Source organism: Acinetobacter sp. YH12152 (assembly GCF_013418285.1).
GTDB lineage: Bacteria > Pseudomonadota > Gammaproteobacteria > Pseudomonadales > Moraxellaceae > Acinetobacter > Acinetobacter amyesii.
Genome location: NZ_VPCH01000015.1, coordinates 1 through 57671, shown reverse-complemented (window position 1 = coordinate 57671; position 57671 = coordinate 1). Strand labels below are relative to the sequence as shown.

Annotated in this window: 56 protein-coding genes, 3 tRNA genes and 2 pseudogenes (1 of these 61 running past the window's edge); 26 read left to right on the top strand and 35 right to left on the bottom strand. The window is 40.6% G+C overall.

What is annotated here, in order from left to right; translation table 11 throughout:
- From atpA to FTU83_RS06800, 7 genes are all read right to left on the bottom strand, one after another.
- Positions 1–1496, bottom strand: partial view of a F0F1 ATP synthase subunit alpha gene (atpA, locus tag FTU83_RS06830; protein WP_180063292.1) — the 5' portion only. It extends 49 nt beyond the left edge of the window; the window shows 1496 of its 1545 coding nt (coding positions 1–1496); its start codon is at positions 1494–1496; the stop codon falls past the left edge of the window.
- A 42-nt stretch (positions 1497–1538) separates the two neighbouring features.
- On the bottom strand, positions 1539–2075 hold the full coding sequence (locus FTU83_RS06825; RefSeq protein WP_180105977.1) for a F0F1 ATP synthase subunit delta: 537 nt from the start codon (positions 2073–2075) through the stop codon (positions 1539–1541).
- Positions 2076–2087: 12 nt separating this feature from the next.
- Complete coding sequence (locus tag FTU83_RS06820) at positions 2088–2558, bottom strand: F0F1 ATP synthase subunit B (RefSeq protein WP_078191477.1); 471 nt, start codon at positions 2556–2558, stop codon at positions 2088–2090.
- Positions 2559–2596: 38 nt separating this feature from the next.
- Entirely contained in the window at positions 2597–2842 is a 246-nt protein-coding gene (atpE, locus tag FTU83_RS06815; protein WP_000424060.1) for a F0F1 ATP synthase subunit C, read from the bottom strand.
- Between the two features lie 84 nt (positions 2843–2926).
- Complete coding sequence (gene atpB, locus FTU83_RS06810) at positions 2927–3802, bottom strand: F0F1 ATP synthase subunit A (RefSeq protein ID WP_078191478.1); 876 nt, start codon at positions 3800–3802, stop codon at positions 2927–2929.
- 102 nt (positions 3803–3904) lie between these two features.
- Entirely contained in the window at positions 3905–4303 is a 399-nt protein-coding gene (locus FTU83_RS06805; protein WP_078194025.1) for an ATP synthase subunit I, read from the bottom strand.
- A 170-nt stretch (positions 4304–4473) separates the two neighbouring features.
- Complete coding sequence (locus tag FTU83_RS06800; RefSeq protein ID WP_180105976.1) at positions 4474–5313, bottom strand: metal ABC transporter solute-binding protein, Zn/Mn family; 840 nt, start codon at positions 5311–5313, stop codon at positions 4474–4476.
- 139 nt (positions 5314–5452) lie between these two features.
- Between FTU83_RS06800 and FTU83_RS06795 the strand changes: the two genes are divergently transcribed.
- Genes FTU83_RS06795 through znuB form a run of 3 tightly spaced genes read left to right on the top strand, consistent with a single transcriptional unit; the run spans position 5453 to position 7518 of the window.
- Complete coding sequence (locus tag FTU83_RS06795) at positions 5453–5950, top strand: transcriptional repressor (RefSeq protein WP_078191481.1); 498 nt, start codon at positions 5453–5455, stop codon at positions 5948–5950.
- Entirely contained in the window at positions 5923–6714 is a 792-nt protein-coding gene (gene znuC, locus FTU83_RS06790) for a zinc ABC transporter ATP-binding protein ZnuC (RefSeq protein ID WP_180105987.1), read from the top strand. The genes FTU83_RS06795 and znuC overlap by 28 nt, the downstream gene beginning before the upstream one ends.
- Positions 6715–6717: 3 nt before the next feature.
- On the top strand, positions 6718–7518 hold the full coding sequence (gene znuB, locus FTU83_RS06785; RefSeq protein WP_180105975.1) for a zinc ABC transporter permease subunit ZnuB: 801 nt from the start codon (positions 6718–6720) through the stop codon (positions 7516–7518).
- A 106-nt stretch (positions 7519–7624) separates the two neighbouring features.
- Here the strand turns inward: znuB and FTU83_RS06780 are convergent, their stop codons facing one another.
- Complete coding sequence (locus FTU83_RS06780; protein ID WP_180105974.1) at positions 7625–8245, bottom strand: LysE family transporter; 621 nt, start codon at positions 8243–8245, stop codon at positions 7625–7627.
- Between the two features lie 159 nt (positions 8246–8404).
- On the opposite strand from FTU83_RS06780, the gene FTU83_RS06775 reads away from it, so the two are divergent.
- Entirely contained in the window at positions 8405–9325 is a 921-nt protein-coding gene (locus FTU83_RS06775) for a Dyp-type peroxidase (RefSeq protein ID WP_180105973.1), read from the top strand.
- 47 nt (positions 9326–9372) lie between these two features.
- Here the strand turns inward: FTU83_RS06775 and FTU83_RS06770 are convergent, their stop codons facing one another.
- Positions 9373–10083, bottom strand: coding sequence for a hypothetical protein (locus FTU83_RS06770; protein ID WP_180105972.1), 711 nt, complete (start codon positions 10081–10083; stop codon positions 9373–9375).
- 26 nt (positions 10084–10109) lie between these two features.
- Positions 10110–10322: pseudogene (locus tag FTU83_RS17385) on the bottom strand (transglycosylase); the annotation flags it as partial.
- 3 nt (positions 10323–10325) lie between these two features.
- Here FTU83_RS17385 and FTU83_RS06765 point away from each other — a divergent pair.
- Positions 10326–10475: pseudogene (locus FTU83_RS06765) on the top strand (peroxidase); the annotation flags it as partial.
- A 38-nt stretch (positions 10476–10513) separates the two neighbouring features.
- On the opposite strand, the gene FTU83_RS06760 reads toward FTU83_RS06765, so the two are convergent.
- The 3 genes from FTU83_RS06760 to FTU83_RS06750 are packed head-to-tail and all read right to left on the bottom strand — an operon-like array spanning position 10514 to position 16872.
- A complete protein-coding gene (locus tag FTU83_RS06760; protein WP_180022175.1) occupies positions 10514–11404 on the bottom strand; it encodes a hypothetical protein in 891 nt (296 codons plus the stop codon).
- A gap of 9 nt (positions 11405–11413) precedes the next feature.
- Complete coding sequence (locus FTU83_RS06755) at positions 11414–13600, bottom strand: LysM peptidoglycan-binding domain-containing protein (protein WP_120364777.1); 2187 nt, start codon at positions 13598–13600, stop codon at positions 11414–11416.
- A gap of 11 nt (positions 13601–13611) precedes the next feature.
- Positions 13612–16872, bottom strand: coding sequence for a type VI secretion system Vgr family protein (locus tag FTU83_RS06750; RefSeq protein WP_180035135.1), 3261 nt, complete (start codon positions 16870–16872; stop codon positions 13612–13614).
- Positions 16873–17102: 230 nt separating this feature from the next.
- Between FTU83_RS06750 and FTU83_RS06745 the strand changes: the two genes are divergently transcribed.
- From FTU83_RS06745 to FTU83_RS06735, 3 genes are all read left to right on the top strand, one after another.
- Entirely contained in the window at positions 17103–18257 is a 1155-nt protein-coding gene (locus FTU83_RS06745) for a methionine aminotransferase (protein ID WP_180035134.1), read from the top strand.
- Between the two features lie 147 nt (positions 18258–18404).
- Positions 18405–19772: an MATE family efflux transporter gene (locus tag FTU83_RS06740; protein ID WP_180035133.1), complete on the top strand. Its 1368-nt coding sequence runs from the start codon at positions 18405–18407 to the stop codon at positions 19770–19772.
- 254 nt (positions 19773–20026) lie between these two features.
- A complete protein-coding gene (locus tag FTU83_RS06735) occupies positions 20027–21391 on the top strand; it encodes an LLM class flavin-dependent oxidoreductase (protein WP_180105971.1) in 1365 nt (454 codons plus the stop codon).
- Positions 21392–21554: 163 nt separating this feature from the next.
- Here the strand turns inward: FTU83_RS06735 and FTU83_RS06730 are convergent, their stop codons facing one another.
- Both FTU83_RS06730 and FTU83_RS06725 read right to left on the bottom strand, forming a co-directional pair.
- Positions 21555–22379 carry an ABC transporter ATP-binding protein gene (locus FTU83_RS06730; protein ID WP_180035131.1) on the bottom strand — a complete coding sequence of 275 codons (825 nt, stop codon included), beginning with the start codon at positions 22377–22379 and terminating at the stop codon, positions 21555–21557.
- A 45-nt stretch (positions 22380–22424) separates the two neighbouring features.
- Positions 22425–22640, bottom strand: a complete 216-nt coding sequence (locus tag FTU83_RS06725) for a molybdopterin-binding protein (protein ID WP_180105970.1) — start codon at positions 22638–22640, stop codon at positions 22425–22427.
- Positions 22641–22870: 230 nt separating this feature from the next.
- On the opposite strand from FTU83_RS06725, the gene FTU83_RS06720 reads away from it, so the two are divergent.
- Positions 22871–23965, top strand: coding sequence for a sigma-54-dependent Fis family transcriptional regulator (locus tag FTU83_RS06720; protein ID WP_168378817.1), 1095 nt, complete (start codon positions 22871–22873; stop codon positions 23963–23965).
- 172 nt (positions 23966–24137) lie between these two features.
- On the opposite strand, the gene FTU83_RS06715 is transcribed toward FTU83_RS06720, so the two are convergent.
- From FTU83_RS06715 to FTU83_RS06675, 9 genes are all read right to left on the bottom strand, one after another.
- Positions 24138–24968, bottom strand: coding sequence for an ABC transporter permease (locus FTU83_RS06715; protein WP_168378818.1), 831 nt, complete (start codon positions 24966–24968; stop codon positions 24138–24140).
- Between the two features lie 20 nt (positions 24969–24988).
- On the bottom strand, positions 24989–25822 hold the full coding sequence (locus tag FTU83_RS06710; protein ID WP_180059670.1) for an ABC transporter ATP-binding protein: 834 nt from the start codon (positions 25820–25822) through the stop codon (positions 24989–24991).
- Positions 25823–25824: 2 nt separating this feature from the next.
- The gene (locus tag FTU83_RS06705; RefSeq protein WP_257222539.1) at positions 25825–26880 is read right to left on the bottom strand and encodes an ABC transporter substrate-binding protein; all 1056 of its coding nucleotides are present in this window, start codon (positions 26878–26880) and stop codon (positions 25825–25827) included.
- Positions 26881–26892: 12 nt separating this feature from the next.
- On the bottom strand, positions 26893–27687 hold the full coding sequence (locus tag FTU83_RS06700) for an ABC transporter permease (RefSeq protein WP_180105969.1): 795 nt from the start codon (positions 27685–27687) through the stop codon (positions 26893–26895).
- Positions 27684–28532 carry an ABC transporter permease gene (locus FTU83_RS06695; protein WP_180105968.1) on the bottom strand — a complete coding sequence of 283 codons (849 nt, stop codon included), beginning with the start codon at positions 28530–28532 and terminating at the stop codon, positions 27684–27686. The genes FTU83_RS06700 and FTU83_RS06695 overlap by 4 nt, the downstream gene beginning before the upstream one ends.
- The gene (locus FTU83_RS06690; RefSeq protein ID WP_180105967.1) at positions 28529–29782 is read right to left on the bottom strand and encodes an MFS transporter; all 1254 of its coding nucleotides are present in this window, start codon (positions 29780–29782) and stop codon (positions 28529–28531) included. Before FTU83_RS06690 ends, FTU83_RS06695 begins: the two co-directional genes overlap by 4 nt.
- Positions 29783–29791: 9 nt before the next feature.
- Positions 29792–30847, bottom strand: a complete 1056-nt coding sequence (locus FTU83_RS06685) for an ABC transporter substrate-binding protein (RefSeq protein ID WP_180105966.1) — start codon at positions 30845–30847, stop codon at positions 29792–29794.
- Positions 30848–30880: 33 nt separating this feature from the next.
- Entirely contained in the window at positions 30881–32362 is a 1482-nt protein-coding gene (locus FTU83_RS06680) for a carbohydrate porin (RefSeq protein ID WP_180105965.1), read from the bottom strand.
- 537 nt (positions 32363–32899) lie between these two features.
- Positions 32900–33730, bottom strand: a complete 831-nt coding sequence (locus FTU83_RS06675; RefSeq protein WP_180105964.1) for an SDR family oxidoreductase — start codon at positions 33728–33730, stop codon at positions 32900–32902.
- A gap of 224 nt (positions 33731–33954) precedes the next feature.
- Here FTU83_RS06675 and FTU83_RS06670 point away from each other — a divergent pair, with 224 nt between their 5' ends.
- The 3 genes from FTU83_RS06670 to phoR all read left to right on the top strand — a co-directional run bounded on the left by FTU83_RS06670 (position 33955) and on the right by phoR (position 36960).
- Positions 33955–34638, top strand: a complete 684-nt coding sequence (locus FTU83_RS06670) for a TetR/AcrR family transcriptional regulator (RefSeq protein WP_180105963.1) — start codon at positions 33955–33957, stop codon at positions 34636–34638.
- Between the two features lie 229 nt (positions 34639–34867).
- A complete protein-coding gene (phoB, locus tag FTU83_RS06665; protein ID WP_078191504.1) occupies positions 34868–35578 on the top strand; it encodes a phosphate regulon transcriptional regulator PhoB in 711 nt (236 codons plus the stop codon).
- A 23-nt stretch (positions 35579–35601) separates the two neighbouring features.
- Positions 35602–36960 (top strand): phosphate regulon sensor histidine kinase PhoR, encoded by a 1359-nt coding sequence (phoR, locus tag FTU83_RS06660; RefSeq protein ID WP_078191505.1) that lies wholly within the window; start codon positions 35602–35604, stop codon positions 36958–36960.
- On the opposite strand, the gene FTU83_RS06655 is transcribed toward phoR, so the two are convergent.
- Together FTU83_RS06655 and FTU83_RS06650 are read right to left on the bottom strand one after the other, a co-directional pair.
- Positions 36957–37634: a glutathione S-transferase family protein gene (locus tag FTU83_RS06655; protein WP_180063309.1), complete on the bottom strand. Its 678-nt coding sequence runs from the start codon at positions 37632–37634 to the stop codon at positions 36957–36959. The two genes, phoR and FTU83_RS06655, sit on opposite strands and share 4 nt — an antisense overlap.
- 119 nt (positions 37635–37753) lie before the next feature.
- Positions 37754–38701: a pirin family protein gene (locus tag FTU83_RS06650; RefSeq protein WP_078194052.1), complete on the bottom strand. Its 948-nt coding sequence runs from the start codon at positions 38699–38701 to the stop codon at positions 37754–37756.
- Positions 38702–39093: 392 nt separating this feature from the next.
- On the opposite strand from FTU83_RS06650, the gene FTU83_RS06645 reads away from it, so the two are divergent.
- Both FTU83_RS06645 and FTU83_RS06640 read left to right on the top strand, forming a co-directional pair.
- Entirely contained in the window at positions 39094–40269 is a 1176-nt protein-coding gene (locus tag FTU83_RS06645; RefSeq protein WP_180105962.1) for a GGDEF domain-containing protein, read from the top strand.
- A 144-nt stretch (positions 40270–40413) separates the two neighbouring features.
- Positions 40414–41748 carry a GGDEF domain-containing protein gene (locus tag FTU83_RS06640; protein ID WP_171262679.1) on the top strand — a complete coding sequence of 445 codons (1335 nt, stop codon included), beginning with the start codon at positions 40414–40416 and terminating at the stop codon, positions 41746–41748.
- A 47-nt stretch (positions 41749–41795) separates the two neighbouring features.
- On the opposite strand, the gene FTU83_RS06635 is transcribed toward FTU83_RS06640, so the two are convergent.
- From FTU83_RS06635 to FTU83_RS06625, 3 genes are all read right to left on the bottom strand, one after another.
- A complete protein-coding gene (locus FTU83_RS06635; protein ID WP_078191511.1) occupies positions 41796–42731 on the bottom strand; it encodes a restriction endonuclease in 936 nt (311 codons plus the stop codon).
- A gap of 468 nt (positions 42732–43199) precedes the next feature.
- Positions 43200–44768 carry a glutamine-hydrolyzing GMP synthase gene (gene guaA / locus FTU83_RS06630; protein WP_180105961.1) on the bottom strand — a complete coding sequence of 523 codons (1569 nt, stop codon included), beginning with the start codon at positions 44766–44768 and terminating at the stop codon, positions 43200–43202.
- 212 nt (positions 44769–44980) lie between these two features.
- Positions 44981–45403, bottom strand: coding sequence for a DoxX family protein (locus tag FTU83_RS06625; protein WP_180105960.1), 423 nt, complete (start codon positions 45401–45403; stop codon positions 44981–44983).
- Positions 45404–45597: 194 nt separating this feature from the next.
- On the opposite strand from FTU83_RS06625, the gene FTU83_RS06620 reads away from it, so the two are divergent.
- Positions 45598–46224 (top strand): DedA family protein, encoded by a 627-nt coding sequence (locus FTU83_RS06620; protein WP_078191514.1) that lies wholly within the window; start codon positions 45598–45600, stop codon positions 46222–46224.
- A 19-nt stretch (positions 46225–46243) separates the two neighbouring features.
- Here the strand turns inward: FTU83_RS06620 and FTU83_RS06615 are convergent, their stop codons facing one another.
- The 5 genes from FTU83_RS06615 to FTU83_RS06595 form a co-directional block, all read right to left on the bottom strand.
- Complete coding sequence (locus tag FTU83_RS06615; protein WP_168378830.1) at positions 46244–46837, bottom strand: LysE family translocator; 594 nt, start codon at positions 46835–46837, stop codon at positions 46244–46246.
- A 307-nt stretch (positions 46838–47144) separates the two neighbouring features.
- Positions 47145–47549: a hypothetical protein gene (locus FTU83_RS06610; RefSeq protein ID WP_078191516.1), complete on the bottom strand. Its 405-nt coding sequence runs from the start codon at positions 47547–47549 to the stop codon at positions 47145–47147.
- A gap of 13 nt (positions 47550–47562) precedes the next feature.
- Positions 47563–48399: a ParA family protein gene (locus tag FTU83_RS06605; protein WP_180003554.1), complete on the bottom strand. Its 837-nt coding sequence runs from the start codon at positions 48397–48399 to the stop codon at positions 47563–47565.
- A 63-nt stretch (positions 48400–48462) separates the two neighbouring features.
- Complete coding sequence (locus tag FTU83_RS06600) at positions 48463–48855, bottom strand: SirB2 family protein (RefSeq protein WP_180105959.1); 393 nt, start codon at positions 48853–48855, stop codon at positions 48463–48465.
- An 8-nt stretch (positions 48856–48863) separates the two neighbouring features.
- A complete protein-coding gene (locus FTU83_RS06595) occupies positions 48864–49175 on the bottom strand; it encodes a BolA family transcriptional regulator (RefSeq protein WP_180039831.1) in 312 nt (103 codons plus the stop codon).
- A gap of 242 nt (positions 49176–49417) precedes the next feature.
- Here FTU83_RS06595 and FTU83_RS06590 point away from each other — a divergent pair.
- The 3 genes from FTU83_RS06590 (at position 49418) to FTU83_RS06580 (ending at position 49735) form a co-directional block, all read left to right on the top strand.
- Positions 49418–49493 (top strand) — tRNA-Gly (locus FTU83_RS06590).
- Positions 49494–49537: 44 nt separating this feature from the next.
- Positions 49538–49613: transfer RNA gene (locus FTU83_RS06585), tRNA-Gly, on the top strand.
- A 46-nt stretch (positions 49614–49659) separates the two neighbouring features.
- A tRNA-Gly gene (locus tag FTU83_RS06580) sits at positions 49660–49735 on the top strand.
- A 449-nt stretch (positions 49736–50184) separates the two neighbouring features.
- Here FTU83_RS06580 and FTU83_RS06575 read toward each other — a convergent pair.
- Entirely contained in the window at positions 50185–50394 is a 210-nt protein-coding gene (locus tag FTU83_RS06575) for a helix-turn-helix transcriptional regulator (protein WP_084792783.1), read from the bottom strand.
- A 110-nt stretch (positions 50395–50504) separates the two neighbouring features.
- Between FTU83_RS06575 and FTU83_RS06570 the strand changes: the two genes are divergently transcribed.
- From FTU83_RS06570 to FTU83_RS06535, 8 genes are all read left to right on the top strand, one after another.
- Complete coding sequence (locus FTU83_RS06570; RefSeq protein ID WP_004684369.1) at positions 50505–50720, top strand: hypothetical protein; 216 nt, start codon at positions 50505–50507, stop codon at positions 50718–50720.
- A gap of 12 nt (positions 50721–50732) precedes the next feature.
- A complete protein-coding gene (locus tag FTU83_RS06565; RefSeq protein WP_104441253.1) occupies positions 50733–51917 on the top strand; it encodes an Arm DNA-binding domain-containing protein in 1185 nt (394 codons plus the stop codon).
- Positions 51907–52155: a hypothetical protein gene (locus tag FTU83_RS06560; RefSeq protein ID WP_180105958.1), complete on the top strand. Its 249-nt coding sequence runs from the start codon at positions 51907–51909 to the stop codon at positions 52153–52155. The genes FTU83_RS06565 and FTU83_RS06560 overlap by 11 nt, the downstream gene beginning before the upstream one ends.
- Positions 52156–52222: 67 nt before the next feature.
- A complete protein-coding gene (locus tag FTU83_RS06555; protein WP_180105957.1) occupies positions 52223–52789 on the top strand; it encodes a DUF1376 domain-containing protein in 567 nt (188 codons plus the stop codon).
- Positions 52790–52799: 10 nt separating this feature from the next.
- The gene (locus tag FTU83_RS06550; protein ID WP_180105956.1) at positions 52800–53552 is read left to right on the top strand and encodes an ATP-binding protein; all 753 of its coding nucleotides are present in this window, start codon (positions 52800–52802) and stop codon (positions 53550–53552) included.
- 537 nt (positions 53553–54089) lie between these two features.
- Positions 54090–54923, top strand: coding sequence for a vWA domain-containing protein (locus FTU83_RS06545; protein WP_045126834.1), 834 nt, complete (start codon positions 54090–54092; stop codon positions 54921–54923).
- Complete coding sequence (locus tag FTU83_RS06540; protein ID WP_180105955.1) at positions 54923–55651, top strand: hypothetical protein; 729 nt, start codon at positions 54923–54925, stop codon at positions 55649–55651. Before FTU83_RS06545 ends, FTU83_RS06540 begins: the two co-directional genes overlap by 1 nt.
- A 9-nt stretch (positions 55652–55660) precedes the next feature.
- On the top strand, positions 55661–57400 hold the full coding sequence (locus FTU83_RS06535; RefSeq protein WP_180105954.1) for a protein kinase family protein: 1740 nt from the start codon (positions 55661–55663) through the stop codon (positions 57398–57400).
- Positions 57401–57671: the final 271 nt, after the last annotated feature.

Here is a 57671-nt window from a genome sequence, read left to right as displayed (position 1 = left end):
GCTTCGATTTCTTTATCGTAAGCACCAGTCTCGTCAATTTTTTGCATTAACGCAGCATGTTCTGAACGGAAGTAAGAGATCAACGCAGCATCAAATGCAACGATTTTCTTCACTTCTACGTCAGCCATATAGCCTTCGTTAGATGCATAAATTGAAACAGCTTGGTCAGCAATTGAGTATGGAGCATATTGTTTTTGCTTCATAAGCTCAGTTACACGTTGACCATGTTCAAGCTGTTTACGAGTTGCTTCGTCAAGGTCAGAAGCGAACTGAGCAAACGCAGCTAATTCACGGTATTGCGCAAGAGCGGTACGGATACCACCTGACAATTTTTTGATGATCTTAGTCTGAGCAGAACCACCAACACGTGATACAGAGATACCCGCGTTCACAGCAGGACGAATACCTGCGTTGAATAATGATGTTTCTAAGAAGATCTGACCGTCAGTAATCGAAATTACGTTTGTAGGTACGAATGCAGATACGTCACCGGCTTGAGTTTCAATAATCGGTAATGCAGTTAATGAACCAGTTTGGCCTTTAACTTCACCGTTAGTGAATTTCTCAACGTAGTCAGCAGATACACGTGAAGCACGTTCAAGTAAACGTGAGTGTAGATAGAATACGTCACCAGGATATGCTTCACGACCTGGTGGACGACGTAGAAGCAATGAAATTTGACGGTAAGCAACAGCTTGTTTAGACAAGTCATCATAAATGATAAGCGCGTCTTCACCGCGGTCACGGAAGTACTCACCCATTGTACAACCAGCATACGGAGCCAGATACTGCATCGCTGCAGGATCAGCTGCAGCAGCTGCTACAACAGTTGTGTACGCCATAGCGCCAGTTTCTTCTAGCTTGCGCACAACGTTAGCGATAGTCGATTGTTTTTGACCAATTGCTACGTATACACATTTAATGCCAGAATTTTTCTGAGCGATGATCGCATCGATCGCCATAGCTGTTTTACCAGTTTGACGGTCACCGATGATCAACTCACGTTGACCACGACCAACAGGGATCATTGTATCTACTGATTTATAACCAGTTTGTACAGGTTGATCCACTGATTGACGCCAAATTACGCCTGGTGCTACTTTTTCAACAGCATCAGTAAGTTTTGCGTCAATAGGGCCTTTACCATCAATTGGGTTACCCAAAGCATCTACTACACGGCCTAAAAGTTCTGGACCAACCGGAACTTCTAATACACGACCTGTGCAACGAGCTTTTTGACCTTCTTGAAGGCTTAAGTAGTTACCTAAGACAACGGCACCCACTGAATCCTGTTCTAGGTTCAGTGCCATACCAAATAAGCCGCCGTCGAATTCGATCATTTCACCGTACATTGCATCAGCAAGGCCGTGAATGCGCACAATACCGTCGGAAACCATAACAATGGTCCCTTCGTTCTTAGCGGTCGCGCTGGTGTCCAGATCGCCGATACGCTGTTTAATGAGCGCACTGATCTCGGATGGATTCAGTTGTTGCATTGCGCTATACCTCAATCTTTTTAAAGTTCAGTCTTCAAGCTGTTAAGCAAGAAGACGAGTCCGCATTTTTTCAAGCTTGTTAAGCGCAGAATCATCTATCACTTGGTCGCCTGCACGAATAACTACACCCGCGATTAACGCTGGGTTAACTTCTACAGAAACATTTACGGCAGCTTCGAATTTTTTCTCTAATGCATGCGCAAGTAACTGTTCTTGTACAGAAGTCAATGGGAATGCAGATTCAATCACTACATCCACAGTATTGTTATTCTGTGATTTGAGCTGTTCGTATTCTTCTGAAATTTCAGGAAGAAGTGCCAGACGGTCATTATCGGCAAGCAATGTCAAAAAGTTTGACACTGCTGCAGTCTGGTCGTCACCTAAAACTTTTGCGAAAACACTTACCTGCTCAGCAGGTGTAAGCTCAGGGCGATTTAGATAAGCTGAAAATGCTTCGTCTTGCACCGCAGCACTGAGCAAGTTTAATGCATTTGACCAAGCGTCAGTTGCATTTTGCTCAGAAGCGTAAGCAAATGCTGCTTTAGCGTATGGGCGTGCCAACGTCAAGAGTTCAGCCATAATCCGCCTCTCTTAAAGTTTAGCAGCCAGCTGAGTCAGCATGGCATTGTGAGCTTCTGCGTCAACTTGCTGGTTCAGAATTTTTTCTGCGCCAGTAACTGCAAGAGCAGCAACTTGTTGACGTAATTCTTCGCGAGCAGCATTGATTTCAGTATCAACAGCTTCTTTAGCTTGTTGACGAATACGCTCACCTTCAGCCGCAGCTTGAGTACGCGCTTCTTCTACCAATTGCGCACCACGACGGTTCGCTTGTTCGATCAATTGAGCCGCTTGTGCTTTAGCCGCATCTAATTCAGCTTTCACTTGTGCTTGCGCATCCGCAAGGTCAGCTTTCGCTTTTTCAGCAGCGTTTAAGCCATCAGCGATTTTACGCTGACGCTCACTAATCGCATTGATTAGTGGTGGCCAAACAAATTTCATGCAGAATGCGACGAAAATCGCAAATGCAATCGCTTGGCCAATCAATGTGAGGTTGATATTCATTGCTATTCCTCAATAGTTTAATTTAGGAATTAAGCTGATTAACCTACAAATGGATTAGCGAAGATGAAGAACAAGCCAATACCAACACCGATCATAGGCACAGCATCAAGAAGACCTGCGATTAAGAACATACGAGTTTGAAGTTGTGGAGCCAATTCTGGTTGACGAGCAACAGCTTCTAAGAAACGGCCGCCTAGAAGACCAAAACCAATCGCAGTACCTAAAGCACCAAAAGCGATCAAGATAGCAGATGCAATTGCAACTAGACCTAAAGTGAGTTCCATGATAATTCCTCAGAGGTTAGGTTTATACCAAATTAAGTTAAAAAATTGTGTGCCCAACCACCCTTTGACAGTTGAGCAATACCATTAATGCTTTTCGCTAGCCATACTCATATATACGATAGTCAACATCATGAAAATGAATGCTTGTAACGTAATAACAAGAATATGGAAGATCGCCCAAGGCACAGACAACGCCCACTGGATCCAGAACGGTAGTAATGCGATCAAGATGAAGATCAACTCACCCGCATACATGTTACCGAACAGTCGAAGAGCCAATGAGATTGGACGTGCAATAAAAGTTACTAATTCAAGAATAATGTTTACTGGAATAAGTAATGCTTTTAAAACTGGGTTACTTGGGTTAAATGGGTTAAGTGCAAATTCTGCACCGAATCCGACAAGACCTTTCTCACGGATACTATAGAAAATAGTTAACGCAAATACTGATAATGCCATACCCAAGGTAATGTTAGGATCAGTAGATGGAACGATTTTGAAGTAAACGTGGTGAGGATCCATACCAAACACGTTAGCACCGATCAATTGAGCTGTATAAGGAATCCAGTCAACAGGGATCAAGTCCATCAAGTTCATGAGGAAAATCCACACGAAGATGGTCAACGCTAACGGCGCAATTAAGCGCGATTTGCCATGGAAAGTGTCACGGACACTTGAGTCAACGAACTCGATAATCATTTCGATTGCAGACTGGAACTTGGTCGGAACACCAGAGTTTGCAGCTTTCGCTACAACCCAGAACAACAAACAGAAAACAATACCAAGGCCAATAGACCAACCCATTGAATCCAAGTGAATAGCAGTGAACCCCATCTCTTGAGCTTCTTTAGCAGTCTCAGCTAACTTCCAAGTACCATCTGGCATTTTACCATAGGTCAAGTTAGTCAAGTGATGCTGAATGTACTCGGTCGAAGTAAGGGCATGTTCTTCAGCAGCCATAAATCACACCTGGTCAATGTCAAAACTAATAGAGAAAACGAATATCGCGTGCTGCCTGATATCTCGTTACTCTCCAAAAAACTTTTCAATTTTTTGTTGTGTTTATACTCGTTTTTTTAAGCGTGTTGCCCAAAAAGGAGCGACCCACGACATACTTTGTACGAGCATAAAACCACAAAACAATGCCACCGCTGACAACGGTTTGACATTGATCAAAATCAAAATGAATCCAACAATCACGATTGCAAACTTGCCCATTAAGCCACGATACATGTTTGACAGCACCTGTTTAGAGGCACGGGCACCAGCCGCACGAAACGACTGCCATGAAAAGTAGCTACTTGCTAGCCAACATACCAACGCACCCAAAGCTGCACTATATGCTGTGATTGTGTCTTTAAGGACCCAACCAATCAGGGCTGAAACAGGAATCATTACTGCTTGTAAGATGACTAAAGCTTTCGCTAATCGTCGATCAATCATGCGACTAGTTCGACTCATTTTTGTTCACTCACAGCAATTCTGCTTGACAAGTTTAACTGATGATTATTTTTAATCGCAGGCATTATAGAGTTACACCCCTTAACTTGCAATCTTTTCCCGACCTTAGTCGTGTTTTTTTAAATTGGCAAACTGCTTTCAAACTAATCAATAGTTGTTTATTTTTTACTTTACTTTCGTGCATTTAGTGTGCATTTCAGGGTTTCATCAGCCAACATCTTCCATGCTGTTACAAAATCCCCTGCCCCACTCATCGTTTCGTCAACCGGCTGAAAGACGATACCACCGAGCTTTTGATACTGATTTTGACTGGCATGTGCTTCTGCAAGTAAGCATACTTTTGGCTGCGCGCGATGGTCTTTCAGGTATTTGATTTGTGCCAATGTCGGCGCGACATGTGGATCATCTGTCAATGCACCTGTAAATTTCAAATTCAGTGAGCGCTCAAGATATTGATAGGCATCGTGGTAAGACCAGTAAGGCTGAGCACGGCTAGACACATCGGTTTTTTGTGCAGTAACCAAGAGTTTCTGCGCAAATGCACGTGCATTGGCCCAATATTTTTCGCGATGTTCTGGAAACTGTTGTGAACGTAACGCGGCTATAAAAAAGCCGATTCGAACCGCATTGTTTGGTTCAAGCCAGACATGCGTATCGATTGTGCCTTTTAATGCATTGCCACGCACATCCCGTAATGGCAATGCACTGATAATGCCTGAGTCTAAAATAGCGATACTTTTGCCACTTTCACCTAACATTTTTGCTAAAGGTGCTTCGTGTGCATGGCCTAACCATAAAACGAGATTGGCATCTTGCACGGTTTTACGGTGCGCAGGCGTCAAACTCACATCATGTCCAGATTGATGGTCAAGCAATAGCTTTGGCTGCTCTACACCCTTGAGTACATCCTTCGCGATTAGATAAATCGGTTGTGTAGAAACAACAAGACCTTGCGCCCAGCTCATTACACTGAATAAAGCCAAACTACAAAAAAGAAATACACGGGACATGGGGAGAGAGCACCATAAAATGAATAGTGTTATAATATAACAAAATCGTAAAAAAACCTACGTCTGTTCGTAAGTCCTTACGCTTCATGTTAAGATTTAAAGTCTTTTTCTTTATACAGTTTCGTACTCGAGGTTGGCTATGAGCGCATGTTCACACGAACATCATAATGCTTTGCATGGTGTACACGATCATCATAATGTCGAACAGCGCCTTGCTGAAGCTGAGAGTCTCTGTAGTGCGACGGGTGCTCGACTTACGCCCTTGCGTAAAGAAGTTTTGGAACTAATCTTAAATGCAACGGGGCCAATGGGTGCTTATGACCTTCTGGCTAAAATCAAAAGCGAGTCTGACCGACCTGCAGCGCCGCCGACGGTGTACCGTACGCTGGATTTTCTGCTTGAAAAAGGTTTGATTCATCGTCTAACGTCGATTAATGCTTACATCCCATGTTGTCATCCGCGCGAAGGACATCAAGCTGCATTTCTGATTTGCACCGATTGTAAAATAGTCAAAGAAGCATCTGCTCAAGGCTTGATGGCGCAACTTGATGAATTGTCTGCATCCGATGGTTTTACTGCACATCACAGTATTATTGAAATTTCAGGGATCTGTCAGCAGTGCCGCAGCAAACACTAAATGTGAAGCCCATTGTGGCTTTAGAGCATGTTCATGTCCGAATCGATGAACGTGACATTTTAAAAAATGTAGATTTCGCCTTACACGAAAAAGAAATTGTCACCTTGATTGGTCCTAACGGTGCAGGCAAATCCACGCTCATCAAAGTGTTATTGGGTATTGTAAAACCTGTATCTGGTAAAGTGATCAGCATACAAAAATTAAAATTCTCATATGTGCCACAAAAATTTAATCCATCACACAGCTTACCGCTACGTGTGTGTGATTTATTGGCATTAGAAAAATGTGATGCCAGCATTAAGCAAGAAATTATTCGTGATACAGGCATTGCCAAGTTACAACAATCTAAAGTTCAGCAACTATCGGGCGGCGAACGTCAACGTGTATTGATTGCACGGGCATTATTGCGTCAACCGAATGTATTGGTTCTGGATGAACCTATGCAAGGTCTGGATATCCAGTCTGAAGCGGAACTGTATGACTACGTGCGTAGCTTGCCAGAAAAATATGGCTGTGCAGTTTTGATGGTTTCTCATGATTTACAATGGGTCATGCAAGGCACGCACCGTGTGGTTTGCATGAACAAGCATATTTGTTGTAGTGGCTTGCCTGAAAATGTCCAGCAACATCCTGAATATCAAGCGATCTTTGGAACAAATCGTGTGTTCTATCAACACCATCATGATCACTGTGCACATGGCGATAGTGCAACGCCTTGCCAGCATGACTCTCGTCCTCATATTCACCCTGAACCGGAAGCATAATCCATGATGGAATGGCTACAACTCCTTTTGCCAGCATGGATCATGGGCACTTTGCTGGTGTTCCTGACTGCACCGCTTGGCTGTTTAATGTTATGGCGTCGCATGTCATTTTTTGCGGACACCATGGCACATGGCACTTTACTCGGTGTCGCCATTGCCGGTGCGATGAGTCTACCGCTTTGGACAGGCGTTACATTGATTGCGCTCTTATTGGTTGCAATCTTATGGGTGTTACACGATCCACGCTTGCCCAATGACGCCTTGCTCGCGCTTTGTTCTGCAACACTCCTGTGCTCAGGCTTACTGTTCATACAACATTTGCCAAGTTTAAGACCTGAGTTACTCAGCTATTTATTTGGGGACTTGCTCACCATTTCTTGGTCAGATTTGCCTGTCTTTGCAGTGGTGATCATTGTGGCACTGACCGTGCTGTATAAAAATTGGCAATCTCAGATTCAGATTGCCATTGACCCCGATATTGCGGTCAGTGAAGGTGTCAGCGCTAAATGGCAACGTCTGATTTTTATGTTATTACTGGCATTATTTACTGTATTGGCTTTACGTGCTGTCGGCTCATTGCTGATGGGTGCATTGTTAGTGATTCCTGCATTAACCGCTCGTTTATTGGCAAATTCCCCGAAGCAAATGGTACTGTGGTCTTTCATCATTGCCCAAGTCGGTGTAACTGTAGGTTTATGGTCAAGTGCTGGTTTAAACACCTCTACAGGACTGACCATTGTATTAACTATGGCGCTGCTCTTTGCCCTGATTTTTATTATGCAAAAATTTAAGAAAGTGGCTTAAGTAGCAACGTTCATTGCTCAATTCGCGACATATCAAAAAAAAAGCCATGCAGTTGCATGGCTTTTTTTGCACGTCAAATACGATACTCAGAATCATCTAACTGGATTTATTGATGCACCAAACTCAATAAGCTCGCCGCACAAGCAAATAATACCGCAAAGGTTCGATTCAAATATTTTTGTTGTTTGGGTGATTTTAATAATCGCAGTACTTTTGCAGCGAGACCGGTATACCCCGCCATGACAATCAGATCGATGCTAATCATCGTTGCAGCCATGATGACATATTGAATCCATTGGGGTTTGGATAAATCTAAAAACTGCGGCAAAACTGCCAACAAAAATACAATCGCTTTAGGGTTGCTCATATTGACCAAAAAGCCATGTAAAATTAATTTTGAACGTGATTTATTGGGCAAATCTTGTTGGATTTCAATTGACTCAGTTGGCGCTGTCCACTGTAAATAAGCCAAATACAATAAATAGCCCACACCAAACCATTTCACGATCAGAAAAGCCCATGTTGTCGTCGCAAATAAGAACCCTGCCCCAGCCGCAACAATGACTATCTGAACCAAAAGTGCCAATTGCAGGCCGATGGCATTCCAATACCCATGCTTAAACCCATAATTCAAACCACTCGACATAGACGCAATTGCACCTGCACCTGGGGAAACACTAATCACCCAACATGCCAACATGTATGCAATCCAGATTTGATAGGACATCATTAGCTCAAGTTTGAAATGGGTCTGTATTATATGACATTTACTCTATTTTCATGACAATAATGCACGCTAAAAGGCCAAATGAAGGCTACACTCTCAGCGCTGCTTAAGGCACAATACACACAGCCACTCAGAAATTATAATTTTTAGGAGCCATGAATGTCTGCTCAATCTGTAATTTTGCCATTACCCTCAGATCATGCTCGTTTTATTGTTTTACGTTTAAAAGATTTAACGATTAGCGAATTAAAAGAACAACTTGAAGACTTACTTAATACTCGTGATCGTCTGATTACCCAACATCCAAATGCACAGATTAAAACGGCTGTGGCTTTTGGACCAGAACTTTGGGCACAACTTTACAGTCAATCCCCGGCAGGCTTTAAACAACTTGATCCAATTCAAGGTTCATTTAACATGCCTGTAGCCCCAGCAGATGTATTTATCCATATTGCAGCACAGCGTACAGATATTTGCTTTGCGCTGAGCCAAGCATTCTTTGATGGTATTCAAGATAAAGTTGACGTACTGGATGAACGTGTGTGCTTCCGCAATTTTGATGGCCGTGATTTAACCGGCTTTATTGACGGAACTGAAAATCCGCAATTTCCAGATGATCGTGCTGAAACAGCATTACTAGCTGAAGAAGCTGGCGTATTTGCCAATGGCTCTTTTATTTTTGCACAGCGTTATGCGCATAATTTGGATAAATGGAAAAAGCTGAAAGTCGATGCGCAAGAGCATGTAATTGGCCGTACTAAACTTGAGTCTATTGAGTTAGATGAAGATGAACAGCCTGAAAACTCACATGTATCACGTACAGTTGTAGAAGATGGTGAAGGTGAAGAAATGGCGATTTTGCGTCATTCACTCCCTTATGGTGATGGCCGTGGCGATCAAGGCTTGTTCTTTGTGGCATATACCAATGATTTAAGCATTATCGACAGCATGCTGGTTCGCATGTTCGGTACGAGCGGTGACGGTATTCACGACCGCTTACTACATTTTGTAACGCCAATGGACGGAGCGTATTACTTTGCGCCGAGTGAAGAGTTGCTGGAAGAAATTTTAGAAGGGTAAATTTTGAAAATGCAAAGAGTAGATTTTCCTACTCTTTGCAACAAAATTTATTTATTCATAGTACTTAATTCTGCAGTGGAAAGACCAATATTTTCACACCCCTGCGTAGCTGAAACACATTTTAACGTATTACTTAAATCAACTTTAAAGACACTCGATTTACCACCTTGTGCATATTTTATATTTGCTAAATATGTAAAAATTCCTTTTTTAGAATTAAACGTAAATTGATCTCCTTGCAACAAATCCACCCCTTTACCATTAGCATTGTTATCTTCTGAAGCTAAAACAGGAACTGTTAAGAAATTGTTGCTATTAAAATTATAAACGAAAGTATTAACAATAAAGCTTCTAAAAGGCGTTTTTACATAATCAATATTAAAATCCTCTCGAACACGAAATGCCACAATATTTTTATCACGATATAAGATATTTATATCAACATTAGATTTTAATGGAACTGTTGACTTATAAACATCGAAGACTTTATTTTGATTAAAAATTTGTACTCCAAATTTTTTCAATGTGTACTTTCTCCCATTTTTATTTTTATCAACATCACCAAAATCAGTTAATCTTATTTTTTTATTAGTAGAAACTATACTATATGTTCCATATTTATCTATAAAATCGATAGGTGATTTTATTTGTATAGCTTCTTGAGTTGGATCATTCCAACTATTATTTATTTTTGCATATCCACATCCAAAAAAAGAATTAATAATTAAAAATAAGGAAATTGTTTTTATATATTTCATATTATGCCTTTTAGGGGTTAGTCGAACTAATAAGGTAAATTTGCATTAATAAAAGGTATTGGATCAATTCTCCCGGTTAAACCAATACCTAATAAAGGAGCACTCCTTGCTTCAAAATGTAAATGGGCGCCATTTGCTATAGTTGTCATCTTATTAGCATTACCTGTAGCACCCGACTTTCCAATAACCTCTCCAACATCTACTAGATTACTTGTATCTACATCACTAACTGACAAATGATTTTAAAAATTATCAGCTGTATGTTAAGACGTATGTTTGGCACCAGCGGCGATGGTATTCACGACCGTTTACTTCACTTTGTCACGCCTATGGATGGCGCGTATTACTTTGCGCCGAGTGAGGGGTTATTGGAAGAAGTGCTGGAAGGGTGATTAAATGAAGCCGACGAAAGTCGGCTTTTATATAATAACTACTTAAACTGATATATGATTTTTTTAGAATTTTGATAATACGTCATTATTGAATTATTATCTATTTCTACTCTATTGTTTAAATATATAAATTTTTCATCAACTAACTTATTATTTTTAACTTGCATAACTCTTAAATTTGGTCCACTTTCATCTTCAAAAGGTGAAATTATTAATTGAAATCGACCTCTATCTAGAACCATACTTGGTCCATCCGATAGGTTTACGAAGTCATACTTTTTAAACAGTTCTTTTGTTTCTATTAAATTTAGACCAGAGCACTCTTTTGTCTTTTTTGAAATACATTTCAAATGCACATCAGAATCATATTTTTTTGATACTATATTTTTTTCACTACCTATAATTTCAGGATCTTTTTTTATTTTTTTAAAACTATCATTTTCAAATATATAACATTCATTTTCAACATTTATATTATTATCATCACTAGCATAAGTAGTTCCAGAAATACAAATTTCATTTGAGGATTTAGAGAACTTAATTTCAGGATTTTCATTACTTAAAACTTCCAACCTAGAATCCACAAAATTACCAACTATTTGTTGCAAAGGGTATATTTTTCCTTTTGATGAATCTATGACAACAATTGCTTTTACATTTCTACTGTCACCTTTACCGGTATATCTATCTTCATTTAATATTATAAGTATTTTGTCATTTGAAAAATTAGCTGTGCTAGCTAATTTTTGATTATAAATTTTTATTTTTTCATTAGTACAAAAATTTACTTTAATTTTTTCTACATTACATGAACTAACATTCTCAGATTTTAGACTATCTTTAATAAATGATGATTCCTCTCTCGAATAAGAACAACTAGAATTTAATAATCCAAAAATTAAGAAAAGGAACAATTTGGTTAATTTCATTTTTAAAACCTATTTTGATGAATGATATGCTTTAATTTTTTCAAAAATTTCTTTTACCTTAGCTGTTGAATGTGAATTAGCTCTATTTGTACCAGATTGGTGATAGCCTACCGAACCATCAGAAATAACGCCAAATTTATTCTTACTACCTTTAGGTAAAGCTATTGAAGCCCATTCTCTAGAGGCATCTATCATAGCTTTTTCAACTGTTGAGCTACCACTGTGTATAAGATTGTAAATTTCAGTTCGTCCTCTTAATAAATGTTCCTTAAAAACTCTTTCCTGCATATTCGCATCGTAAAGTTCATCACCAGTGAGATTCATTCTCTTTCTTGCAGCGTCTAATGTTGATGGAATTGTTTGATATTTTCCGGTTGCAAATCTTCGCCTATTGTCTTGCCAACTATAGTTTTTTGAAGCTAGTAACAATTGATTAATTGTTTTTCCTGTAATTGTGCCTGGTAAATCATTCATTTTCCCATATTTGACTCTTTTCCCTTCAGGTGCTCCTGCATTCCAAGCCTCATAACTTCCTTCACCACTAGCAATTGCATTTCCCAACTCCACAACCAATTCATCAATTGTTTTATCAGAAGTTTTTAAATTATTACTTGTCGCAGTTAATACACCTGAACAACTTAAAATCGATACTAAATTTATTTTTTTTACTAATTCAACTAATGGACCACCATTCAATTCTGCGACACTCTTTTTGAAAAAAAGGTCATTAAAATATGGCTGAGAGAACCTCGTAACATCATAGTGCACCCAAGTTGTTGCTCCAGAACCGCCGTTATTAAAAACTTTAGGTTCAAGATATATTTTATCAGTTTGTCTTTGCTCTGAAGCTCCCATCTTAATTTCCATTATATTTTTTCTAATGAATTCCATATCTAATAATTCTTTGGTTCTTACTCCGTCCTTCTTTATATGTATATCTAGTGCTAGCCCCATATGGTTGACACTCGTTCTTTTATGCTGCTTATTATTTTCAATACATCTATATCCTGATTCGATGTATGCCACTTCTAATCCACTTGATTTAAATTCATTTTTTAAATAAAAGTTTAAAGATTTTAATATCCAAATTAGAGATCTATGTATTCCTGGATATTCATTAGCAACATTACTACCAGAAGTAACTCCTTTACGATTATTACCATAACCAGAACATTTCCCACATTTACATGAAGCTTTTGCCATAAATCCTGCAACTGGATATTCTGTATAGAACTTATCTAAAGCCAATAATAAGCTTCCACAAATTTTCCCCGTTTCAGGAACCCCCATATAATCCCTCTGAAACTGTTTGATACAAGCTTCAGTTAAAGGAGTAAATTTATCAGTAGGTAAAGCACCGCCAAAGCCAGCTAAACGGATATTAATTTCTCGTATTAATTCACTTTGCCCACTTGAAATACATTGAGGCGATGACTTGCATAAATTTGATGTATCAGATTTGGGAGTACCTCCATCCTGACTTCGGTCCTCTTTCATTTCAATTTTAATAACTTCAGTTAAAGCTTTTTTCCCATCCTCATACCATTCATTAAGCTTTTCCAATGCCTTATTTTTATAATCATCTAACTTAGATTCTGATGATTGATTAGCTTTCTTTTCATCATGTTTAGGTGGTGCTGATTTTTGAGACTTGGTCTTCTCTGGCTGCTTTTTAATCGGCTGCGGTTTCTTATCCTGACTGCTTTTATTGCCTGTTGCTGGCGTATTAACTGGCAATTTAATAATTTGGCCTATGCTAATTTTATTTTTATTTTCAAGGTTATTTAGAACGTCTAATGCCCTAACTGTAGTCTGATACTTTTGTGCAATCGAAGTTAAGGTGTCTCCTTTCTGAACTATATGCGTCTTGCGCTTATAACCACCTTGTTTACCATTATTTTCTAAAGTTTTTAAATCTATAAGCAATTTTGGACTAATTACCTTAACTAACATTCGATCTTTTGACAGAGTAAAAGATTTGACTTTTTTCATACCATCATCAAATAGATTTTTCACATATACATCTAAAACCGTTCCTTTGTCCCGCTGAATTTCATAAAAACAGCCCTTTGAATTAGTGATACCTTTTACAACATGCTGATCTGTTTTCTGATTTCTAACTTGATAGTGAATCTTAGGTATTGGGTTACCAAGAGCATCTAGAATTTGTACTGTTACTAAAGCTTTATTAGACATATTTTTATACCTTAATTATTATTTTGATCAATGAGTTCATCTACATCATAACCATCAATACTTAACCCCCATTCATCATCCATACCTACTAAGATTTGAAGCTTTGAAGGATCAGCCGTTGAAATCTTTCCAGTTCGACCATGCTCATCAATCCCACCGCTGATCACTGCGTTCGTCTCAGGTATAAAAGCTTTGAAACTAAGCTGGCTAAAATCACTCTGCCAAAATAAGTCATACACATCTAATCTATTACTATAAATCGAAGCATTCGGCAGCTGAGGCACTTCATAACTGACTTTACTTCCCCCCACAAAACAATGCTGCCCAGCCTTACTCTCAAATTTACCGCCTGTTGTAGAAAATATGCCATCGCCATTAATTTTTAACTGTGAACCGCCTGCCGTTAGCACAATCTCTTTCGGACTGGTCAATTCAATTTTATCTTCAGTGGAAATAAGCTTAATCACTTTACGGGCTATCGCCTCAATCGCATCATCCTGTGCCTGCAACTCTACTTTGCCCTTAGCCGCATAAGCACTTAGGCCTTTTTGCGCCGCAAATAGGCTTATTTTATCTTGCGCATGATGCACAATATTTTTTTGTGCACTCACATTCACTGAACCTTGTGCACTCTCAGCAATATCCTGCGATGCCTGCATGACAATATCTTCAGGTGTGGTCATTGCAATGCCGTTGGGTGAAGCCAATAACATTAAAGCTTGCCTAAACAGCTTGCCCTGTTCCTGCTGTTTTGGGTCTGAAGAACTTTCTAAATTTTGGCTATAGCTCTCCATAAAGCCTTTCACATGCGCTAAGGCCTTTGTTGGCGTAAAAATTTCTGGCTTGCCAAAGCCACCGCCAATGATCATTTCATCTGGATTGATCTTAATGTCTTCAACAATTTTGCCAATTTCTTTCAACGATTTCAGTGGATCATCTTTGAGCTGTTTTTTAATTTGCGCGACCCGATCCTTCAGCTGATCGGCACCATGTTCTTCAAGCTTTTCAATCACGCCCTTCAAGTTATCAAAAGCTTCCTCAGCATCTTCAAAATAGGCTTTGAACTGCTTCACCGTGCCTTTCACATCTTTAGTAATCGCGCCGATATCTTGAATAAAACCTTTGCAATTTTTTAAAGCATTCAGCGGATCTTCTGCCAAGTCATTTTTAAATAAACCGACTGTTGTGATTAAGGCTTCTGAAGTACTTTTAAGTTCTAAGGACTGAATCAGTTTTGGCAAACGACCTATAACATTCAACGCATCTGTTTGTTGCTTCACGGCAATACTGCTGAGCATTTTCATGCTTTCCTGACCTTGACTCAGCAACGCCTGCGCTTTGGCCGCTTCCAAGTGGTCCGCAATGGCATTTTCCTGCGCATAAGTACTAATCAACATGCCACGACCCGCTCGAACAGCGCCAAAGGCATCCGTGCGCAGCTCAAACCCCTCACCACGGCCATGGCTACTGTCTTGTTCTTTAGGATGGCTGAGATTACCTAAATTCAGCTGTGTCGCCGCATGACTACTTTGTAATTGGGTACTGATCTGCCCCGTCGTGTCATCAAAGCGCAGTTGGTTAAAGCCTGCTCCTGCAACTTCTTGCGAGCGGATACCACTGAGTTTTTTGGTTTCAGGAAGCTGACCTTTGAGGTCAAACATGGTCTGAGATCGCTCAGCCTCATGTATACGTCCTACTACAAAGGGACGATCCACATCTCCCTCAAAAAAGTCGATCACCACAATTTCGCCAATACGAGGATGGAAACGTGCCCCATAACCTTCACCCGCCCATGGAGTCAGTACATCGACCCAAGCCGAGTCACTGTCATTATCATTACTCCCTGCTCCACCATCATGACTATGGTCATCGCTGCGGGTGAACGTAAACCTAACTTTGATACGCCCCCAAGCATCGACATAAATACTTTCACCTTCTGGACCGACCACTTTAGCCCGCTGTGGAAACGCAGGTGGCCGGTGTAATAAAGGATCATATTCAGGCACCACAGAAATTTGCCGACGGACCACATAGAGCTCATTGGCCTGCCGTTCATCCCCTAAAGATAGCCAACGGCTCGCGGCAAGTAACTTTTCTAATTGAACCAAAATATCTTTGGGTAAATTATTTTGGTTATAAAATGCTTTGCCCAATATGAGAAATTCACGATCTGTCGTTTGATGTTGATCGATTTCAGGATGATTTTCTAATTCAAACCAATACCCAACTTGTGCATCCCTTACGCTACTGCTGGCGGTAAAATATTTGGCTTGTAATTCCTGATATTGATTGAGTTGCCGATTCAACTGATCCAATTGCTGTGTATTTGAAGTGGTCGCCTGATCTGCACCTTTAAGGTCAGTTGTCCAAGCCGAACTTACGGTCCAAGCCTGCTCTAAACTTAAGGTTTCATTGTGCTGTTGCTCACTCTGTGCATGGGCGCTTAAGAGCGGATTACTTTGGTCTTGTGCCAAATGTTGAGCTTGCCAACGCTGCGTTTGAATGGTGGTCGATTGTAAAAAGCGTTCTGCCACAAAACTGGTGATCGTGTCTAAACGTTCCGTGGCATGACTCCGATGAAAGCGAATTTTTTTCCGCTCTAAAGCACTATAAGCCTGATTGGTATCAATTAAACGCAGCTGCTGTGCTTGCATCGGTGCAGCCGAAAATGCGACAAATAACTCCGCTTCATCAATTAACCAATTGATCCCTTCACTGCGCCAAAGGCGAGTTAAAAATGCATAATCACTTTCATTCGCCTGCATGGTGAATGGACGCACATCATAAGTACGTGCCAACCCCTCTAAGTTCAGACTTAAACTGGCAGCAAACAACGCACTTTTTTTCTGCCATTCACTAAAAATAATCTCGGTCATCTCCCCAACCGATTTATTCATAAAGACACGGCTGTTACGACGCTTATGCCAGAGTGCTGTGGCATCCTCAATCACCAGCTTATAAACGGTCAATGCACCATCACTTTGACCTTGGCTTGCCCCGGTAATCACCCCAGTCAGGCGACTGAGTTGTCCCAAATCTGTCACTTGATCGACAGCCACTCGGCCGCCTATAAACTGCTTTAAAGCCAAATGTGCATTGGTGGATAGACAAATAATTTCCGCGCGAATGCCTTGATTGATTCGGTGCTGACCCTCAATCCGCTGAATAAAAACTTCGGTGTTTAATGGTTCATTTGAAAAATGAATATGTAGCGCACGTTTCTGTACGCTAAAGCCAAAGTTTTCCACCATGGCGTGAATATTTTTAAGCATTGTTATAAGGAAAATATTTTTTATAAACTTCGCATTTTAGAAAATGATTATTTTTTCGTCCACCTTGTTTTGTAAGTAAATTGTTGAATTCTTCTTTTTGGCTTTTGCATCACTTTAGGATTCAAGAGAATAGGAACGTCAATACTGGATCAATTTTGCTGATCTAACTTTTCGCAGCCGCTGAGATGCTGCTACACTCAAAATGCAACCTATTAAAAATTTTAAGCTCCATGATCACAATTGAATCCAAACTACCTGCACAAGGTGTGACTATTTTTAGCGTCATGAGCGCAATGGCGCAGCGTCTAAATGCACTGAATTTATCTCAAGGTTTTCCTGATTTCCCTGCACCTCCTGCACTGTTAAATGCGCTAAGTGATGCGACGCAACAAGGTTGTAACCAATATGCACCCGGCGATGGACTGATACATTTGCGTGAACAATTGGTCCAACTGTTTGCCCATCGAGACCAATTAAATATTGACCCTCACACCGAAGTGACCATTACCCCGGGTGCAACCATTGGTATTTTTAGTGCCATTCAAGCCGTGGTTCATGCGGATGATGAAGTGATTATTTTTGATCCGAGCTATGATAGTTATGCGCCCAGTGTAAAATTGGTTGGGGCTCATCCCATTCACATTGCCTTAGAGACGCCCCATTTTACTGTGGATTGGAATCGTGTTGCCGCTGCGATTAACGATAAAACCCGGATGATTATTGTCAATACACCGCATAATCCAACAGGTGCTGTTTGGGGGCGTGAGGACTGGCTCAACTTGATTGAACTGATTCGAGATAAAAATATTATTGTGCTGTCGGATGAGGTCTATGAGCATTTAATTTTTGATGGTCGTCAGCATCTATCTGCTTTGTCATTTCCTGAGCTGCGTGAACGCAGTTTTGTCGTGGGTTCATTTGGTAAAACCTTTCACGTCACAGGTTGGAAAACGGGTTATTGCATTGCAGCGCCAGCCTTGATGCAAGTGTTTCGCCAAATCTATCAATTTGCCAATTTCTGCGGTGTTACGCCCGTACAAATGGCACTGGCTAACTTTATGGCAGAACATCCTGAGCACATTGCTGAATTGGCCGATTTTTACCAAGCCAAACGTGACCGTTTCAATGCCGGCTTAAGCCACTCTAGATTTGAGTTGATTCCATCGGCAGGTACCTATTTCCAAAACCTTGATTACAGTGCCATACGCCCAGATTTAAGCGATGTGGAAATGTGTCAGTTGTTGGCAGAGCAACATAAAATCGTGGCGATTCCTGTCTCAGTGTTCTATCAAAAACCGCCGGAAAATTTACGATTATTACGTTTCTGTTTTGCCAAACAAGATGCCACCTTAGATCGAGCTGCAGAGATTCTCTCCGCGGTTTAAAGCCGTATCTGCCCAAACGTTTTTTTAAAACAGACATGTAGAAATAATGAAGCCTTGGTTACTCAAAAACTAAGGCTTTTTTGAATGCCAACATGATAGTGTTATCAGTAACTTAAAATCATAAAAAGCCGCGTCTAGGACCTGAGCATGTCAAAACAACAGTCCCTCGTTACTCAGCAAAATTTATGGAAAACGTTTTTAGTTTTTCTGGTGCCTTTGATCGCCACCAATATTTTGCAGAATTTATCTGGGACCATTAACACCGTTTTTGTCGGTCAGATGCTTGGGGTGCATGCCATTGCAGCCGTTGCGGTATTTTTCCCGATCTTGTTCTGTTTAATGGCTTTTGTGATCGGGCTCTCGGCAGGTGCAACCGTGTTGGTGGGGCAAGCTTGGGGCGCGCAAAACCTTGAAAAAGTTCGTACCGTCGTGGGCTCCACCCTGTTTATGACCTTGATTGGTGGCAGCATCATTGCCTTTTTAGGGGTGATATTTGCCAAGCCCATTTTATTGGCTTTAGGCACAGCCCCAGACGTGATGCATTTATCTTTGCCATATGTGCAATGGATGCTTGCCGGTAGTCCACTACTCTTTATTTATATTATTTACACCTCGATTTTGCGTGGGGTCGGTGACAGTACAACACCGCTGATTGCATCGGGTATGACCATTGGTTCAGGGCTGATTATTACACCCGTGCTGATTGCAGGAAAATTTGGATTTCCAAGTTTAGGTATTATTGCCCCTGCCATTGCCAGTCATATCGGCTTTTTAATTGCCTTGGTGTTTTTATATTTCTACTTAAAAAAGAAAGATCATCCGCTCAAACTCGACTTCGAGTTGATTCGTCATATTCGCCATCAACATGATCTCAGCAAAATTATCTTAAAACTAGGCATTCCTACAGGTATTCAGATGGTCACGACCTCTGTGGCCGGTCTCGTGATTGTCGGTTTAGTTAACCGCCATGGTGCTGATGCCACTGCTGCATATGGCGCGGTCAATCAGGTTTTGAACTATATCCAATTCCCGGCCTTGTCCATCGCGATTGCAGCTTCTATTTTTGCCGCGCAAGCCATCGGTTCGGGTCAATCTGAACTAATTAATCGCGTGAAACGTACGGCCATCGGGATGAATTTCATTATTACTGGCATCTTGGTGGCATTGGGCTATTTATTCTCTAAATATTTAATGGCGCTATTTATTACAGACCCTGAAGTTGTGGTTCTCGGTCAAGAATTGCTGTTCATTGTGCTTTGGTCGATTTTATTTTTTGGTGCCAGTGCGATTTTTGCTTCCATTATGCGGGCCAGTGGAACGGTGACCGTGCCGATGATTATTAATATTATGGCGATTATTTGCATTGAAGTGCCGTGTGCCTACCTATTCAGTGAATGGTGGGGCTTAAAAGGCATTTGGTATGCCTATGCTTTGGCTTTTGTCAGCTTATGTATTTTACAAGGGCTATATTACCAACTGGTATGGAGACGAAAAGCCATCAAAGTATTGCTATAAGGTTCGCTAATAGCGTTCAATGCCAATCCGCAGCTTTGCATCTCAATATGGAAAATCTTGTACGGATCCATGCATAAAGTTTGCCGTTAAACTGCTGTTTATTTTTCAACATTTGGTTTTATATCCTGTTGATTTATCTACACCTAGAACCAATTAAAATTAAAAATTGCATATTTTCAAACAATTACGGTTTGGCATAGATTTTGTTCTTATCCCTTTTATCTTTTAAGAATAATTGGGATGAGAAATTTTTTATGTCTAAACGTCAAATAAAGCTTGGGGCTTTTATTCCAACCACCTCACAGCATGTCGCAGGTTGGCGTCATCCTGAATCTCGCCCACAAGATCATCTCAATATTGATTATGCAATTGAACTGGCAAAAACCGCAGAGCGTGGTCTATTCGATGCCTACTTTCTTGCCGATGGTCTGTCTGTCCGTTGGAGTTCTGCTGTCGAAGGTGAAAAAGGTTTGGGCGATAAAGGCGTCGGCTTTGAACCCGTCACATTGTTTGCAGCCCTTTCGGCAGTGACGCAAAATATTGGCTTTATTGCCACGGCGTCCACGACTTATGAAGACCCTTATATTTTGGCGCGTAAATTTGCTTCTTTAGATCATATTTCTAAAGGTCGTGCTGCATGGAATGTGGTAACGACAGCCTCTGCCGATGCCGCAAAAAACTTTAACATTCAGCAGCACCCTGAACCCAAAGAGCGTTATGAACGTGCCGATGAATTTATTGAGGTGACTCAAAAACTGTGGGACTCATGGGAGGATGATACCTTCCATTACAACAAAGAAACCGGGCAATTTTTTGATGCCCGCAAACAACATCAGCCCAATCATCAAGGTCAATATTATCAGGTACTGGGGGCTCTCAACGTCTCTCGCCCACCGCAAGGCTATCCAGTGATTGTTCAAGCGGGACAGTCTGAAGATGGTCGTGAACTAGCCGGTAAATATGCCGAAGTGATTTTTACAGCACAGCAGAATTTAGCAGATGCGCAAGCCTTTTATCGTGATGTCAAAAACCGCCTAGTGAAGTATGGTCGCCATGCGGATGACCTGAAAATTATGCCGGGCGTTTCGATTTTTGTTGCCAAGACAGAGCAAGAAGCCCAAGAAAAATATGACTTTTTAAATAGTTTAATTCACCCAGAATTGGGTTTAAGTTTATTGTCTGCTTTGGCAGGTGGCATTAATCTGGCCAAATTTGATCTAGATGCCCCTTTCCCGAAAATCGAAGATGCAGACATTAATTTCTCAAGTCGTCAGCAAATGATGATTGATATTGCCCGTAAGCACAATTTTAGTATTTGTCAGCTCTATCAATATATCGCTTCAGCCCGTGGACATTGGACCTTGATTGGTACGCCTGAACAAGTCGTAGATCAACTGCAAGAATGGTTTGAGAATGACGCTGCCGATGGTTTTAATGTCCTACCGCCAACAACACCTGCGGGGTTAAATGATTTTGTCGATCTCATCGTTCCTGAACTGCAACGTCGCGGTCTATTCCGAACGGCTTATGAAGGCAAGACCTTACGAGAAAACTTAGGTTTAAAACGACCTGAAAACCAATATGTTTTAGAAAAAAGACATACCTCCCAAGCCTCATAAACCAACGTTTAATAAAACTGAAAAACAAATGCCCCAACTGGGGCATTTTTATGGACTGATATTAATCCAACTTAAGCGATGATCATACTGACCTATATTTGATAAGCCTAAAAAAGCCCTGAATTCAGGGCTTTTAAAAGTTTAGGTGATGGTCAATTCAGACTTACCATGCAAATTTATAATCGGCAAATCGGTGAGATAAAGGTTCAAGCAACTGATCTTTTACTGGATCACTAAAGTCAGTCAAAATGTCATTTTTAATATTGATCAGACGGACATCTTCGCGTTTACGCGGATGGGCTAAATGAATATCTACAATACGTTTAATTCGTCCCGGATGTGGCTGCATGACCACTACCCGATCACCCAAAAATACCGCTTCTTCGACATCATGGGTGACAATAATCATGGTGATTTTTTCACTTTGCCATATTCGCTGTAATTCATCCTGTAAATTTTGCCGCGTCAATGCATCGAGTGCACCAAAGGGTTCATCAAGCAGTAAAATCTGTGGTCGATTCACCAAACTCCGGGCAATCGCCACACGTTGATTCATCCCACCAGACAACTGCGAAGGATAAGCATCTTTAAATTGGGTTAATTTGACCAACTCTAGATGCTCATCAATCAATACATCTTCTTCTGCACGACTAAACTGACTTTTATGCAAGGCAATCCGTACATTTTCTCTTACCGTCAACCATGGAAACAGGCGATGATCTTGAAACACGATACCACGTTCCAAACTCGTGCCCTGTATAGGCTGACCATCAACCAAAATCTGGCCCTGAAACTGACGCTCTAGACCAACCAATAACCGTAATAATGTGGATTTTCCGCAGCCACTACTTCCCACAATACTGATGAACTCACCCGGCTGAATATTCAGGTTAATGTCCTCAAGTACGGTTAAGTCTTCTTGCTTTTGTGTGGGATAATGTTTCGTTAGCTGCTGAATAGAAACCGAACCAGCTTGTTCTACGCTCATATCATTATTCTCTATTTGTGCTGACAAACTTTGCTGGACTAAACCTTAGAGTTTAGCCAGTGACACTTCCGTCGATTTAATTAACACCACTACCTCTGAACCTACTTTTAAGTCTAAATCCTTCACCGAACGCGTCGTGATCACGGACGTAAAAAAGCCCGCTTTGGTTTCCACATCAATTTCTGAAACCACAGGACCCTCTACGATTTCATTAATCACGCCTTTGAATTGGTTTCGCACATTTACTGAAGTAATCGACATTTTAATTATGCCTTTTGTTATTAAGAGAGCTTTACTATAAAACAGTTCAATCACTTGCTATATCTTGATTTATCCTTTAGTTATCCCGATTTTATTTATCTTAAAATCAGATAAATAATCCACGCATGAATTTATCGGTGAAACTGATATTTAAATATCGAATTATTATTTATCTTTTATTTTTAAATCTTTCATCATGATCTGCATTTTCAACAACTATAAGAAACGATATGTCTATTTTGACCCACCCTGCAGTGCCCTCTGCACTGAAACATAAACGGGCAACAGCAACGGTCTTTGCAGATCCGTTATCGCAAGCGTTGTTGTCTCGAATTGAACAAATTGCACCAAGTGAGGCCAATGCACTCATCATTGGTGATACAGGCACAGGTAAAGAATTGGTTGCACGCCAAATCCACCAATTGAGCCATCGTGCCAAAGGTCCTTTTATCGCGGTCAACTGTGGTGCCTTTACCGAATCATTGGTCGAAAGCGAATTATTTGGACATGAAAAAGGAGCGTTTACAGGGGCAATTAATAGCCGTGTCGGTTGGTTTGAAGCAGCCCATAATGGCACCTTATTTTTAGATGAAATTGGTGATCTGTCCTTACAAATGCAAGTCAAATTACTCCGTGTTTTACAAGAAAGAGAGATCGTTCGAGTCGGCTCCCTCAAATCCATTCCGATTAATGTTCGGATCATTGCCGCAACCAATGTCGATTTGGAGCATGCCGTACAGGACGGGCGTTTCAGGGAAGATTTATTCTACCGCTTACATGTGGCGTTGCTACGTATTCCACGTCTCGCAGAGCGTCGTGGTGACATTTTGCCTTTGGTTAAACACTTCATTCAGGTCTATCAAACCAATCCACATGACACACCATTACGCCTCAGCCAACTGGCTCTCAAAAAACTCAGTTTACATAGCTGGCCGGGCAATATTCGCGAATTAGAAAATACCATTCAACATGCGATTTTAGTCAGTGAAAAAGGCGTAATTGAACCGGAAGATATTAGTTTTTCGAGTATTCAAAGTACATCGTCGTTTTCACGTGCAGAACCGTTTAACTTACAAAATGCCACCTCGGCTGTAGCCAATATCAAGGATATTCAAGATGCTGGACAGTTACTTGAGCAGACCTTTTTACAAATTTTTCAAGCCGCAAATCAACTCAAGCAAGACAATATTAATGAGCTGATTGAAGAAAAATTTATCCGAAGTGCGTATCAACACTGTCAATACAATCAAGTGCATACGGCTCGTTTGCTTGGAGTGACACGCAACGTCATTCGCACTCGCCTAATTAAATATGGCTTATTATAAATAAGTCATATTTTTATTTTCTCCACATTAAAATAATAATCCATACAAAAATGATAAATAAATATTCATCCACATTATTTTTTATTCATTGCATTATTTTAAATATAAAAAATCAGCAATAAAAAAACCTCGGTATATCCCGAGGTTTTTTTATTTTTCTATTTCGTCTAGATTATTCCACGGGGTTACGTTTCCACGCTGTGAAGTATTTCTCTAGACCAATCAAGAAGTAGTTAAAGGATAAGCCTACAAGAGTAATGACTAAAATCCCCACAAACATTTGTGGAATTTCAAAGCTGAACTGCGAATAAATAATCAGATACCCCAGACCTGCTTTGGCACCAAACATTTCTACTGCCACTAAGGCCAAAATCGAAATCGCCCCTGCTAGACGGATACCGACAAAAATCGTGGGTACGGATGCAGGTAGAATCACTTTTCGGAACAATTGATAGGGTTTTAAGCCCATGGTTCGTGCCGATTTAATCAGTAAAGGATCGACTGTTTGTACGCCTGTAATGGTGTTCAATAAAATCGGCCATGTGCATGCATACACCAACAAACTGATTTTTGAGGTTTCACCAATGCCTAAAAATAAGATGAACAACGGCATTAACGCCAGTGCTGTGGTATTACGAAACAGTTCTAACAATGGATTTAAGGTTTCAGCCACGAGCTTGTACCAACCAATGATGAGACCCAAAGGAATGGCGATCGCTAGGGCCAAAATGAAACCAATAATGGAACGCTTTATACTGGCCAAGAAATGGATGCCTAATTGCCCGCTTTGATATAGCTGCCATGTGGTTTCCAACACCACAGATAACGGCGGCAAAAAGGCTGGATTGACCACACCACTACGCGGCAGAATCTCCCACAGCAGGAAAAAAGCCACGATGGCAATGGTGCGTTTAAAGACCGTGTTTAACCATGTGAACTGTAGTCGGGGTTTAATGTCGTTATAGGTTTGCGTATAACTGATGGCTTGTTTAGTCGATGACATAAATAAATCCTCTGAATATTTTAGTTATGTGCAAGCTGTTTATGTTTTTCGAAGGCTTGCGCTTTTATCACTTCTTCACTGAGCAATGACCAAATTTTGTGGCGAATTCGGCCATATTCAGGCAATGAACGGACATCTTCACTAGAACTGCGCAGGCTTTGCGGAATTTCAATCACTTCCTTAATCCGCCCCGGTCTTGATGTCATAATCGCCACACGCTGACTCAGATAAATCGCTTCATCAATACTGTGAGTAATAAAAACGATGGTTTTTTTCGAGCTTTTCCAGATATTGATCAACTCGGCTTGCAAGGTTTCTCGGGTTTGCGCATCCAAGGCAGCAAAGGGCTCATCCATTAATAAAATTTCTGGTTCATAAGCCAAACTTCGGGCAATCGCAACCCGCTGCTTCATCCCGCCGGAAAGCTCATTTGGATAATGCTTTTCAAAGCCACTTAAGCCTACAAGCTGCAAATAGTATTCGGCTTTTTCACGGCGTTCTTTTTTTGCTACGCCTTTGGCTTCTAGACCAAATTCAATATTTTCCAGTGCGGTTAACCATGGATAGAGCGCATATTGCTGGAACACAATGCCACGGTCTAAACCCGGTTGAGTAATCTGCTTGCCACTCAGTAAAATCTGCCCTGCCGAAGGTTTGGTTAAACCCGCAATTAAGTCTAATAATGTAGATTTTCCGCAGCCACTTGGCCCCACGATTGAAACAAATTCACCCGGCTGAATATCCAAAGTGACATTTTCTACGGCAACAAATTCAGGCTTATAGTTTTTACTGCCGACATGGTTTTGTGCAGGAAATACCTTACGCACGTGATCTAAATGTAATGCACTGGTCATTGTTATATTCCTTTTGATTTTTGGTCGTTCGCATAGGGATTAAATTCATTGCTATAGATGCGACTGACCTCAATTTGATTTGGTTTTAATTTGTGTTCTTTTTCTAAGGCACTCACCCATGGGGCAAAATCCTGATCTTTTTGCACACCACCCACTTCGTGGACACCTGTGCCTGTGTAATATGGAATCAGTGCTGTATTTTCATTGCGTTGACGTTTTTCAATAATGCTTTCCATACGGGCAATGATTTGCTCTTTCGGCGTGTTGTGTAGCCATTCCTGAGCTTTGGCCACGCCACTGACAAAAGTACGAGCCAACTCAGGATGCGCTTGAATAAACTCTCCACGCATCGAAAAACTGCCTGCGGTAAAGGGCCCGTATAAATCAATATCTTTAAAGATGCTACGTACACCACCATGTTTTAAGGCCCGTTTTTCCAAAATGCCTGAGAACACCGCAATATCAATTTGACCATTCCGTAGAGCTTGTTCTGAGCTCACTGGTGGCAACATAATCAGCTCAACTTGTCGGATTTCATCGTCAGTTAAGCCATGACGAGCCAAATAGTCTTTCACCACAAAGTCATAATGTGCCCCGTAGGCATTCACTGCGACTTTCTTGCCAATAAAGTCTCGTGGGCCACGTATAGGACTATTTTCTAGCACATAGAAACCCACGTTTTGTTCAGCATCACTGCCATAAGATGCGACGACTGGGACCACATCTAGACCCGCGGCAATAACTTTCACCACAGCGCCATTAAAGGCTCCAGCGAAATCAACATCTCCTGCCACCAAGGTGAGTAAATCTTGTGGCCCACCTTGTACTGTGCCGACATAACTGAGTTTAATGTCGCCTAAATAGCCCAAGTCTTGTGCCAACTCAGGCAAAGACACCAGTCCCGGATAGCTTTGATATCGGAGTTCTTTTAAAGCCATTTGCTGAGGTTCATCCACTTGCTGCGTGCTGCAACCCACCAAGGCTGTGCCACCGACCAAGGCAGCTAAAAATAGGCTACGCCAGAGTTGAGGAATGTTATGGATTGTCATTTTTTTCATTGTTATGTTCTCCTATCCAACCTGCTGCCAAGCTAAAACTTTACGTTCAACCCAAGTCAGTACCGTATTGAGCAACACGCCCACAGCACCAATCAGCAACATGCCAAAAATAATCAGTTCGACATCAAAAGCCTGACGCCCTTGAATCACGATATTGCCCAGACCATTGCCATAGTTCGCCAATAAAAATTCAGAGCCAATAGTGGCAAGCCATGCGAAAATCAGCCCAAGTTGTAAACCGACAAAAATCTGAGCCGAAGCGCCGGGCAAAATCAATTTACGAAACGCGTAGGCCTTGGGAAATTGATAGACTTCGGCCACTTCACGATATTTATGCGAAATACTGCTCACACCTTCAAAGGTGTGTAGCGCCACGGGATAAAACACCGATAAGGTAATAAACAGCACTTTGGCGCCGTGTCCCTCACCTAAAAAGGTCGAAATTAGTGGCAACCATGCAAACAGCGAAATTTGACGCAATACATGAAAGCTCGGTGCAAATAACCAATTCGAAAGGCGTGAACTCGCGATCAAGATCCCAAACAACACACCTGCTATCGCACCTATGCCATAGCCAATAAAATTACGTGCCAAACTTTCGGCAAAGCCTGTCAAAAAGCTCGGTTGTTGAAGCACGATCACAGCTTTTTGCAGCACGAGCCATGGACTAGGAATCAACTTTGGATCGACCCAGTTTTGCTGTGAAGCCACAGCCCACAGTGCGATAAATGCCACAGGTAGAACGAGTGCTTTTGCTGTTTTAACTAAGACTTGGCGCGCTGCCGCGTTTAATGAAAGGATGCTCATGGGTTGCCTCCTACTCGGGTTGCGTGAAAGCGTGCCGTTTTTTCTAACCAAGCCAGCAAGGTATCTAAGACATAGCCCGTAATACCAATCATGATGATCGCCATGAAGATCAAGTCCATCTGCATTAGCTGACGTCCCCACACCATGAGATAACCAATTCCTTCACTACTCGCTAATAATTCGACAAAAACCAATGCCAACCACGCCTGGATAATGCCTTGACGTAAACCACTGATCACACTGGGTAGTGCAGCTGGGAAAATCACTTCTTTGAGTTTCTGCCAATTGCTGTATTGGTAAACCTCTGCCACTTCCATCAAACTATTCGGCACATGAGTAATGCCCTTATAGGTTGCAATCAACAGCGGTGGTAACACAGCCAATGAAATAGCGGCAATCTTCAAAGCCTCATCGATGCCTAAGAAAATCATCAATAATGGAATCCAGCCAACTATGGGAAATTGCGCAACAAGATTCACCGTCGGAAAAATAAAGTCCCGACTACGCTTTGCTAATCCCAACACAGTACCAAGCAAAATCCCGACACTGGCACCAAGCAAGACACTCCATAAAATACGTTTGGCACTGATGGCAAAATGAAAACTCAATTCACCGCTTTGCCATAATTCGACTGTGCTTTGCCACACCAGACTCGGTGCAGGTAAAATCTGCTCAGGCAACCACTGTTTAAGTGTTGCCACATACCATAGACCGAACAACAAAACTGGCATCAGGAGTCCACACGCCACTTGCAAAGTTAGTTTTAAATAGGTCTTAAAAAAATCCAACGCACTTCGGTCACTTTGCAAGGGAACCGAATGTGCAGATACATCCGTAAGGCTCATAATTCTTGTCCTTTTACGCTCTGTTCTGAGACATCAGGTTTTAAAAATTGAATAAATTCCTGATCTTTGCTGATCAAAATAATCAGACCAATAAACACCAGCCCGATCGGTAAAAATAAATTTTGTAGTCCAACCTGTGCGCCAAATACGGCGCCTATCAAGCCACCCAACAGCCCACCCGAAGGTCCGACGAGGGCTAAAATTGGAGAAATCTTAGCCATCGCAGTTTGCTCACCGACTCGGGCGAAAGACATAAAATTGGCGATATGCAACATACCGAGTCCAAGTCCAAACATGACCGAAGCAGGCCACATCAACAGCGTGATTTTGCTTAAGGCTAAAATCAGTAATGCCGTTGCCATCAGGCTTAAGCCAATTAAATAAAACTTTTGATAACCCATCAGCTCAGCCAAACCACCCATGCTAAATAGCGAACCCACAAAGACAATGCCTTGTACGGTCAGCAGCATCACTGCCATCGGCTCTGAAAGTGCAAAACTTTGGATAGCGATCACGACAATGAAAAAGCCAAAGTAGTTATTTGCCACGCTGCTCAAAAATTCCAATATGCAAACAATCCGCAGTGAGGCATGGGTTTTGATGAGTGCCAAAGGCGCCACAATATCCCGCCATTGAAAATGCGGGCGATTCGTCACTTGCTGAGTGCTACGTTGAAAGCACCACGGAGCCAACAGCAAGGTGCCTAAAAAAAGCAAAGACACCACATAAAAACTTCCTCCATAGCCGAAATGCTCGATCAACAACACACTCAGCGCAGGTGCAATCAGGAAATAGCCCATCATGTGCGAACCACGAAACCACCCCGCACGGGCTGGACCTAAACGCTTTAAATTGCTTAGAAAAACGGTATTGATCGAAACAAAACGCATAGGTAAGACAAAACTCACCAAGGCAGTCACCGCAAAGAGATACCATGCACCTGCTTTGAGTGGCGTTAAGCTATAGACCACAGCACCCAACACACTGCCGATGCAGAATATTTTCAAAGATCCAAAGCGCTGTACCAACGCGCCAATCGGCAATGCCATGATCAAAATGCCAAAATTTTGCGCTGCAGAAATTAACCCCAATTGCAATTCGGTGGCTTCTAAATGCACGGCATACAAGGAAATTAAAACTCGTGCGACACCTACACCCAGTCCAGCCAAAATCGTGAGCAGCACAAAACTGCTCATAAATTTGGTGGTTAATGGACTGGCAATTACATTGCTTTCAATCGGACGACTCATGGCTGCGACTTACTTCGGTTGACCTTGAGCATTAAATTGGCGCCAGTAACCCTCTAACTTCAGCTCTTTCAAGGCATTATTTAGATACTTAGGCTCATACCATGTTTTGGTATCGACATCACGACGTATTAAGCGAGCGTCTTTGGCAATTTTTAAAGCACTATCAATTTGTGAACGGTGGAATTCATCGAGTAGCGGTGTAGTACGGTCCTTTAAATTCCAGCCATCCCACGTTTTTTGATAATCCACCAACGGAATGCCACTTTGTGCCCAAAGTTTATATTGCGCACTACGATTAGCTTCTTGAGAACTCCACTGCGCTTGTTTAATCAGTGTCGTCACGACACGTTGCACTACCTCTGGATATTGTTTTTCAAAACTTTCTGTCACCCAAAAGTGCGCAATCGGCGCAACTTTGGGATCTTTAATTTCTAGTAATGTTTTCGCCACACCACGCGCTTGCAAACTAAACGGTGAAGTAATCGTGGCATCAATATCACCTGTCGCTAACGCGGTACGCGCCGAATAGGCATCTTGCGAAATCACTCGTAAATCGCGCTCAGTTAAATTGTATTTTGCTAATACACGGTTAAAGACGATCTGACCATTGGTGCCTTTAAAGACGGAGAATTTTTTGCCTTTGAGATCTGCAAAGGATTTGGCATTAGAGCCGGCAGGCACCACCACATAAGTTGGGCCAAAACGCCCTGTTGAAAACAACACTTTGGTTTTTAATCCCGTCGAACGTCCAACCAATGAGGGCAAATCGCCATGCAATGCAAAGTCAACTTTGCCATTGGCTAAAGCTTCATTGGTTGCAGGGCCTGCTCCTGGGAAGAACAGCCAATTCACCTTAATGCCATCTTTTTTAAATTCTTGTTCGAGCACACCTCGTAAATGTGCTGTAGCTACAAAACTACCGCCCACTTTGGGTTTACCCCCCTCACCCGCGCCTGATACAGAAATACGAATTTCTTTGGGATTGGTAGCATGCAATTGAACGCTTAAACCAAGTGCTGAAAGTGCCAAGAATGTGGCTGCGATTTTTTTAGAGATAATTTTCATTTTAAATGTTCCTTAATGGTTTAAATATTTGAATTAAAAGGTGTACTGAACCTGAGCTTGCAGCTCATTGGTGTCTTTTTGATTTGCCGTTTCGACATCAAACAGATAGTGATTCAGCTGTAATTGGAATTTTGTGGTTTGCGCAAAAAATAGGTTTAAACCCAAAGAGTGAATGTCATATTCACCAATACGACCGCTCGCGGTATCGAGATAGCTTGCGTTGTTTTTATTCGGGTTATAGCGGTCAAAACGGTAATAACCTTGGACTGACTTCGGCCAGAAATCATCAAATTTGGCGTTGGATTTAATACTGTTGTAGAACTGATCACCCAAGGTGTAGAAAGCGGTAAAAGTATGCCCTTCCGCTTTGGCTTCTTTGATGTCTTGGGCTACGGTATCAACATAATCGGTCTTGCCTTGCAGATATTCATAGGTCACGCCAAATGGGGCATGGTTATAATAAATATCGAAACCCAAACGATCACGTTTTGCAGCATCATCAGTGATTCCGCCGGCTGAAATTTTCGATTCACCTTTGATATAAGAGGCCCCAAACTTCAACTCACGGAAAATGCTGGCGTAGTCCACTGGCAAGGTAAAAGCCACACGACCGATATAATCTTTGCCGTTGTTGTCATCTGCCTTATTACTGGCGTTCCCATTGGTCACCCCTAAGGCATACTCAAACAGCGGCGCACGGTAGTTCGATGCAAAGTCGACAAAAGGTTGGGCATCCCCACGGACGATAAATCCATTTTGACGATTAAACAGTCCTAAAAAGGTCGAAGCTGCAGCGGTACTAATGGTCGGACGCAAATCTTCAGGAGACTGCACATCTAGACCAAAGGGCAATAACTGCTGACCGAGTGTAAAGTTGAGTTTGGCAGTTTCAGGGCCCGCATTGGTGGCAAAAGCGTTATAGCGAACAAAGGCATCTAGTAAGTTAAAGTTACTGTTATTGGTGCCATCATTGCGTTTGCCATAACCAAAGGACAATTGATAGTCGAGGTTTTTGCCTTCGTTATAATCACGGAATAAATTCCCGCGTACACCGATCAGCGCAGTCCCAATATCAAATGTCGATTTGGTTGCACCTAAGACACCCATTTCATCGAGCGCACTGGCACGTAGTTGAACCGTGCCATACAGGGTTGTGTCACGGGTCGATTTGGTGGTTTGACGTTCATATTGACGTGACTGATCGTACTTATAGTTTTCAATATCTGCACGTAAGCCGTCGATATCTTCGGATGTTGCTGTGGTCACTTCTGCAACCTGCGTTTCACCTTCAACATCAGCGGCGTTGCTCGTATCTTCTGTCGTCACAGTGGCCGTTTCGACGACTTGGCTTTTCGTCGTACCAGATTCCACTGCATTTAAGCGTTTTTGCAAACTCTCAATTTGTTGTTTTAAGCTGCTCAGTTCTTGCTGAAGTGCTTCATCCGAAGCAAAACTCAGCTGACTGGTTGCGGATAAAATCAGTCCGACCGCAACGGTTAATGTGGTTTTTTTCATGATTTGGTTTCACTAACATTTTTCCCAAAGCGCAAAATCCCCCAACCCCATGCAAGGTGCATGAAGTGAATGTACTGCGTGGGTTTTTTTAAAATTAATCTGAGTGGTCGTAGGTTTTATTCAACTTATGCACGACCGAAACTCGAAGACAGCTTTTAGAATTTAAGCGCGCATCATCGCGAGTGTCATAGCACAACAACATGCCTGTTGCAGGACACGAAAAGCAGAAAGATATCGATGCGTAAAAGTACTCATAAATGTTCCATACAGTGGTGAGTTTTGTTCACTCTAATATGGCAACAACTGTGCCAACATTTTAAGTTATTATTTTTTAAAGTTTTATTATTTAAACCCGATAAATCCTGTTGGTTTTAACACCTAAAAACTGTTGGTTATTCAACAGTTGCTTATTTCAAATCATCAGATATCTCCATTTTTATATCTCATTTTATGAAATAATAAATACGCCTTGGGCTTTCCTTCGGGCATAAAAAAACCCACTGACGTGGGCTCTTTTCAATTGATTTTAATTACCGCTTATTGACCAAATTTAGTCGCCATGGCAGTTAATTTTTGATAACCCGTCGGTAGCAAACGTTGAATTAAATCAATCACTTTTGCATCATTACCAATCAATAAACGGCGCTTATCTTTTTGTACTGCTTCAATGATTTGACGAGCCGCTTCTTCAGGTGGACAACGCAAGAATTTATTAAACGACTGTGCCGATTTTTGTGGGTTCATGCCTAAACTTTTCAAGCTGTCATTCATTTTTGCGGCATTGGCAATATTGGTACGAATCCCGCCCGGATGTACACATAGCGCACTCACGCCACAGTTTTCAATATCCAATTCTTGGCGTAAAGATTCGGTAAAGCCACGTACTGCAAATTTAGTGGCATTATATGCCGACTGTGTTGGCTGTGCTGTTAAGCCAAACAAGCTGGAAATATTGATGATATGACCTTCACCACTTTGCTTGATATACGGTAAAAACTCCTTAGTGCCATAAACCACACCCCAGAAGTTAATATTAACAATCCACTCCAGCTCTTCGTAGCTTGCGCCTTCAACGGTCGTGCCCAATGCCACACCCGCATTGTTAAAAATCATATTCACCGAACCATGATCTTTAACGGTTTGCGCTGCCCATGCTTTCATTCCTGCAAGGTCTGACACATCGAGTTTTTGCGTGGTTACACGTACATTGCTGGCTTTCACTAAGTCTACGGTTGCCGCTAGACCCTGTTCATTCACATCGCTTAAAGACAGATGACAGCCTTGTTTCGCCAAAAGCACTGCCAATTGCTGACCAATACCTGAACCTGCACCTGTAATGGCAGCCACTTTATTTTTGAAGTTTTTCATTGTGATTCCTTATTCCTTTATGCTGCCGCTTGGCTTTATCACAGCGTGATCTCATTTGCCAATGTGTGCAGTTCGTCGACTTAATATAGTTTTGACAATACATATTGTCAATGTCATCTTAGGACGTGCTAAGCTGTTGAAATCGCCAATGCTTAAACATAGGTTTAAACTGAAATTATTGCTAAAATAAGACAAAATTCTGCTTTAGTTCAGCGTATATTTTCATGACAGATGCAACAAATCACACAGAACAACAACAGGCAAAAAATGTGAAGGAACGTCAATTTAAAGGGCTTTCTCTCAGTGAACGTAAGCAAGCGCGACGTGAAAAACTGATTGAAGCCGGTATAGAAGCTTATGGAACACATGGCTTTTTTTCAGTGACTGTGAAAGATATTTGTTTGGAAGCCAAGCTGACCGAACGCTATTTTTATGAATCATTTAAGAAAAGTGAGCAACTGTTCCAAACCATTTTTTTAAAATTAATCGATGAACTGCAACAAAACGTGATGCAAGCCATCATGCAAGCATCCACCGATTCTAAAAAAATGATTGAAGCGGGTTTAACCGCCTTACTGTTAACCTTAAAAAATAATCCACGTATGGCGCGCATCATTTACATCGATGCCATGTTGGTACAAGAGCTACATAACCAAGCCACGATTAATGAAACCATGATGCGCTTTGACCGTATGATTCATGCCTTTGTCATGCTCATGATGCCGAATATTGATCGTTCAGAACGCGAAATTTCAATGGTCGCAACAGGTCTCAATGGTTATGTCACCCAAATCGCGATTCGCTGGGTCATGAGTGGTTATAAACAACCGATTGACGAAGTTTTATCGTCATGTAGCGTGGTCTTTTTGGCCTTGTTGGATGCTTTTTCTGAAAAACCCAGGAAATAAATTCTGAGCTCAACACTGATCTTTACAATTTTTTGAATGATTTTTTTGTGACAACAACATGATGCAAAGCCCATGTTGTTGAATATTTCAGGATTTAAATTGTCACAATTTCTTTCTAAACCCCAATGAAAGATCATTTTTGCAATGATACTGTCATAATTAATCTTTGTAATAAGCCTGTCATAAATATAAAACGGTCTACCGTTTACATAAAATAGGGTATTGCGCTGTGAAAGATGACTATATTTTAATCGTCGACGACGAACTCCCGATTCGGGAAATGATCCATACTTCACTGGATATGGCTGGTTTTCAATGTCAGCAAGCTGAAGATGCCAAACAAGCGCACCAAATGATTGTGGATCAGCGTCCTGCACTGGTTTTATTGGATTGGATGATGCCTGGTGGCGTGAGTGGTGTAGACCTATGTCGTCGTTTAAAACGCGATGAAAATTTGTCAGAGATTCCAGTCATCATGCTCACTGCGCGCGGTGAAGAAGACCATAAAGTTCAAGGTCTAGACGCGGGCGCAGATGACTACATGACCAAACCCTTTTCCACCCGTGAGTTGGTGTCACGCATTAAAGCGGTGCTACGTCGCTCAAATGCATTGGGTGGTGAAAAAACCATTGATGCCAATGGCTTAATCCTCGATCCAGTCAGCCAACGTGTCAGCTTTGGCAACACCATTTTAGATATGGGACCAACTGAATATCGTCTATTGGCCTTTTTCATGACTCATCCTGAACGTGCCTATACCCGTGCTCAATTATTAGATCAGGTTTGGGGTGGAAACGTGTATATTGAGGACCGTACCATTGACGTTCATATTCGTCGTTTGCGTAAAGTTCTTGAACCTTTCCAAGCCGATCGTTATGTGCAAACTGTTCGTGGCACAGGTTACCGTTTCTCTACCCGTGCAGACGCTGTGATGGGTTAGTCATTTTAGGTCTTTAATTTTCTATGTACGAACCGTATCCCGTCCCTGAACTTGCCAGTGAACATAAAAAATTCCGTTACAGCAGTTTATGGACTTTTGCCAAGCAGGATTTAAGACTGCTGGCATTTTTCCTGCTCATTGCTGCACTCATCGGCTTTGGTATCGGGTACTTATGGATCTGCATCTTAATTGCCTTTGCAGTGTTCTTTGCATTGCAAATGCGTTCACTGTACTTGGTCAACGAATGGATTTCAAACCGTCCCTATGATGTCCCGCCGAATTTAGACGGCATTTGGGGGGCTTTGCTCTTTAATGTATACCGTGCGCAGCGCCAAGAACGCATCGTACAAGCTGAAATGGTCGGCCTAATTGACCGCGCTCAATCTTCCTTGGTGGCACTTGCTGAAGCGGTGGTATTGATTGATGAATTACACCAAATCGAATGGTGGAACCCTGCCGCAGAAAAGCTTTTGGGGATTCAACAGCTCGATCAAGGGCGCAATATTTTAAGTATTTTAAGACAGCCCAGTTTTATCGAATACTTTACCAATATCGATTTAGCACCCGATGGTTTGAAAATGAAATCATCGGTACTTGAAGACCATTATGTGCAAGTGAAATTGACCCGTTTTGGTCGCGAAAGTCGATTACTGGTGGCCTATGACGTCACACGTATGCATAACCTTGAGCAGATGCGTAAAGACTTTGTCGATAATATTTCACATGAGCTACGCACACCGCTCACGGTTTTAAGTGGTTATATCGAAACCTTTACCGATCAGGAAGATTTAAATCCACGCTGGAAACGCGCATTCGATCAAATGCAGTCTCAAACCCGCCGTATGAATGCTTTGGTTAATGACTTGTTATTATTATCTCGTCTGGAAAATGATAAAAAAGTTGCTAAAAATCAAATCATTGAAATGCCCAGCCTAATGAACCAACTATATGACGATGCACATGCTTACAATGTGGATTATGGACATACACTGAATCTCGAGATTGATAGTCACTGTGACCTGATCGGATCAGATATGGAATTGGCGAGTGCCTTTAGCAACCTCATCACCAATGCGATTAAATACACCCCCAAAGGCGGTACTGTGACCATTGGATGGCATGATGATGGTACGCATGGTTATTTTACTGTTGAAGATACCGGTATCGGGATTGACCCGAAACACTTACCCCGTTTGACGGAACGTTTTTATCGTGTGGACAGCGCCCGTAGCCGCCAAACGGGGGGCACAGGTTTAGGTCTTGCCATTGTAAAACACGTTTTAATGCAACATCAGGCACACCTTGAAATTGAGTCCAAAGAAAATCGTGGCTCACTGTTTAAGGTGGTCTTCCCTAAAGAACGCTTGTATCACGTGAGCTAAGCAGAATCATCCCGCCGGTCTTGCTGTGCTTCCAACTGTTGTTCTTGTTGTTTGGCACGGCGATATGCAGGACGCTGTTGCATCCGTTGTAAGAAAGCCTGAATTTGTGGATATCGCCCTTGCGTTCGGGTCATGACGGCTTCTAATGGAAACGTCATCTGAATATCCGCAAAGCTAAACGGTCCCGCAAAATATTCATTTTCCGCTAAATGGTTTTCTAAAAACTCGATATTTTCTTTTAAGCGAGGTCGTACAAAACCTTTTTTGACCCCATCACAAATGCGATTAGCTACGGGTTTGATGACCCAAGGTACATGTCGTGGCACATTGCTCATGACCAACTGCATCACCAACAACGGCATTAGAGAACCTTCGGCATAATGCATCCAAAAGCGATATTGTTGTTTTGAATGTTCCGCCTTGGCTGCAAAAAAATCATGCCGATCATACTTCTCTTGTAAATACTCCAAGATCGCTGCAGATTCTACCAAGACCAGTCCATCATCCTGCAATATGGGCGACTTCCCTAAAGGATGGATGGCTTTAAGCTCAGGGGGAGCAGACAAATTTGGCTGGCGCAGATAAAACTGAACCTGATAATCCAGTCCTAATTCCTGCATTGCCCATAAAATACGAAATGAACGAGATTTTTCTAGATGATGTAGCACCCGCATGGGTTCATCTCCTATTAAGGTGTTTACTGTTGCCGTTGCGACGATACCCATAATGACTCCCTCATGGTTATGCCGCACCATTTTCACCACAGGTACGGCTGTTCATTTTTATTTTTAAGTTAACGTGATGGACGCATTTTATCAGGGAAAGCCGGTGCTTCTAGTCGTGGACCATCATAGTCTGGAATAGAGCCAAAGCGTTCGTCCTGATTAATCCACTGCTCACGGGCAATATTCAATTCTTCTTGTGTGCGCCCCACAAAATTCCACCACAGCAGAATCGGTGATTCAAAAGGTTCACCTCCTAATAATAAAACACGGCCACCTGCATGTAGGTCAATTTTGACTTGGGTTAAGCCCGGCTCAAGTACCACCATATTGTCTTCATTTAGCTCGTGACCATTGATACTGGCAGTCCCTTCGAGGGCCATAAAGCCATATTCAAATTTTGGATTGAGCGGCAAGACGGTACTTTGACTTTCCGAACTACGCAGATCGACACCCAATAATTCACTATGTACTTTTACCGGCGATTTAGTCTGTAAAAATTCACCGACCAAGACCGTCAATTCAATCCCGTCTTGTGTCACCACAGGCAATTCTGGGTAATGGTCAAACTGGGGCGCCATATTGATTTTGTCATCTGGCAATGCAATCCAAAGCTGCGCAGCATGCATTTGTGTTTCAGACTCTGGAGCAACCTCAGTATGCGAAATACCATAACCCGCTGTCATGAGATTGACTTGTTTGGGCTGAATTAACTGATGTGTGCCCAAACTGTCGGTATGCATCATGGTGCCATCAATCATCCATGTAAATGTTTGCAAACCAATATGTGGATGCGGCCCAACATCTAAGCCATCACCTTGAGGAAAATGCACTGGACCGGCATGGTCAAGGAAACACCATGCACCAATCATCCGTTTATGCCGACTCGGTAAAGCACGTTTTATCACTGTGCCTTGACCAATTTCAGCACGGCGCAGTGGAAATTCTTGAATGAACTGATTGACGTATTTTTCACAATCGTCGGAATGAGATATTTCTGTGTAATTGGTATTGGTCATATTCTTACCCTAAATTTGGCTAAGCCGATGCAAGGACTATCGGCTAGACCTATGCATTTTTTTCCATTATATCTGCATTAACTCAATCTTCTTCAGCTGTCATTAATACGCTGAATCACAGAGATAGGACAATCGTTTTTTTGTTGCCTAATATGACATATAGCATAACAGTTATCGATGCTTCTTTAGACAAACCCAATGCAAAATTACTTGTTAAAATCACGTGAAATGTAAATCTAAGTAACACAAATTAACACTCACTTTTAACCAAACAATACCAAATAATTCACAAATCATTGAAATAACGTGTTTAATTTTAAATAAGAATAATATAGATTATTTTAGTTACATAAATTTACATACAAACCATGCTCACCTGTCGGTAATCTTGCATGATCAATGAGTATAAGAAAGAATCACGTGCACTGATCCAAAAAGCCTTGAAAGGAACCTTTGTTCGCGTTCCTGCTCAATTTCGTCAAGAATTTTTCCACTACCATCGTCGTCAACTTTTTAAATTCTTTTTGCAAGTCAACATCGTGGCTCAATTGGCCTATCTCTCTTATGCCATCGCGGATTGGTTTATGTTGCCCGATGTGGGTTTGCTCGCGATAGGCTTAAAAACGGCCTATACCTTACTGATGATGGGCATCACATGGGGCATTTATACATATAGTAAGAGCATTTTACTCTTCGACTTGATGCTTCCCCTATCGATCGTTGGTGCTTCTGCGCTGTGGTTTAGTCTACTCAATTTATCCAATAGTCCCGATGTGCCGATCTATTTATATGCATCTTTGGTTTTTATTGTACTAGCCAATTTATGTGTACAAATCCGCTTTAAAGCTGCTGTGCTCATTTCTCTGTGTATCAGTCTAATCTTGCTGATTGGGGTGTATTTCGCCGTTTCTGGCGATATCCATCAACTGCAACTGTTTATCTTGATCTATTCTCCCGTGTTGTTATTTAGTTTGTATATCAGTTGGAATTCAACACAAAAATCCAGAATTGTTTTTTTACACAGTAAACTCGATCAGTTGAACCGTGAAGCGCTCAATATTATGGCGCATACCGATGTGCTGACTGGCTTAAACAATCGGCGTCAATTTATTCAACTTGCCAATTATCATATTCATCATCAGTCCAAACCGTTGCAGGCACTTTCATTACTGATTTTTGATGTCGACAAATTTAAAAATATTAATGATCAGTTTGGACACTATATTGGTGACCATGTTTTACAACAAATTGCAGAAACGTGCCGACATACCTTACGTAGCCAAGACATCATTACCCGCTTCGGCGGTGAAGAATTTATTATTCTTTTACCGCAGACACACCTGCGTCAGGCTCAAGATATTGCCGAACGCCTACGACGGGCAATAGCCGATGATTATTTAGAACTTGATACACTACAAAAACTTAAATTTACCGTTTCAATTGGTGTTGCCGAATTTGGTCAAAAGAACCGAGATTTACAAAGTGTCATTCGCATGGCCGACCAGGCACTTTATCAAGCAAAATCTGCAGGACGCAATCAAATTTCAACTTATAAAACAGCAAGTTAATAATATATTTTGTAACATTCATCAGACGATTTTTTATCATTCATTCGAAAAATCCCTAGTTTCAGGTAGATATTTTTGTGTGTTTTTTGTTCATAATTTGTCCTAAGCCATTTATGGAGAAGGGACATGTCTGTTGATGTACGAATGAGTTCTCGGACTAATTCGTCTGCTCAGGAAGTTCGTAAAAATCATACTCATACTTTGAAACTTTCTGAGTGTGATCTTGCCAATCGTGCCGAGATTGAACAAGCCATTGCAGATCCTTTTGCACGTATTCCTACGCAGTTTAGAAACTATTTTCTACAACATCAGTATGCCCATCAGTTACCTTATTTACGTCAAGTGAACTATATGGCGCAGATTACGTTTCTTCTTTATTTTTTTGCTGACATTTTTATTATCCCTGACATGTTCTTTTGGTCAGGTCTTTCTCGAGTGGCCATGATTATTGCTGCCCTATTGGTCAGCTTCTATCTGTTTAAATACAAAAAAGATATTCGTGTGCTCGACATGATCTTACCGATTGGGACAGTCTGTAGCACCGCGATTTGGATTGGCTTATTACTGGCTTCAAATAGCCCAATGGTCTCGTCCTATATCTATGGTGCAGCGATCTTTATCTTGATTGCCAATGTCTGCGTACAAACACAATTTAAGCCCGCCTTGTATTGTTCGGGCCTCATTTCGCTATTGGTATATTTTGCGGTGAGTCAGCTTTTATCATGGCAAGAAGCACTGATTTTTGTGGTGGTGTCTATTCCTGTTTGGATGATCAGCCTGCATATGAGTTGGAACAATACACTCAATGCACGTCGTCATTTTTTACGTACCCTACTTGACGACTGGAATATGCATACGCTGAAAAATCTAGCGCATACAGATGAGCTCACCCAGTTATATAACCGTCGTCAGTTTGTTCAGTTGGCTGAGCATCGCATCCATGAATGGCCAACGCCTGCAAGTACTTGCTTATTGATGTTTGATGTCGATCATTTTAAACATATTAATGATAATTACGGGCATGATGTTGGTGATCAGGTACTGCAATGTATCGCTGAAACCACCCGCAAAGAAATGCGCCAAAAAGATGTCTTGGCTCGTTTTGGTGGTGAAGAATTTATTGTGCTGCTGTCTGAAACGCAAATACAGGATGCAATGTTAATCGCAGAACGTATTCGTTTAACGCTTCAAAATCAATCTTTGCTGAATGTCGCAAATCACCCGATCCAATTTACCGTTTCCATTGGTGTTTCACAGCTTAAATCACATAAACAAAATTTAACTGAACTGATTAAGCAAGCTGATATTGCGCTGTATCAGGCAAAAGAAAATGGCCGTAACCGTGTAGAGCGCTATGATTCAAGCATGAAACCCGAACGTAAATCGACAAAGTCTTGGCAAAGCTTTACCCATAAAGCAAAGCCCAAAGCTGAACCGAATAATGAAAGCGATAGTAGTTGGTCAATTGTTTATAAATAGAATGTTGAGATATAAAAAAAGGACGCTGAAGCGTCCTTTAAGTTTATTTAAAAACTATCTTCATCAAAACGGTCTTGATCTATTTTATAAATATGGAAACTTCTTTCAATTTGAATACCCAAGCCAAATTCAATCATGAGAGATGTAAGCTTGTCACCATCAATTAAAACAATGCCTGATTTCTTTGCTGACTCAATTGCTTCTTTACTAAAACAAGAAGTAGTAATAAATACGCCCTTTTTCGCCACTTGATCAGCCAAAGCTCCCTTAAACTGTTGAATGTCAGGGCGCCCCACCGTATTTTCCCAACGTTTAGCTTGAATATATATTTTATCTAAACCTAAACGATCTTCACTGATAATACCGTCAATGCCACCATCACTGGTTTTACCTATTGCTTGGGCTGCGTCTTGATGTGAACCGCCATAACCCATTATTACCAACAAATCGACAACTAATTGCTCAAAGAATTTGGGTGAATTACTTTTAATTTTATTTAATAGCTCATCTTTAATTGTTTGATTAAGCTCCTTTGATGATTGTTCGATTATTTCTGCAGGCGTCAAATGTTCTGTTTGAATAGATGTAGCATGCTCTTCTATTAGAACTAGATTTTGAATATTTTTATTATGGTTAGAACCAATTTTATAATCAGAAAACCCTTCAAACTGCATCAAATACTGATTAGTTATATTGGATAAGCTGGACAAATCAATAGACCAACCTAAAGTACTTAATTCGCAAAGACCACGTGATGGTTGTTGTATCAAACCTGCTTTAACCAAATATGTTTTCGCCCAGCCAACACGATCATAAAATACTGTTTTTGTACCACTAGATAGCCTTAAATTTAAATCAGCTTCAGATAACCCAGATCTTTCAGCTAAAATTTTTGTGGCAGAACTTAATTTTATTGCCTCTTTTTGTTCTGCTAAAAGTTTCATTAATGGAAGCATCAACTGATCGTATGTAGGCAATGACATTTAACTTGCTCTTTTTAAAATAGTATTTTTCATAATTATAAACAAAAAAAAGGACGCTGAAGCGTCCTTTTTTTATTAGAAATATTTAGGTTTCCCTAAATAGCCACAGGCATAGCCTTTGCCGTAATTTAGGCAAGAAACGTTGTTTCTTGAAATCCAAAACTGCCGCGAGCATAGCTCTTGGCGTAAAACTGGCACGAAGCAGTGCTTCGTGAAACCCCAGTCTGGCGCAGGCATAGCCTTTGCCGTAATTTAGGCAAGAAATGTTGTTTCTTGAAATCCAAAACTGCCGCGAGCATAGCTCTTGGCGTAAAACTGGCACGAAGCAGTGCTTCGTGAAACCCCAGTCTGGCGCAGGCATAGCCTTTGCCGTAATTTAGGCAAGAAATGTTGTTTCTTGAAATCCAAAACTGCCGCGAGCATAGCTCTTGGAGTAAAACTGGCACGAAGCAGTGCTTCGTGCCAGTTTTACTCCCATTCAATAGTTGCAGGTGGTTTAGACGATACGTCATAAACAACACGAGAAACTTCAGCAATCTCGTTCATGATACGTGTAGAAATCTTGTCTACAAGATCATAAGGAAGGTGTGCAAAACGTGCAGTCATAAAGTCCACAGTTTCTACAGCACGAAGCGCGATCACCCATGCATAACGGCGGCCATCACCCACCACACCAACCGATTTCACGGGTTGGAATACAGCAAATGCTTGCGCAGTTTTGTCATACCAGCCGCTTGCGCGAAGTTCTTGCATGAAGATGTCATCTGCTAGACGAAGGATATCTGCATATTCTTTTTTCACTTCACCAAGAATACGTACACCTAGACCTGGGCCTGGGAATGGATGACGGTAAAGCATTTCAAATGGAAGACCAAGTGTTGTACCTAAACGGCGAACTTCGTCTTTGAACAAATCACGGATTGGCTCAACCAATTCGAATGCTAAATCTTCTGGTAAACCACCCACGTTGTGGTGTGATTTAATCACGTGCGCTTTACCTTGTTTACTTGCCGCAGATTCAATTACGTCAGGGTAAATAGTACCTTGAGCAAGGAAGTTCACACCGTCAAGCTTACGTGCTTCTTCAGCAAAAACTTCAATGAATTCACGGCCGATGATTTTACGTTTTTTCTCTGGATCAACTTCACCAGCAAGCGCTGTTAAGAAGCGATTTTCAGCGTCGGCACGAATCACGCGAATACCCATGTTTTTCGCAAACATGTCCATCACTTGTTCGCCTTCGTTCAGACGAAGTAAACCGTTATCTACAAATACGCAAGTCAATTGGTCGCCAATCGCACGGTGTAAAAGTGCAGCTACAACCGATGAATCGACACCGCCTGAAAGACCCAAGAGAACTTTTTGATCACCAATTTGCTCACGAAGTTGTTCTACGCGAAGATCGATGATGTTTTCTGAGTTCCACAAGTTACGGCAACCACATACGCCATGTACGAAGTTAGACAATAACTCAGCACCTTTCGCAGTATGAGTTACTTCTGGGTGGAATTGGATACCGTAGAAACGACGTTTTTCATCAGAAACCATCGCCACTGGGCAGCTTGGTGTGCTTGCAGTGATTTGGAAACCTTCAGGAATTTGAGTCACTTTATCGCCATGACTCATCCACACTTTTAATTGGTCTTTGGTATCTTCAAGATCACCAATTAAAGCATCACGGACTTTAATATCAACTTCTGCATAACCAAATTCATGCACAGTACCTGGCTCAACTTTACCGCCAAGTTGTTCTGACATGGTTTGTAGACCATAGCAAATACCTAAAACAGGTACACCAAGTTCAAATACAACTTGTGGTGCGCGCGGACTACCTTCTTCATGAACACTTTCTGGACCACCTGAAAGAATGATCCCGTTTGGGTTAAATGCACGAATGTCTTCTTCAGACATATCAAATGCGTACATTTCTGAATAAACACCAGCTTCACGTACACGACGTGCAATAAGCTGACTATATTGAGAACCGAAATCCAAAATCAGGATACGGTCTTCAGTAATTTGGGGATTGGTAGTCATGGCAAACAACTATGCAGGCAACGAATATAAGCGCCGTATTCTAACATTTTTCTTGGACTTTCGCACACTATTCGGACAGGGGCAAAAACCACAAGCCAAACGATGTTTTTTACAACACATTTCAGGGCTTTACCCATCCGCTTTCAATCAGCGGTAGACATGAAAAAAGCGGCAGAACGCCGCTTTGATGGATGCTAGGACTCATGATCATTTTATTTTGATTTTTCAATCCAATGATCAAAACTGAATTTACCTGCACCATGTAACATGAGAAATAATAAGCCGCCAGCCATCGCCAAATTTTTCATAAAGTTAATACCATCTTCTGCACCGCCATGGAATAAAAATGCAGTGATTAAACTAAATACGGTTAGACCTAGCGCTGCAAAACGCGCTTGAAAACCAAACAATAAAGCTAAGCCACCACCCAACTCAACTAAAATGGTGATCGGAAGTAGCCCTGCCGGTACACCCATTGACTCCATATAACCTGCGGTTGCAGTGTAAGCGGTAATTTTGCCCCAACCTGCCACAATAAAAATATAAGCCATCAAAATACGTGCAACGAGACTGATCACTGCATTGATTTGAGGCTGTTGACTCAGATTTTTCACCATCAGATTTGGATTAAACATACTGAAACCTATTTTTAATACTGTTCAAAAGATGTGCTTAGATTAGGTCGTTTCTTATTTTCTTTAAATATGCTTTTACAATACTCATCATTCTATATATAGAACGAATTTACTGATAATTAATTACGTTTTAATACTGACTTTGCTGCCCCAGACTGATAGCATCAGACCACTATTTTACGCATATAAGCCCCATGGAACTGATTGATTTTATACTACATGTTGATGACCATTTACTCGAGTTCATTACCAATTATGGCGTATGGATTTATGCAATTCTGTTCCTGATTATTTTTGTTGAAACCGGTTTAGTGGTCATGCCCTTTTTACCGGGTGACAGTCTTCTGTTTGCAGCAGGCGCGCTCGCTGCGTCAACAGGTGCCATGGATCCATGGGTTTTGGTGATTTTGCTGTTTATCGCTGCGGTCTTGGGCGACACGCTGAATTACCATATTGGTAAATATATTGGCCCACGTGTCTTTGAAATTGAATCACGCTTCATTAACCGTCAACATTTGGTCAATACGCAAAAATTCTTTGAAAAACACGGTGGTAAAACCATTATTTTTGCCCGCTTTATTCCTTTTGCACGAACCTTCGCGCCTTTTGTCGCAGGTGCAGGCAGCATGAACTATAAGTACTTCCTGACTTTTAACATGATTGGTGCGATTTGTTGGGTTGGCTCATTTATCACTTTGGGTTATTTATTTGGCAATATGCCCATCGTGAAAGATAACTTCACCCATCTGATCTTCGGCATCATTATTATTAGTGTTTTACCGGGCGTGATTGGTTTTATTCGAGCAAAATTAAAGAAATAAACCGATGTGGTGAACGCCTTTAAGCAAAAAAGCGTAAAACCACGGGAAACATACATAAAATCAGCATCAGGGCCGATCCTTTATACAGAAGATCGGCCTTAATTTTTTGGGTCTTACCGGCCAAAATCGTCCGTCCAAATGACATCCAAAACAATGCAACTGGTAGCAAAACCACGCTAAATACAGCGAAAACCAAAATAAAATTTAATGGGCTAGCCCAAGTTTCAATTGGGAAAATACCTGCAGCAAAAAGCAACGCTTTAGGATTTTTTAACGAGGAAATAAATAATTCACGTGGTTGAATTGAAGGATGTTTTTGATTGTACTGATGTAAATGCGTCGATTTCCACAAATGAAAAGCCAACCATAAAACATAGGCAATACTGAGAAAATGTAGCAAGTGAATTAAATTCGGCCACACTGGAGCGCTTAAATGAATAATCAACGCCCACAAATTAATGGCATAGAAATAGCCCAATAATTCTGCAGGAATCAGCATGCACGTCTTTGCAATGCCTTGTTGATGTGCAGAGCTTGCCATTAGTGCATTGCTAGGTCCCGGCGTCATCATCACCGCAATCATTGCCAATACAAAAAGCCAACTCTCAATCATAAATACCCAGACAATGTTTCAAAGCGCACACCTTAGCCGAAATGAATTTAAAAAAACAAGTACGCGCTAGGTCAGTTTTATCCTTGTACAAGTCAATGCACTCACGCTGAATGTTCAAGACCAGAAGGAAGTATTGAAATACACCAATAATATTTAATTTAATTTTTTCATAGATTTAAATATTTTATTGGCTCTAAACAGTGCAGTTTATTTGGCTCAAAAAAAATGCCAGTAGACGCCTCACCTACTGACAAATTTTATTACACTTTTCTCATAGCACAGGCCTAAGCCTCAGCTCATGATCCGCTTATGATTTTGCTGCGGTAGCCGAATTTGCGCGAACGATAATCGGACAACCTTTAAATTTTGCTGCCTGTACAATCGCTTCTTGCTCACCTAGAACGCGTGAAAGTTCGGTACGTTTGGTATTTGAAGATTGTCCCATATTGACCGAAATACTCGGACCAATGCCCCAACCTCCACGGCTGCCCCAGCCACCACCAAGGCCTACACCCACACCAACGCCTGTACGCTTCGGTGTTTCTACACCATTTTGAATATAGTCGTGGATTCGGTTGTATTCGCTTTGCAATTGTTGGCAACTCAAAGACTGATACTGTGTAGGTGAAACATAGCTTGGTTTTGGCGTACTTGCACATGCACCCAATACAACAGCAGTGAAAGCAACTAGACCACATTTAAGTGCATTCATACTTTTCTCGATACTACTTTTGCTCAATTTCATTGAACAATGATTGATAGGCTTGCGTCAACTTATGATCTGCAGCCAAATGGATTAAAGGTTGATTTTTATGATGAGATTCTTTCATCAGCACCGAAGGCGGTAACATGCTGTCCAATACAGGAAGTCCTTCATCTTTGAGTTGTTGTACAACTTCGCGCGGCAACTTCGCCTGTGCCTGAAATTGATTGACCACAATGCCTTCAATTTCTAAATGATCATTATGATCATCCTGCGTTTCTAACACATTTTCGATCAGGGTCTGTAAGGCACGTTTTGAAAACACATCGCAGTCAAATGGAATCAGCACGCGATCTGCCGCAATCAACGCAGATAAGGTAAAAAAGTTAAAGGCCGGCGGTGTATCAATAAACACTCGATCATATTGACCGCTCATCTGCTGCAAAGCATCGCGGAGTTTGTAAATTTTATGCTTAGATTCTAAGGCATGTGCCAACGCGCCTAAATTTGGACTGGCAGGAATCACATCTAAGCGTGGATAAGGTGATGCATGCACATAGCTTTCCAAACCTTTGGCACGACCTTTCAAAATCGAACCGATGGCATTTCCCAACAAACCTTTACTTTGTTGTGTCCCCAAGACTTCTTCAAAATAATTTTCAATATTGGGTTCAAGTGCAGGCTTATCTGCCGAATACGTCGCATCATCCCCCAACAAATATTGACTTGAATTGGCTTGAGGGTCGAGGTCAATCACCAAAGTTTTTAAACCTTGGTGCGCGCTTATCGCCGCTAAATTGACCGTAATACTCGATTTCCCCACACCACCTTTTTGGTTAAATACCACACGCGTACGCATTCAAAACCCTCTAATCTTTGTTTTTCTACTCAAGCCTTGAAATCGGCCATGTGGATAAGCCATTTATCCAAAAACTGGTTTGATTATAACCAATGTAATGATGAAAATAAGTGCAATAGCTGCAATAAATAAGCCCGCACGGCGCTGAACCAATAAAATACTGTCATCTTTTTTATACGCTTTAGATAAAGAAGACAGCAGCGCTAGAAATAATACAACTTTGGCATAGAACCATGGCTGCACATCAAAGTTTTTCATAAACAATAAGATAATTCCTGTTACGGCAATTAATGTCATTGAGCCATGTTGCAAAGCAACAAAAAACTTCCGGCCTGCTGGATTGGGTAAATTGCCCTGCGTCCCTTTAAACAACGTAAAAGCACGAATGAAAATGGCAGCACAGCCTAAAGCCACACCACACATATGAATGATTTTAATGATTAATTGCGTTTCCATGGCTCACCTTAAGATGACTTAGGTGCATGCGCACATTCAGGGCTAGTAGTGTCTTGACCATTCCATTCTTCGGGTAAAAACGCATGAATGGCCAAAGCATGAATTTGCCCCGGACTAAGTAAATCACCTGCTGCGGCATAGACTTTTTGATGACGTTGCACCAAACGCAAACCTGCAAATGCCTCACTCACGATCACTGCTTTAAAATGCGACTCTTTACCTGGGAAATAACCACCATGACCTGCGGACTCATTCACCACTTCAAGATGTGTAGGCGCTAATGTCTGTAGACGCTCAATTAATTGCTGTTCTAAACTCAAAACGGCTCTCCCAAATTCAAAAAAAGGTTCAACTGGTCTTAGTATAGCCTGTATTTGTTCAAGTTCTTGTGTCGCAAACTTGCTGAAACCATCTGAATTGCATGATTTCATCAAAATGGAAGCCTTTGACCTGCAAAAATCTTCCGAATTTCAAACAAATTGTTTTTATTTTATGCAAACGATGCACAGATTTTCATAAAGTTATTGACCTGAAAAATCCTTAATGTATTATACGTGGCTATGCGGGAATAGCTCAGTTGGTAGAGCATAACCTTGCCAAGGTTGGGGTCGGGAGTTCGAGTCTCCTTTCCCGCTCCAAATTTTTTCATTCGGTTTTTTATTTAAAAAATTGGATAGACTCCGCGGGAATAGCTCAGTTGGTAGAGCATAACCTTGCCAAGGTTGGGGTCGGGAGTTCGAGTCTCCTTTCCCGCTCCAAATTTTTTTCGATTCAGTTTTTTAGTAAAAAAACAGGATAGACTCCGCGGGAATAGCTCAGTTGGTAGAGCATAACCTTGCCAAGGTTGGGGTCGGGAGTTCGAGTCTCCTTTCCCGCTCCAAATTCAAAAAGCCCTCATCGAAAGATGGGGGCTTTTTTATTGTTGATTTTATTATATTTTTTAAAATAAGAAAGCTTTTTAGACTGCTTTCAAATAACGTCTATCCCAACGTCTTCAATTTGCAGGTGACCATAAGTGACCAAAAAGTGCCTTCAATAAATCAAAAAGATAAGAACCCCTTTCTAAAACTGCTTAAAAAATTATTCCACCGAAAATTCTATGTCATTAGACTTCTATTATTTTCAATTCAATATTTTTACAAGATCAAATAGGATCGTGACCAAATTTGGTCACGCAATAAAACTCTCGACAAATACAGATCATTTTAAGTTTTTAAAATTCAGTCCTACTTAACTCAATATCTACATACTTGTCCCACAATCAAAAATACTCTAAAAAAATAAGGTGACCAAATTTGGTCACCTTAATTTCATAAATATTTCATCGTCTTAAGATTCTTCAGCTTGTAATTTCAGAAGATCTCCTACCTCTACATTTAATAATAAACAGAGCTTCTCAATAGTTTCAAAATCAATACGAGTCGATTGACCATTATAAAGTTTATGCAGAGTGGTTTTACTCATCCCTGTTTCACGCGCAACATCCGCAACCTTCATTCTGCGTTCTGCTAATAAGACTGGCAAATTGCAAACTATCATTAATTACCACCATTGTGTAATAAAGTACTTGCATGATGTATTAAATGCTTATAGTATTGCATTGTAATCTTAAATAACATCATTGTGATACTTTTTAAAAGGATATACATATGAACTTCACGTATCTTACTACAAAAGAACTTTCGGAACGAATTCATTACAACGAGCGTACTATCCGAAATCAACTCAAAGATAGCGTCTTACTTGAAGGCGTTCATTACATTCGCCCATTTGGTGGGCGCAAAATTCTTTTTGTTTGGGAACGCATTGAGGAAGATATGACAAAAACCTCGTTCGGCTCTCTTCATAGCCTACAACTACAATAGGAGTTCAATCACATGGCCTCAATCCGTACAAGATACGGCAAGCTTACAATTGATTTTCGGTACTTAAATAAGCGTTGCCGTGAAACAACTGCAATGGAAGATACACCTAACAATCGTAAAAAACTTGAAAAAGCAATTGAACGTATGGAAGCTGAAATGCTCTTAGGTGTATTTGATTATGCAAAATATTTTCCCAAAAGTGCTCGACTGGCAGAAATTAAAGCTGCTGAAAACCAAATCAATGCAGTGAGTTCTAAAGCACCTGTTTTTTCTAAGTACTGTGAAATATGGGTTGCTGATAAAGAAATAGAATGGCGTAGCAGCTATGCAGAAAAAATTAGGATTGTTATTCGAAAATATTTAACTCCATATTTCGGAACAATTCCTGTTATTAACATCAAAAAGTCAGACATCCTTGGATTCCGTTCATCCCTCGCCAAAGTGACATACGGAAATAACCAAGAATGCCTTTCACCATCACGAATCAACCAGATTATGACAGTACTTCGTATGATACTAGATAGCGCATCCGAACGATATGATTTTGATAGCCCTTACAAAAACATAAAAAGTTTGAAAGAAGGTCGGATTGAAGTCACGCCTTTCTCTCTTGAAGAAGTTCAGCGAATTATTACATCTGTTCGTGACGACTTTAAACCTTATTATACCATCCGCTTTTTTACGGGTATGCGCACCAGTGAAATCGATGGCCTTCAATGGAAAAATATCGACTTGCAACGTCGTGAGATCCATATCCGTGAAGCGTTAGTGAATGGTGTTCTTGGTGGAACCAAAACGTATGGTTCTGACCGCACGATCCAGATGAATGACCGGGTGTACCAAGCCTTTCTGCAACAGAAAAGCCTCAACAACGGAAAATCGGACTTCGTCTTCTGCAACCGTGATGGTGGTCCTCTAGACTACCGTTTAGTTAATAAGCGTGTATGGCACCCTATCCTGCGCTTTTTAGGATTAACGCCTCGTCGTGCTTATCAGACACGTCACACAGCTGCCACACTTTGGTTATCTGCGGGTGAAAATCCTGAATGGATTGCACGTCAGCTAGGTCATTCGACCACTGAAATGCTGTTCCGTGTTTACAGCCGCTACATTCCAAACGTCACACGTCGTGATGGCAGTGCTTTTGAAGCTATGCTGGAAAGACTAAATACAGAGGAGCCTGCTCATGAACAGTAAAGCTTTCTTTGGCGGTGTGGTCGTCAGCCCAGAAGCAGATAAGGTCGCTCGTGAATTAATCTATGAGCTACACATTCCCAAACTGCACAATCTGGCCTTTTTGCTGAAAGTTAACAAATGTTTCGATGACCATCAGGCGTTGAGACTTTGGCTACAGCGAATGCTAGATGATGGACAAGCCCATTACGATGATTTAGCCCAACAAGCCCGTATCCGGTTAATAAATCTAGCTCCCTGATCTAATAAATATACAAGGTCATCAAATTGATGACCTTAGCCCCTTATACCCATAAAAAGGTAAACCCATGCATAAAGATATTTCAATTTGGATGCCACTTTATATTGGCGACTTACAGGCAAAATTCGCACGAATGACTGTAGAACAAATCGGTGCAACACTGCTGTTAATGATGGATTTCTGGAAAAATGGTGCCATTCCTCATGACCTAGCGACTGTATGTAGCATCACAAAATTATCGCAACATACCAAAGCTAAAACTTTATTGAATACGCTGTTGGCCCTTGAATTGTTTGAAGTCGAATCTGAGCAGATTCATTCAAATTTTTTAACCAGTTTAAAAAGCCAGGCATTGCAAAATCAGCAAATGAAATCTGATAAAGCTAAAAATGCAGCTCAAGCACGTTGGGGGAAATCTGCAAGTAATACTCAAGCATCAACCAAGCAACGAAAAGTAAATGCTCAAGCAGCTCCTGAGAAGAGCTCGAGTATTACTCAAGTCATGCTTGAATCATGCCCTTCATCTTCATCTTCATCTTCATCTTCATCTTCATCTTCATCTTCATCTTCATCTTCATCTTCAAATTTTGAAGAAAAAAATGAGAGTTTTCTAGAAAATTCAAAATGGATTTAGGAGATCAGCCATGAATACCATGCTTAAAACACTCCAGTTTCGCGCAGAAACAACGGAAACGCTTTGCCCTACCCATCATATACCCCTGATGGAAATTGCTGATCACAGGCTCTGTAAATTGTGTGCCAAAGAAACCGTCCAGCACTCACATGCAGCCTATGAGAATGAACTGCAACAGCGATTACTGCAGCAAAAAATTAAAAACTCAGGGCTCAATAAACGCTACCTGGATCGTGGCTTCAAGAATTATGTAGTTGCATGCCCTGCACAAGACAATACCATCAAGCTATGTCAGGCCTTTGCACAACAGATTATTTCTGACCACAACCCGAACATGTTGATGATTGGTACACCAGGTACAGGTAAAACCCATCTGAGTGCATCAATTATTCGCAACATTCTACATAACAGTACAAAATCTGCACGCTACTATACCAGTGCAGAAATTGCTCAAAAAATGATGGATACCTGGTCAGATACTTCACGCTCAGAGAAAGAAGTCATCGACCATTTCTCCAGTTTTGATTTATTGGTAATTGATGAATATGGCCTGCATGACCGGCATGAAAAACGCCTGGAGATGGTGCATAAGGTTTTGTATAGTCGTTATGACAATATGAAATCTACCCTACTGATTTCCAATTTCACAGTCCAAAATATGCAGCGGGATTTAGGTGTAAGATTATGGTCACGGTTACATGAAAACAATCTGATTGTAGTACCGTGTTATTGGGATGATCAACGAATAATAGGACAAGCGTAACTCTCACTTAAGCCAATTATCTTGCCGAGATAATTGGCTTTTTATTACAAGAATTACTTACAGAATATCTCGCTTGCATAAGTATAACTGAAAATAATACTTCTAAGTTGCCTATACGGCAGTGAACAACATGCTGGTCATTTGATCAAATGTCTGGGCTTTCTAAGCTGCCTATAATTCCATCAATTGATTGCGAACTGCTGCTATATATTAAACCTCTTGCGAAAGTGTGCTTTTACCTAATTTTTGAATCAGCTAAAGTCTTATAAAATATAGCTTACGGCTGTTTAAACTTTGACTAATGTAAGGTCTACTCAAAATTAATAAAAAATTATGGAATATAAATAGTTAAGTTAAAAATAAGAGTAATTATGGGCAAGCAAAACAAAGGGCATCACTAGAACAGTGTATAGCTCAAGCACAACAGCAAAAACCGGATGTAGGACTAAATATTATTGAAAATTCGCTATTTATAATGGATAAAATCCAATAGAGTACTTATCATAACTTTATAGATATATTTAAAAAGAGGAAAAAATGTCACACGAAGCACAAATTAGTAGAACTTCGCCAACAGCATTTTTGTTTTTAGTTGACCAATCTGGTTCTATGATGGACAAAATGTCTTCAGGACGAACTAAAGCAGAATTCGTTTCCGATGTCCTTAACAAGACACTTATGGACTTAATTACAAGATGCTCTAAATCAGAAGGTATTAGAGATTACTTTGATATTGGAGTCTTAGGATATGGTCATCAAGGTGTAACCAACGGGTTTGGTAGTACTTTAGGTAGTCAGGTAATGAATCCAATTTCATTACTAGAGCAAAATCCACTTAGAGTCGAAGATCGTAAACGTAAGATGGATGATGGGGCTGGTGGAATATTAGAAGTTGCGGTTAAATTCCCCATGTGGTTTGAGCCAACTGCTAATGGTGGAACTCCTATGCGTGCAGCATTAACTAAAGCGGCTGAAGTATTGGCTGAATGGTGTGATGCTCATCCAGATAGTTATCCTCCAACAATTTTACATGTTACTGATGGGGAGTCTAACGATGGTGACCCAGAAGAAATCGCTAATCATCTGAGCCAAATTGGTACAAATGATGGTCCGGTATTGATTTATAATTTACACGTAAGTGCTTTAAGTAATTCTCCGATCATTTTACCTTCAAGCGAACATGTTTTACCTGATGCCTATTCTAAAATGTTATTTAGAATGTCTAGTGAGTTGCCTGCTCATTTAGTGGGTTATGCACAAGATAAAGGTTTCAAAGTAAGTGGTGAATCACGAGGCTTTATTTTTAATGCCGAAGCTTCTGATATTGTAGATTTCTTTGATATTGGTACAAGAGCTTCTCAATTGCGATAATGAAAGTTATTTTTCAGGGTACTCATCCAAAAGAAATTGGGGAAGAGAAAGCAAATGAAGATTCATTTGCTTTCTCCAACGATTTAGCTAAATTCATTCTATGTGATGGAGCTAGTGAATCTTATAATTCTCAATTATGGGCAAAAATTATTTGTAATTCTTTTATTGAGAGTGATGATATTAATGATGATTGGTTAAATAATGCAGCCAAAGAGTATGTATTAGAACATGATTTTGATAATATGAGCTGGGCCCAATTATCTTCCTATCAGCGTGGAAGTTTTTCAACATTTACTAGTATTAACGTAGATCTTGTTAATAAAAAAATTATTACAAGATTATTTGGTGATAGTTTTATATTTTTTTTCAAGAAAAATAATGGAAAGTATAAATATCATAAAACATTTGATATTCCGGATTTTTACGCAAATCCGACATTAATCTCTACAAAAATTGAATTAAATAGGGCTATCGATTTCAATAAAGAAAATAGTAATCATTATTTGGATATACCAATTTTATCAAATGATGAATCTATAATAGCTATATGTGCAACAGATGCATTGGCAGATTGGTTTTATAGAGCTATGATGGTTATTGATCATAATAAGTTAGTTAATATATTTCTTACCATTAATGATAGAAAATTTAACAAATTAGTAAGATTTAGTCGTAATAGGGGAAGTTTAAAAGTGGACGACACTACTTTGGTGATCTTAGAGATATAGTATACGGTCATGAGTTATCCATCCTTTGAGAAATACAATGAAGCATTTCAGCTTCATAGTAAATTATTAACAGATAGTGAATTAGCAAAAGGTAACGTCAAAAAGACGGGACTCGGTGTACCTTTGGCTATTAGTGGTGGATTTGCCTTAACTTATACAATTGAATGTGGCTCAAAAAAATATGCTGTAAGATGCTTTCATAAAGAATCAAAATCTTTAGAGCAGCGTTATTTAGAAATTTCTAAAAAATTAAAAAGCCTGTCTTCTGCATTTTTCTTGGATTTTGAATTCCAGCCTAAGGGGATTATTGTAGATGGTAATTCATATCCAATTATTAAAATGGCATGGGCTGTAGGAACTACACTTGGTGAGTTTCTTGATGATAATTATGATAATCAATTATATATAACTAATTTATCAAATGCCTTAGTAAAGTTATCAGAATATTTAGAGGGTAATTCAGTTTCTCATGGTGATATACAAACCGGAAATTTAATGATTTCTAATTCTGGATCTTCAATCCAGTTGATTGATTATGATGGTATGTACATTGATTCCATAGCAAGTTTGGGTAGTGCCGAATTAGGACATATTAACTTTCAACACCCTTATCGGGCTAAATTAAACCCTTATAATAGTAAACTTGATAGATTTTCATTGATATTATTATGGCTGGCCTGTAAAGCATTAGCAACTGATTCTACTATTTGGGATAAAACAAAATCGGATCAGGATTCAGTTGTATTTCGTTCGACAGATTTTACTAACCCTAATGCCTCTCAAACATTCGCATTATTAAGTACATATCCGGCTTTAAAGGAACATGTTAAAAACTTTGCTGCAATATGTAATGTTACTAAATTGGAAAGTATACCAAGCTTAAGTGACTTTATTACTGGTCTGAATATACCTAATTTAAGTAATGTTCATATTATATCTAAGAATGTTAGCCGTGCTGTTATTGTTAATGAGTATGTAAGTCCATATCCAGTTATTTCAGCAATGGATTATAATGCTTGCCTTCAACAAATTGGTAACCAAGTTGAAGTAATTGGTAAGATTACCGATGTGACTCAAAATTTCACTCGATATGGCAAGCCATATGTATTTATCAATTTTGGAGATTGGAAGGGTAATATCTTCAAAATTACAATTTGGAGTGAGGGCTTAGATGCGATTATGGATAAGCCAGATAGTTCTTGGATTGGTAAATGGGTAAGTATTAAGGGCTTAATGGAAGCACCTTATAAGAGTAAAAAATATAAGTATTCTCATATATCAATTACTGTATCAAAGAAAGGTCAATATTTTATAATTGATGAGATTGAAGCTAAGAAACGATTAGCTTATAAAAAACAATCTAGTACAGTAAATAATTCATCAATAAGAGTATCTAATAAAGATATTTTAACTCAGATAACTGGACAATCTATTTCTGTAAAGAATAGTCAATCTGTAAGTACAAATTCTACTAATACAGCTAAATCTTCTAATCAAGCTATTTTGAGTAAAATACATTCTACAACTAGTAATACTATAAATACTTCCTCTAATAACGCTATAAATAGTTCAAATCGGAAACCAATTACAACTGCTAATAATCAGAAAATTACTACTAACTCCCAAGTATCAATACCTACAAATAATTCTTCTCAAAATAAAGTTAGGAAGGGATTTAATGGTGAACAAGTAATTACTTGGGTGATCTGGATTGTAATTATTTTAGTGGCATTGAAGGCTTGCAGTTGAAATTTAAGGCAATAGACCTTTTGCGGGTGGTGTTTCAAAAAGTATGCTGGCGTTAAACAAATCCGTAAGCGTCCGCTGAACACACCTTCTGAATTCATCCTATAAGCCTTAATTTAGTCCCCACTTAGAAACAAGTGGGGACTAAAATTTATGACTACAAATCATCAGACATCCATCGCATCTCTTGCGAAAAAACGAAGAACATACAGTGCTGAATTTAAACAGCAGATCGTTCAGGCTTGTAAAGCACCGGACGTTTCAATTGCTTCAG

Bases quoted from the DNA above. Each gene is read 5' to 3' on its own strand.
- FTU83_RS06825 (WP_180105977.1), bottom strand. From the start codon at position 2,075: ATGGCTGAACTCTTGACGTTGGCACGCCCATACGCTAAAGCAGCATTT.
- FTU83_RS06820 (WP_078191477.1), bottom strand. From the start codon at position 2,558: ATGAATATCAACCTCACATTGATTGGCCAAGCGATTGCATTTGCGATT.
- atpE (WP_000424060.1), bottom strand. From the start codon at position 2,842: ATGGAACTCACTTTAGGTCTAGTTGCAATTGCATCTGCTATCTTGATC.
- atpB (WP_078191478.1), bottom strand. From the start codon at position 3,802: ATGGCTGCTGAAGAACATGCCCTTACTTCGACCGAGTACATTCAGCAT.
- FTU83_RS06805 (WP_078194025.1), bottom strand. From the start codon at position 4,303: ATGAGTCGAACTAGTCGCATGATTGATCGACGATTAGCGAAAGCTTTA.
- FTU83_RS06800 (WP_180105976.1), bottom strand. From the start codon at position 5,313: ATGTCCCGTGTATTTCTTTTTTGTAGTTTGGCTTTATTCAGTGTAATG.
- FTU83_RS06795 (WP_078191481.1), top strand. From the start codon at position 5,453: ATGAGCGCATGTTCACACGAACATCATAATGCTTTGCATGGTGTACAC.
- znuB (WP_180105975.1), top strand. From the start codon at position 6,718: ATGATGGAATGGCTACAACTCCTTTTGCCAGCATGGATCATGGGCACT.
- FTU83_RS06780 (WP_180105974.1), bottom strand. From the start codon at position 8,245: ATGTCCTATCAAATCTGGATTGCATACATGTTGGCATGTTGGGTGATT.
- FTU83_RS06775 (WP_180105973.1), top strand. From the start codon at position 8,405: ATGTCTGCTCAATCTGTAATTTTGCCATTACCCTCAGATCATGCTCGT.
- FTU83_RS06770 (WP_180105972.1), bottom strand. From the start codon at position 10,083: ATGAAATATATAAAAACAATTTCCTTATTTTTAATTATTAATTCTTTT.
- FTU83_RS06760 (WP_180022175.1), bottom strand. From the start codon at position 11,404: ATGAAATTAACCAAATTGTTCCTTTTCTTAATTTTTGGATTATTAAAT.
- FTU83_RS06755 (WP_120364777.1), bottom strand. From the start codon at position 13,600: ATGTCTAATAAAGCTTTAGTAACAGTACAAATTCTAGATGCTCTTGGT.
- FTU83_RS06750 (WP_180035135.1), bottom strand. From the start codon at position 16,872: ATGCTTAAAAATATTCACGCCATGGTGGAAAACTTTGGCTTTAGCGTA.
- FTU83_RS06745 (WP_180035134.1), top strand. From the start codon at position 17,103: ATGATCACAATTGAATCCAAACTACCTGCACAAGGTGTGACTATTTTT.
- FTU83_RS06740 (WP_180035133.1), top strand. From the start codon at position 18,405: ATGTCAAAACAACAGTCCCTCGTTACTCAGCAAAATTTATGGAAAACG.
- FTU83_RS06735 (WP_180105971.1), top strand. From the start codon at position 20,027: ATGTCTAAACGTCAAATAAAGCTTGGGGCTTTTATTCCAACCACCTCA.
- FTU83_RS06730 (WP_180035131.1), bottom strand. From the start codon at position 22,379: ATGAGCGTAGAACAAGCTGGTTCGGTTTCTATTCAGCAGCTAACGAAA.
- FTU83_RS06725 (WP_180105970.1), bottom strand. From the start codon at position 22,640: ATGTCGATTACTTCAGTAAATGTGCGAAACCAATTCAAAGGCGTGATT.
- FTU83_RS06720 (WP_168378817.1), top strand. From the start codon at position 22,871: ATGTCTATTTTGACCCACCCTGCAGTGCCCTCTGCACTGAAACATAAA.
- FTU83_RS06715 (WP_168378818.1), bottom strand. From the start codon at position 24,968: ATGTCATCGACTAAACAAGCCATCAGTTATACGCAAACCTATAACGAC.
- FTU83_RS06710 (WP_180059670.1), bottom strand. From the start codon at position 25,822: ATGACCAGTGCATTACATTTAGATCACGTGCGTAAGGTATTTCCTGCA.
- FTU83_RS06705 (WP_257222539.1), bottom strand. From the start codon at position 26,880: ATGAAAAAAATGACAATCCATAACATTCCTCAACTCTGGCGTAGCCTA.
- FTU83_RS06700 (WP_180105969.1), bottom strand. From the start codon at position 27,687: ATGAGCATCCTTTCATTAAACGCGGCAGCGCGCCAAGTCTTAGTTAAA.
- FTU83_RS06695 (WP_180105968.1), bottom strand. From the start codon at position 28,532: ATGAGCCTTACGGATGTATCTGCACATTCGGTTCCCTTGCAAAGTGAC.
- FTU83_RS06690 (WP_180105967.1), bottom strand. From the start codon at position 29,782: ATGAGTCGTCCGATTGAAAGCAATGTAATTGCCAGTCCATTAACCACC.
- FTU83_RS06685 (WP_180105966.1), bottom strand. From the start codon at position 30,847: ATGAAAATTATCTCTAAAAAAATCGCAGCCACATTCTTGGCACTTTCA.
- FTU83_RS06680 (WP_180105965.1), bottom strand. From the start codon at position 32,362: ATGAAAAAAACCACATTAACCGTTGCGGTCGGACTGATTTTATCCGCA.
- FTU83_RS06675 (WP_180105964.1), bottom strand. From the start codon at position 33,730: ATGAAAAACTTCAAAAATAAAGTGGCTGCCATTACAGGTGCAGGTTCA.
- FTU83_RS06670 (WP_180105963.1), top strand. From the start codon at position 33,955: ATGACAGATGCAACAAATCACACAGAACAACAACAGGCAAAAAATGTG.
- phoR (WP_078191505.1), top strand. From the start codon at position 35,602: ATGTACGAACCGTATCCCGTCCCTGAACTTGCCAGTGAACATAAAAAA.
- FTU83_RS06655 (WP_180063309.1), bottom strand. From the start codon at position 37,634: ATGCGGGTGCTACATCATCTAGAAAAATCTCGTTCATTTCGTATTTTA.
- FTU83_RS06650 (WP_078194052.1), bottom strand. From the start codon at position 38,701: ATGACCAATACCAATTACACAGAAATATCTCATTCCGACGATTGTGAA.
- FTU83_RS06645 (WP_180105962.1), top strand. From the start codon at position 39,094: ATGATCAATGAGTATAAGAAAGAATCACGTGCACTGATCCAAAAAGCC.
- FTU83_RS06640 (WP_171262679.1), top strand. From the start codon at position 40,414: ATGAGTTCTCGGACTAATTCGTCTGCTCAGGAAGTTCGTAAAAATCAT.
- FTU83_RS06635 (WP_078191511.1), bottom strand. From the start codon at position 42,731: ATGTCATTGCCTACATACGATCAGTTGATGCTTCCATTAATGAAACTT.
- guaA (WP_180105961.1), bottom strand. From the start codon at position 44,768: ATGACTACCAATCCCCAAATTACTGAAGACCGTATCCTGATTTTGGAT.
- FTU83_RS06625 (WP_180105960.1), bottom strand. From the start codon at position 45,403: ATGTTTAATCCAAATCTGATGGTGAAAAATCTGAGTCAACAGCCTCAA.
- FTU83_RS06620 (WP_078191514.1), top strand. From the start codon at position 45,598: ATGGAACTGATTGATTTTATACTACATGTTGATGACCATTTACTCGAG.
- FTU83_RS06615 (WP_168378830.1), bottom strand. From the start codon at position 46,837: ATGATTGAGAGTTGGCTTTTTGTATTGGCAATGATTGCGGTGATGATG.
- FTU83_RS06610 (WP_078191516.1), bottom strand. From the start codon at position 47,549: ATGAATGCACTTAAATGTGGTCTAGTTGCTTTCACTGCTGTTGTATTG.
- FTU83_RS06605 (WP_180003554.1), bottom strand. From the start codon at position 48,399: ATGCGTACGCGTGTGGTATTTAACCAAAAAGGTGGTGTGGGGAAATCG.
- FTU83_RS06600 (WP_180105959.1), bottom strand. From the start codon at position 48,855: ATGGAAACGCAATTAATCATTAAAATCATTCATATGTGTGGTGTGGCT.
- FTU83_RS06575 (WP_084792783.1), bottom strand. From the start codon at position 50,394: ATGATAGTTTGCAATTTGCCAGTCTTATTAGCAGAACGCAGAATGAAG.
- FTU83_RS06570 (WP_004684369.1), top strand. From the start codon at position 50,505: ATGAACTTCACGTATCTTACTACAAAAGAACTTTCGGAACGAATTCAT.
- FTU83_RS06565 (WP_104441253.1), top strand. From the start codon at position 50,733: ATGGCCTCAATCCGTACAAGATACGGCAAGCTTACAATTGATTTTCGG.
- FTU83_RS06560 (WP_180105958.1), top strand. From the start codon at position 51,907: ATGAACAGTAAAGCTTTCTTTGGCGGTGTGGTCGTCAGCCCAGAAGCA.
- FTU83_RS06555 (WP_180105957.1), top strand. From the start codon at position 52,223: ATGCATAAAGATATTTCAATTTGGATGCCACTTTATATTGGCGACTTA.
- FTU83_RS06550 (WP_180105956.1), top strand. From the start codon at position 52,800: ATGAATACCATGCTTAAAACACTCCAGTTTCGCGCAGAAACAACGGAA.
- FTU83_RS06545 (WP_045126834.1), top strand. From the start codon at position 54,090: ATGTCACACGAAGCACAAATTAGTAGAACTTCGCCAACAGCATTTTTG.
- FTU83_RS06540 (WP_180105955.1), top strand. From the start codon at position 54,923: ATGAAAGTTATTTTTCAGGGTACTCATCCAAAAGAAATTGGGGAAGAG.
- FTU83_RS06535 (WP_180105954.1), top strand. From the start codon at position 55,661: ATGAGTTATCCATCCTTTGAGAAATACAATGAAGCATTTCAGCTTCAT.